The organism is Aeoliella sp., assembly GCF_965227375.1.
Taxonomy (GTDB): Bacteria; Planctomycetota; Planctomycetia; order Pirellulales; family Lacipirellulaceae; genus Aeoliella.
On the sequence record NZ_CBDDFX010000002.1, the window covers coordinates 2821153 to 2878823 of the forward strand.

The following is a 57671-nucleotide window of genomic DNA, read 5'->3' on the forward strand; positions in this document are numbered from 1 at the left end:
GGAACCTGATAAAGCCTGAGCGAGACTCCGTCCCGGTTATTGACTCGTAACAACACATTCCACGGCCATCATGTCGCTTGGCGAAGTACACCAAGTAAGTCCCGAATGCTGGCTGAAGAGTGTGTATCCTCACTCGCATCTACTGATCTGCCCAAATCAAGGCCTGAACGATCTGCCAGCAATCGATCGATGACGTAGCGGAATAGAGCCTTCTCTTCATCAGTTTTTGGTTGTGCCTCAAGCAGCAATGCATACTCTAGCCTCTCATAGTAGCTAACCTTGTCAGACGAGTTTCTCGAAATCTGAACCTCCTTAGTCTTTTGTCTGAGTACCGCAGTTGCAGCAGCTAAGAAAAGAAACCCGACCGATACTCCACCTAAAAGAACTTTCCAGTCCCTCTGTACAGAGACATCAACTGTGCTGGGTGTGGCGTTAAGTTCTTTGATTCGTTCCACCACGATGTCCGTCAAGGGCTCAACTCGCCAGTAGATCCACGCACCGCCAAGTGGTCCAAGTAGAGCGATACCCATGAGAATAACCCCCCAAAAATACATGTGGTCAGCCCTGATTAAGGCCTTTTGGAGTGTTGTGTCTTCCCGCAATCTAGCGCGACGAACGAAGTAAACTGCAGCATCCCTAAACGAGGCGTCGCTGGCCAGCCCTTTATCAAGTTCTTTCTTGTTTGCCTCAACGGATTCTTTTGCCGACCGTATATCTAGACCGGTGTACTCTACCAAAGAGCATACTCCAATCCATATGAAGGCCAGAAAGCCAAGGAACAGGATGTCTGCTGGAATATCTGGGGCAAGGGCTTGTGTGTTGTCTTGCCTATCGATCAGGAACATGGCGTACTGAGCAGCGTAGCTCAATGCTGCCACGAGTGCTGAAGTTGCGAGAGCGACGAGAAAAGCAGTCATAAGGGTGGGAGGCTTCTCATCCAGCAACATCTTCAAGGAGAACTGTTCTCCAGCTATCACCCTCGTCCGAAAAGAGATTGCCAAGTATACTACGACTGTGATTATTAGTATTGCAACTAACATTCCAAACCTTCTTGTTCTCTATTACTGCGCTGAATCGGGCACATGCTACCAACATTGTTTGCGTGTCGAGAGAGCTCCATCGCTACCCCTGGTGTCGGCTTCCAATCAACGCAGGGTGCCTGTACCGTGTTTATGCTACCGTTTAGTGCGATATCGACGCAACGACCCGTCTGAAATTGAACATGGCGAACGCTACCCTCGACGATCGAGCGTCGATCGTTTAGCTTCTTCACATGCCGATCCTGGGAGCCCACATGTCGATTGCGGGCGGCTGTCACAGAGCCGTCGAGAGAGCAGCAGAAGCTGGGTGTGACTGCGTGCAGATATTCACGAAGGCACCTCAGCAGTGGCCAAATCCACCAAGGAAAACAGCAACTCAATCTGATGGGTTGTCGACCAAGAACAACAACCAATGGCGGGCGAAGGAACTCACGGACGAAGACGCCGAGCGGTTCAAGGCGTCGCTCAGCGAGCTTAGCATCGCGCACCCGATTGCGCACGACTCGTACCTGATCAATCTCGGCAGCCCCGACGATGAGCTGTGGCAGAAGTCGATCGATGCGCTGGTGATCGAGCTGCAGCGGGCGGCCAAGCTGGGCATTCCGTACGTGGTCGCTCACCCGGGCGCGTACACCACCACGAGCGAAAAGGTCGGTATTCGACGGATCGCCAAGGGGCTGAACGAAGTGCACAAGCAGACCCGCGGCATCGAGTCGCAGGTGCTGCTGGAGAACACGGCCGGGCAGGGATCGAACCTCGGCTGGCGGTTCGAGCACCTTGCGGAAATCATCGACCGGGCGCGCGACCCCGACCGGCTGGGCGTGTGCATCGACACGTGCCATGCGTTTGCGGCCGGCTATGCGATGGAGACCAAGAAGGAGTACCTGGCCACCATTCGCGAACTCGACAAGACTGTCGGCTACAAGAAGGTGAAAGCGTTCCACCTGAACGACAGCCTGAAGCCCTTCGGCTCGCGCGTCGATCGCCACGCAGCGATCGGCAAGGGCGAAATGGGCCTCGAGCCGTTTCGGCACCTCTTGAACGATCGACGATTCCGCAAAGTGCCGATGTACATGGAGACGCCCAAAGGCACCAACGACAAGGGAGTCGACCTCGACGTGGTAAACCTGCGAACGCTGCGCAAGTTGGTCGCCAAGTGAGACACTCCCCCGAACTTGTGCAGTCCGGGGGAGCGTATCCGTGTTGCCCGTAGAGCTATCGGCGACGCCCAACTCCTAGCGCGACCAGCGCCAGGCCAATGCCGAGCACGTAGGTCGACGGCTCGGGCACCGCGCGGAGGCTCAGCAGTTCGAAGTTGACGAAGTTCTGGCCTTCGAAACGGATGTACCCCGTTGCGCTTTCCGCCAGACTGATGTCGGGTGGCGATGCCGGCAAGTCGTCCGACGTGAGCATCGCGCCGTCCTCGTCGAGAGCGTCCAACAGAAACTGCTCGACGGACAGAGCATTCACATCGGGTCCGACCAAGGCGTACGAGACAACGTAGTTATCGCCGCCGGTAGGGAAGGCGTTGTCCAGCAGCGTCAGGTCGATCGTGTCGGCAAGATCCAGGCTCGCTGTGTAGCCGGAACTGACATTAACAATCGACGCGGTAAGGTGACCTTCGTAGGTGCCGACGTCTGGATCGGGGTTCGAGTCCGCTACCGTGTCGTCAAACGAATAGAATCCGGCGACTTGGTCCCCGGGGCTGAAATCGGAGCTGAGCGCCGCGTCGACCGTGGTCACTTCTCCGGTGAATAGATACTTCTGCACGGCTGCATTGGAATTCGTCGCGGCGATCAAGGCCACCAGCACACACACTGCCCACACCATGGATGTCATCTTCATTAGGCTTCCCTCGTAGCGTTGTAAAACTCTGCCCCTGGTGCCGAGAGCGATTCTCGGCCCTAGATTTCACGACGATCCTACCGGCGGGCCGAATGCCACGTCAAGCGTTTCTAGTAGACTACCCGATTGTCCTTAATCCGGAATCTCATGACCGTGGGGATCTTCGGCATCAGCCATTAACTTTGCGACGGAGCAATAACAAGCCGCCAAAGAGCCCGACGCATAGTAATACACCCGAAGGCTCCGGCACCCGACTCAGGGTCAGAATATCTAATCCGAGATAGCCGTCCTCCGCACTTAGCTTGGCGTCCGTGTAGGAGACTTTTGACAGATCGGGAGGAGTCTCGCTTAATGTCAAGGATGGCAGCCAATCACTGTTTCCCGCGAAGCGCAATGACAAGCTATTAAATGGCACTTGCTCAGATAGGGTGGTCACTAGTGGAATAGAAACATCGTAGACATCGAATGAACCAAGAATGCCATCGCCATCACCTATGTACGTGATTTGGTCTGCTCCCCCCTGGCCCAGCATAGCGGTATATCCCGAATCGAATGACACGGAGGCGTCGCGTATGAGACTCTTGTATAGGGTAAAGTTCTCTCGAGACTCTGACGCCGAAGCGGGAGAGTCAAACGCATACGTACCAGAAATTCCCTCGCCAACACGGAACTTGTCAGCGAAATCAGGTGGGACGGTGGCGACAACACCCGAAAAGCTGAATCGTACAAGCCTCGCATCGCACGCTGAGTCAGCGTTGATTACATGCAAGAGAACTGCGAAAGCGATTGCGGCTCGGCGAGTTGCGGACATTGCCCATCCTTGGGTAGAAGCAAGACTCGGGACTAAGCTGAGAACTGAAACTCCTAGAATCGCTCCATCGGACCAACAATAGCGTCGCACAGGCTCGAGCGTCAACGTCGATCGCCTACTCCGGTATTTCACGGCCGTGCGGATCTTCGGCCCCTTCCGGCAGGCGTTCGGCCAGTTGTTCGCGGATCTCGTCATCCAAGAAATGCTCTACACGGTGGGCCGGCTCGTGCACGTGGTCCAGTGGCAAACCGATCTCGTCCACCAGGTAAGTCTCCCACAAGCGGTGCGTCCGCACGAGCTTCGCCGCCTTGGTTCGCCCGCTGTCGTTTAGCAGTAGCCCCTTGTCGTCCATCGCGACATCGCCACGTCGCACCAGCGTGCGCAGTGCATGGCGAGCGGGGAAGCCTCCACCGACGGCCTCCAGGGCGTCGGCGCGGGCGAGACGACGGGTGTGATCGAATTCCTCCACGCGATATAGCATGGCGAGGATGTCTTCGCGAACAATCCGCGCGGAGGTTTGATAGTGGAACCACGCCCGCGATGCGAGTCCGCCGGTGGGCGAGAAGATGGCCGCCAAGGCGTAAACGCCGCCCGACAGCACCGCCATGGTGCCGGGCACCGACAGATTGTACCGCACCGCGACCAGCGTGCCGACGATGCCGACCAGCGCCCCAATCGCACAGGAGAGCGCGACCATCCGTCCGAGCCGTTCGACGCATAACTGCGCGGCGGCCGGCGGGACGATCAGCATGGCCACTACCAGGATGGAACCCACCACCTGAAACGACGCCACCGCGGTGAGCGCCACGAGCGTCATCAAGGTGTAATGCATCACCGGCGCCGAGATGCCGATGGCCGTGGCCAGCGCCGAGTCGAACGTGGTAATCTTAAGCTCCTTCCACAGCACTCCAACGACCAGCAGATTCACCAGCAGCACCGGCAGGGCCACAAGAATCTGCTTCGGCAGTTCGAAGCCGGCGAACTCGAATGTGTCGAGCACCATGATCAACGAGCCTTCGTACACGCAGGCAGCATCCAAGTGCACCTGCGACCCGAACAACTTCAACAGCACCACGCCCAAGGCGAATAGCGATGTAAAGACCACGCCCATCGCCGCGTCGGTCGACAGCCGCCCGTAGTGGTGCATTGTCTGCGTCAGGAAGGTAGTCGCGACCCCCGCCAGCACCGCGCCGATGAACATCGGAAAGATGCTCAAGCTACCCGAGAACAAAAACGCGACCACCAGACCAGGCAACACAGCGTGCGACAACGCGTCGCCCATCAGGCTCATCCGCCGCAGCACGAGGAACGATCCCAACAACGCGCAAGACAGGTTCACCAGCACCGCCATGACCATGATGCGCAGCACCATCGGCAGCGTATCGGGGTCAAACACGTTGTTAAGTGCCAGCAACATCTGTTAAATGGTTCCTAGTTGGCCTGCTGTGGATCAATCGCATGCGGCGAGCGCGGCACCTCGCCCGGCTCGTCGGCCGGCAACCGGCCTTCGGCTCGCAGCGCTTGCTCCAAGTGCTGCACCACCTCGGGCGGAAGCAGGTGTTCCAGGGCGTCGGCGTCGTGGTGCACGTCGTCGGGCGAGCGGTCCCAGCCTTCCACCACGTACATTTCCCACAGTCGGTGAGCACGCACGAGATGGGCCGCGTGGTCGAATCCCGTCGGCGTGAGCCTAAGTTGCGAGCCCTGTAGTTCGATGAGGCCTTCGCGCTCGGTTCTAGAGGTCTGCTTGGCGAGCGTCGCCGCGTCCCAACCGCCGTAATGCCCAAGGCGCTCAAGGTCGATCCACGGGCGGTCTGACTCCGGTGCAGGGCTGAGTTCGTAGATGGCTCGCAATAGATGGTCGCGGACGACCTTCCGTTGCAATTTGTGATGGCTCATCATCCGCGCGATCAAGCCACGCTGCGGCGCCACGAACATCGACAACAACAGCAGCCCTCCGCCAGCCAACACAATCAGTGGTCCGGGAGGAAGCCCAACAGGCGTGCCCGCAGCGGTTTTGCCCAAACCGATGGACTGCACGACGTTCGGAGCGGCAATCATGCAACCGATGATGCCGGCTAGTGCTCCGACCAGCGACGAGATGGCGAGCATCGCTCCCAAGCGATTGGTCCAAAATCTGGCGGCCGCCGCCGGCGTGATGAGCATGGCGGCCATCAGGATCACACCGCAGATGGGAAGCCCGATCACCGTCACGACGGCCACAGCCGCGAGGACGACGAAGTCGAGCCAAAACGTGGGCCAACCCTGGGCAGCCGCGAAGCCGCTATCGAACGACAGCAGTTGCAGCTCCTTGTACATCGCCAGCACAAACACTAGCAGCCCGCCCGCCATGGCGATGATCACCCACAGGTCGCGCGACCGCAAACTGGCAATTTCGCCAAACAGAAACGAGTCGAGCCCCGCCTTGTCTCCTTCGGGATTTGCCTGCAACACCGTGAGTAGCACGATGCCGAGGCCGAAAAAGGTACTTAGCACAATGCCGAGCGCAGCGTCCTCGCTGGTGCGAGTCCAACGAGCAATTGTGGCGACGCACGCCACGCCCAACAGCCCCGCAACCAAGGCGCCCGCCGACAAGGTCAACAGATCGCGCGAATGCCACAGCATGTACGCGCCCGCTATGCCCGGTAGCGCGGCGTGCGCGAGCATGTCGCCCACCAGAGCTCTGCGGCGTAGCACTGCAAACGTGCCCACAAAGCCAGCCGCCGCGCCAAGCAGCGACGCGCCGAGCATGACTTTCCAGATGATGGACGCTGGGAGCATGGTAAGTGGAGGGTGGCCACCAGTTTCTACTGTGGCGAACGGCGGCGGACTGCTTCGGCGGCTTGGTCGAGAATCGTCAGGCGGCCGCCGTAGGTGCGTTGCAGGTTTTGTGGGGTAAACGTGCTGTGCATCGACCCACACGCCAAGAGTCGCATGTTCAGCAGGATCACCCAGTCGAAATACTCTTCAGTGGTCTGCAGGTCGTGATGCACAACGAACACGGTCTTGCCGGCCGAGCGGAGGTTCTGCAGCATGCGGAGGATGGCCGCTTCGGTGGCCGCATCCACGCCAGCGAACGGCTCGTCCATGAAGTACACCTTCGCGTCCTGGGCTAGCGCCCGCGCCAGAAATACGCGTTGCTGCTGTCCGCCCGATAGCTGGCGGATCTGGCGATCGGCGAAGTCGGCCAACTCAACCTGGTCGAGGCACTCTCTGGCGAACTCTCGCTCGCGATGACCGGGCCGGCGGAACCAGCCGAGTTTTCCGTAGGTGCCCATCAGCACTACATCGATGGCGGTCACTGGGAAGTCCCAGTCCACCGTTTCACGCTGCGGAACGTAGCCCACGATGCCTCGTTGTTGGTAGTACGGCTTGCCATAGATCTCGACTTTGCCGCTCGCGAGCGGCACCAGGCCCAGGATGGCTTTGATCAACGTCGATTTGCCGGCCCCGTTGGGGCCCACGATGCCTACCAGTTGTCCTTCAGGCACGGTGAGGTCGATGTCCCACAACACTGGCTTGCGGCGGTAGGCCACGGTCATGTCGTGCACTTCGAGCGCCGTGGTGACATCCGTGGCGGCGGCCTGCTGGGGCTCGGCAAGGTTGCGGTGCATCACGGCTGCTGCTCCCCTGCCAGCCCGTCGACGATGGCCGACACGTTGGCCTGAATCATACCGACATACTCCTCCGCTCCCGAACCGGCACCGCCCATCGCATCGGAGTAGAGTTCTTCACCAAGGCGGACCTCGTGCCCTGCCGACTGACATTCCTCAATCAGCTTGTTGACCAAGCGGGGCGACGTGGACGACTCGACGAACACGGCCGGCACCCGGTTGTCGACCAGAATCTTCCGCACCGCGTCCAAGTGGGCGAAGTCGGCTTCGTCGTCGGTGCTGATGCCTTTCAAGCCAATGGTCTTCAGCCCGTAAGCCGCGCTGAAGTAACTAAATGCATCGTGAGCGGTAACCAATAGCCGTTGCTCTTGGGGAATGGTCTCGAGTTGGGCGCGAACTTCAGCGTCTAGTTCGTCGAGTTGTTTGCGATACGCAGACGCATTCGCCCGATAGTCGTCCGCCCGCTGGGGGTCGAACTCGCACAACTGCTCGGCGGCGTAGTCGACGCAGTCGGCCCACAACGACACGTCGTGCCATACGTGGGGATCATGCACGCCGGAAAAGCCAGTTGGAGAGAGGAGCCGCGAATCGTGGTCTGCAACCAGTCGCCCAGTGAGCGGCACCACCGGCTTGCGACTGGAGAGTTGCTCGAGCGTATCGGCAATCTTCCCTTCCAGATGCAACCCGTTGTAGAAGATGATGTCGGCCTGCTGCAGCTGCAATATCACCGAAGGCTTGGTGCGGAACAGATGCGGATCGACCCCCGGCCCCATGAGTGCTTCGACCTCCGCATGCTCGCCAGCGATGTTGCGGACCGCGTCGGCCACCTGCTGCGTGGTGCAAACGATCGACAACGGAGGCTGGCCGTCGAATTGCTGGCTCACCCCTTTAGCCGAGTGAGCCGACTCCGAACCAGAGGGCGAGTTGCAGCCGGTGCAGACCGACACCGCCAGCACCGCCACCGCGCACCACGTTTCCCATCGAGAGCTTTTCACAAGAAAACCCTTCGCTTGCCTGCTTGCTTGATATTTTTTGACTACTCAAAATCTACTCAGCGGACTACCACCGGGTCAAGTGGAACCAGTCCGCTACGCCCCGCCTGCGGTGAATCTCACACGGGCGGCGATGGGTCTCTCGACGCAATCCCTACAGCCCCACCCGGCAGCGGTGGTTTGGTGCGCGTCTGGGACAGCGGAAAGTTTGACGGCTATTTTCCAGGGCAGTACATTGCAGATGCCGTGGTCCAAACTGGAGTATGCCGCGTGTTTCCCTCGTTCGTACCTTCGGGCTATCGCTTCTGGCCGTTTGCGGTTGGCAATCAGAAATCCAAGCCGATGAGCATCACCTATATCAAGCGATACCGCATGGAGGTCGACCTCACCAGGCAGACTCTCTCGCCGCCTCGTTTGCCGGCCGGATATCGCTTGCGGGCATGGTCGAGGAATCTGGTCGAAACGCACGCCGAGACGAAGTACTTAAGCTTCCACGGCGAGTTGGATGCCGCCGTGTTCCCCAGCCTCGGTACCCCCGACGGATGCCAGCGATTAATGCAGGGCATCTCCAGCGGCAGCGGCTTTGTGCCCGAAGCAACTTGGCTCATCGAATTCATCGATCAGCAAGGTCGACGTGAGCCGTGCGCTACGATTCAAGGAATGAACCTCGACTATCAGTTTGGTTCCATCCAAAACGTGGGGGTCGTTCCCTATCATCGTGGCCAAGGCCTTGGTTCGGCGCTGATCTTGGCGGCCCTGATCGGATTCCAACAAGTAGGCCTGGCGCGCGCTTGCCTGGAAGTCACGGTGCGCAACAAGAACGCCGTGCGACTCTACCAACGCCTCGGGTTCCGCCGCGCTAAGACCATCTACAAGTCGGTCGAAACCGCCCACGCCTGATCGCACGGCATGACGTGGTGCTCACCAGGCGGTTACCGTCTTTAAGCTGCAGAGCGTTGCTCTCATACGCTCAGGTTTCGAAGCGCACATCGGTCGATTGGCGTACCTTCCATTGCAAGTCTTGCTGTGGAAACTCACATCTGCCAATTGCCATGCAGTCGATGTGAAAACCCGCCGTAGCGCTGATTGATGTGGCTAACCCTTCGCGAATGCGAAGCGGCAAAATTGAGAGCACTTCTCGCCACCACTTCTCACCACGACAACGATGCGAGCTTGCGCGTTTTTGCTCTGTCGAGCAGTTGATGGGTGTTTGTCGAGTGAAAGTCGACGTTTATGCGGAAAGCTTTTTTATTTGTCGACCCGCAGTCGATAGCCCGTGTTAACCACCACCACGATAATTACCGCAAGCAAAGGCAACACGTTAAATGCGGCACTCCGAATCGGCATCCCGCAGCACCACTTTTCGTTGCCCGGTATCCAACTTTCCTTTTGCGTTGAAAAATCGTATGTACTTCTATCCTCCCCCCAAACTTCACCCCCAGGCATCCACGGATGGCATCACCACGATGATTGATGGTCCCGACCCGGCAGACTTGCCAAACCACGAAGTCCCCACTCGTCCCATGCTGATTTGCTCTGCGACAAACAACTTCGTCCACGAACTTTGTAGCCTCGCCAGAGACCAAGAGTTGCAGGTTGTTTCTTGCACCGATCTCTCCAGATTCACCTCAACCCTGGCGGAGGAACAACCTGGCTGCGTGATCCTCGAAGGTTCGGACGAGTTCATCAACCGAGCGCTGCGTTTGTTCGAACTGATGGACAACTGCGACGCGACGCTCTTCGTCTGCACTCCCAACGAGTCGGTGAACCTCAACGTCTCCAGGGCGCTCAAGCACCCGGTGGTCGTGGTCGGAGCGCCGCGAGATCTCTCCGAACTTCTCTTCATGGCGCGGAGCGCCAACGCCATCCATGGTCTCAAGCGACTCGCTCGCAAACACCTGGATCGGTACGCCAAAGCCATTGAGCGGCTGAGCGACGCGCAGCGCGACGTGCTGCACGATGTTTGTGCCGGCAAGCCCAACAAGTCGATCGCGTCGAAGCAGCAGGTCAGCTTGCGGACCGTTGAGCAGCGACGCCGACGGGTGTTCGACGTGCTGGGAGTCCCTTCGGCAGGCCCACTGGGGTATGAGGTTGGCTTCGCTGCCGCGCTGCGGTTGCTGGAGACGGCCACCACCAGCGAGCAGGTTTGCTAGCGAATCCACTGGTGCGTGTAGCGTTGTTTCCTTGAGGAAACTGCGAGTAAACCACCACCAACGGCGCTACACGCCCGGGCGGACTGCCGCGGACCGCACTTGCCGGGGCGGGCGGAATGAAGGACATTAGCGGACTTACGCTTGTGTCCTTCACCTCCCTAGAACCAGCAAGATCCGCGTGCCATCCGAATTCGTCCATCGACTCGACAACGGCCTGGTGCTGCTCGGCGAACCGTCCGACGCGTTCCAGTCCGCCGCTTTTTCACTGCTGATTCCGGCCGGCTGTGTCCATGACCCGGCAGATAAGTCCGGCCTGGCCAGCCTGGCGTGCGAAATGATGCTCCGCGGCGCAGGCGACCGCGACAGTCGGCAACTGATCAGCGACTTGGAAAACCTGGGCGTCGAACGAAGCGAAACGGTCGGCGTCTCGCAGGCGAGCTTCAGCGGCGCGACCATCGGCGACAGCCTGCTGCCGGCACTTTCGATCTACGCCGACATCGTCCGCCGCCCGCACCTGCCGACCGACCAACTCGAAGCCGGCCGCTCAGTCTGCATCCAGGAACTGCGTGGCGTAGAAGACGACCCCGGCCAAAAGCTCATGATGGAGCTTCGCCGGCGGCACTATCCCGATCCTTGGGGCCGCCCCAGCCAGGGCGATCTCGGAGCGCTCGCACAACTCACCGCCGAAGACGTCGAACTGTTCTTTCGCGAGCGTTACGGACCGCGCGACGCCATTATCGGTGTGGCCGGCAACTTCGACTGGCAAGAAGTGTGCGACGCAGTCGACCAACTGTTCGGCGACTGGGCCGTGCAGGCCGAGAGCGGCGCAGCGTTGGAGACACCCAACAGCCAACCAATCCATTTGCCGCACGAGTCGAATCAATGCCACATCGGCTTGGCCTTTCCTTCCATTCCCTATCGTCACCCACAGTACTTCGAGGCGTGGTCGGCGGTGGGCGTGCTGTCGGGCGGGATGAGTTCGCGGCTGTTTAGCGAGGTTCGTGAGAAGCGCGGCCTCTGCTACACCGTGTACGCATCGCTGCACACGCAGCGCGATCGGGCGGCCGTGTTCTGTTACGCTGGCACCACGGCCGAACGAGCGCAGGAAACGCTCGACGTGACACACAGCGAGCTAGTGCGTTTGGGCCAAGGTGTCGAGACCGAAGAACTCGCGCGTCTCAAGGCCCGCATTAAAAGCAGCCTGATCATGCAGCAGGAATCGACGTCGGCTCGGGCCAGTTCGCTATCGCGCGACTGGTACCATCTGGGGCGTATCCGCCCGGTGGAGGAAGTGGCCGCCAAGGTCGACGCTCTCACGGCCGAGAGCATCAACACCTACTTGGCCGAAAACCCGCCAGAGTCGTTCACCTGCATGACGCTCGGCCCGCAACCGTTGGAGCTTCCTGATGGAATTTCGTAAGCACCGCCTGGCCAATGGTCTGGAAATCGTGGCCGAGTGCAATCCCGCTGCCCATTCCATGGGCATTGGTTTCTTTGTTCGCACTGGTTCGCGGGACGAAACGCCGGAGCTGGCTGGCATCAGCCACTTCCTGGAGCACATGGTGTTCAAAGGCACGCCGCGTCGCAGCGCGGACGACGTGAATCGCGAGTTCGACGAAATCGGCGCCCACTACAACGCGTTCACCAGCGAAGAAAGTACCGTGTACTACGCCTCGGTGCTGCCGGAGTATCAGGGTGCAGCGCTCGACATCCTGGCCGACATCATGCGGCCTAGCTTGCGCGAGTCGGACTTCGAGATGGAAAAGAAGGTGATCGTCGAGGAAATCCAGATGTACCTCGACCAACCTCCTTACGGTATGGACGACCGGCTGAAGCAAATCTGCTTCGGCGACCACCCGATCGCCAATAGCGTGATTGGCAGCGAGGCCAGCGTCACCGCCCTCACTCCCGAACAGATGCTGTTGTACCACCGCGATCGCTATTCGGCCGACAACCTGTTCGTCGCTGCGGCCGGTAAGGTCGATTTCGACGCGCTGGTCGAGCAGTGCGAAGAACTCTGCGGAGCGTGGGAATCGACCGGGCCCGAGCGGCCCACTCCGCCGGCGAAGATGAAGCCGCAGATCGAAGTGAAGCCCAACACCACTTCGATGCAGGAGTACGTGTTGCTGCTGCGCGACGCCCCGGCGGCCGGTGACGAAGATCGCTTCGCGGCCAAGCTGCTCACCACCATGATGGGCGACGACTCCGGCAGCCGCATGTATTGGGACCTGGTCGACAGCGGCCTGGTCGAGTCGGCGAGCCTGGGCCACTACGAGTACCAGGGCCTGGGCATGTTCTACACCTGGCTGGCGTGCGAGCCCGAGGATACGGCCGAGAACCTGGCGCGGCTGCACAAGCTGTTCGAAGAGGCCGAGCAGTCGGGCTTCCAAGCCGAGGAGCTGGAGCAGGCCAAAAACAAAGTGAAAGCCCGCGTGGTCTTGGGCAACGAACGCCCCCGCAGCCGCCTGTTCAACGTCGGCGGCAACTGGCTGCAACGCCGCGAATACCGCGCGGTGACCGACGACCTCGAAGCGGTGAGCGCCATCACGCTCGACGCGGTGAATGAGGTGCTGGCCAAATACCCGCTGACGCAGCATGCTACCGCGGCCGTGGGACCGTTGGAATCGCTGGAGGGGTGATTCCGAACCACTGTTAAGGGTCACATTGATGCGCTCAACACTGTCATTTGTCTTGGCTTTCGTTGCTTGCATTGCAACCGGTTGCGGCAAGAACACGCCACCGTCTCAAGAGATGCCAAACACTGTTATCGGGATTGATGAGACGTCCAACGAACCACGTTTTACGTTCAAGGCACCAGACGGGTTTGTCTGGAACGAGGAGCACAAGCTCTTTCACCATGAGGAACTGCGGGCCAGTATCACCATGGCTCATGCTCCAGAGCAGTCGCTCGAATTCGTAATCGAAGACTTCTCTGCCGATCGCATGCTATCAGCGAACATGGAACTGCTTGAGAAGGATGTACGGGAGGTGAATGATCGGAAGACACTCCTCGTCAAAGGGAACCGTCTCAACGCTCTCTACCCGCAACAGTTTTGCACCGTCGCCTATGGAACCGATAATGGTTGTGCTCAACTCACGGTCATCTACCCGACGGACCTTTCCGATGAGGTAAAGTCGGAACTAGAGTCCGCGCTGCTCAATTCAACTTATGGAGTACCTAACTAGCGTTGCCACGGTGAAATCGTTGGCGTCATCATCGGACCGCATGGCGGCCCGGCTATTGGTCACCAGCGGGGATAGTCTCGATGAAGACCGCAGTCACACTGAACGAAGCCAAACTTGCGCTCGAAAAGTACCGCGAAGCGGTGCTCCTGATTCGCCGTTTGCTGAGGTCGGCACTACCGCGTTGGTCAGGTGGCATGCGGACCTGGTTCCCAGGAGAACATCCTCCCTCGGAGTTAGCCTTCTCCGCTGACGAACCAGAGGAACCGGAGCTCACTTACAACGAAGAGGAACTAGCAACTTATCGCATTGCCAGGGAACTGCTGATCGAGTCGATCGAACTCAACCCCTTCTACCCCGATACCTACGTGCTGCTGGGGAATGCCTATGGCGAAATCGACGGGGACATGGACAAGACGATCGAGTACTTGTCCGCAGCACTACAGATCGATCCCAATGACGACGAAATCGTGAACGGCCGCATGGCGATGCACTTGAATGCCGGTGATCTCGAAGCAGCTCGCCTCGACCTTGAGCAACTCGAAGCGTTGGAGTCGTACTACGCTCGTTCAATGCGCGAACACTACGAGCAGGCAGTAGCCGAGAAACGAAGCTTGGACAAGCAAGCAGATTAGCTCTGCGTGAGCTAACTCAATCGCGTTCGCATTGCCAAGCGTAAACAGGCGACGCCTAGCAGCGTTATGCCAAGCGAAACGGAGGCCGGTTCAGGAATCGAATTGCTGCCGAGCTGAATCTTCCAGTAACCGCTGCCGTAGGCAGTGTCCGAGCTTCGGACAGTATTAAACTGAATCACTTGAGCGTAGTACTCCAGCGAATAGTCCTCTCCAGGCTCAAGCGTTCCTGTGGAACTGCCGACCAGTGTGTTGCTGAAATTGCCTTCCTCCTCGCCCAGCAAGTATTCCGTTGAACTCAGATTGCCACCCGACTGTAAGTTCTCGAACAGTGTTCCATTGCTATCTGTCAAGCGGGCGTACAGATTGTAGCCATTGTAGGTTGGAGGATCGCTGGTGGTCGTCGAGAGAAGCCCATCGATGGAGTACGGCGTCGACTCTTTAACCGTGAAGTTGAGTCCGCCGATAACTTGGGTCATGCTCTGCGTGGTCCCCGCTCGAACCATCGAGAAGTCTATTCCTAGATACAACCCGTCTGCGTCGTTCAGTACGACATAGTCGGCGGTTGTGCTGCTGCCACCGTTGCTCGCCGACTGAGAAAAAGTCGCCAGGCCCGTAATGGTATCGACGTCTTCAAAAGAGTCGTTGTCCTCCGGGACATTGCCATCTCGAGCTTGTGACTGTAATGAATGCGAATCTGGCGCCACTAACACTGCCGCAGTGGCCGAGTTGGTAACAGAGATCGCTACCACGGCGATAAGAACGATGTACATATTGAGAATAGCCCCAGGCCGGATCATCAGTCCCCTCCACAGTTGAGTTTCAGCGTATTCCCGCCAGTCTTATTACAGCGCGGGACCGCTGCAACCCAAATGGGCCTTTTTGGAGTATTTGGGCCTAAATCTCCTCTGGGTGGCGATGCTTGCGGCTCACCGTTCTACCCCCACCGCGTATAGACCATCGGCGCTTCCATCGGCTGCGAGTCGAGTTCACTGCGCTCGATGTGGTCGGGGTCATCGTGGTCCCAGTCGTACTCCACCGGCTCAATGCGGGGGGCAATGTCGTAGTCGTACTCCACTTCGACCTTCGGTTCAGGCTCTTGTTGTGGTTCGGGTTTCTTGCGGGGCACGATGGTGGCTGTGTAGTAGTAGTCGGGCTCGGGCTCCGGCTCCGGTTCGGGCTCTTCGGCCACTTCTTCGACTTCTGGCTCCTCGACCACTTCTTCTACGACAAGCTCTTCAATGACCTCCTCGATCACTTCTTCCTCGACGATCTCCTCGACCTCTTCCTGGAACTGCTCGCCGAAGCGGCTGGGCAGGCGGCGGCAATCGGCCGAGAGTTTCTTGAAGATCGACAGGATGTGCTCGTGGCAGGTGAACACCAGCAATTGGTGACCTTCGGCGGCGAACTCGGTGAGCACCTTGGCGGCCACCGCGGCGCGGCGTTCGTCGTAGTTCACCAAGACGTCGTCCAGGATCATCGGCAGCTGAATGCCGCGGCGGGCAAACATCGAGATCAGCGCCATGCGGACACTGAGGAACAGTTGCTCGCGGGTGCCGCGACTCAACGACTCGACGGCCAGCGACGTGCCGTCCTCGCGGTCGACGAACAAAATATCGTTCGCCAGCGGCGTCCACACCCGCGTGTAAAGCCCGCCGGTCAGTTCGCGGAAGTAGCCGGTGGCTTCCTGCAAGGTTTCAGGCTGCCGGTGCAGTTCGTACTCGTGCCGCACCCGCTCCAGCATCTGGCTCACCACGGCTCGCTCGCGCCAAGCTTCCAAGGCACGGTTGAGATTCGCTTCGACGATGCCTAGCTCGATCTGCTTCTCCGAGAGCGTTGTGTCTTCGGTCAACGCGCGTTGCTTTTCGACCAGTTGGGCACGCTCTTTGAGTAGCGAGTCGAGTTCTTTCTCGGTGGCCTCGTGCTCGCCAGTCAGCGATTCCCACTGCTTGTCGAGCGTACCGACCACTTCCGGAGCAAAGAAACCAGCGAAGTCTTCCTCTGTGCCCAAGTTGCCAATGGCCGCGGCGATCTCGCGGGTGAGCGACTTTCGCTCGCCTTCAAGCTTGGCTCGCTCTTCCAAGTCGGCCGCCAGCTTGCGGTAAGCGGTTTCGTGCTCGACGCCTGCCTTCTGGAACAGAGCATCGCGCTTGCGAGTGAGACCAATCGCGGCGCGGGCGTGGCGGGCTTCTTCGGCTTTGAGTTCCTTGGCCCGGTCTCGGAGCTTGTCGCGGTGCTCGATGTGGGCCTTCTGCAAGCGGCTCTCGCTTAGCAAGTGCTCGAGCTGCTCCAGCGGCTCGGCGTCTTCCATCACCAGGCCGGTCTCTTCGGCCAGTCGCTCGATGCGTGTCACCACGCGGTCAAACTCGCGTTGGCGACGAGCCATGTCGTCGGCGCGGCTCAGGGCTTTCTGCTCAAGCTGTGCGAGCTGCTCGTACTGCCCGGCCAGCAGATTGAGTTCCTTGGGCGAAAGAGCCTCGGGCAGGCCCAGCGCCTTGAGCGAGCCACGCCAGTCGCGGCGAGTCGTTTCGACGCGAGCCTTCGCAGCATCGTAGGTCGACTTCGCGCTGCGGCTCGCTTCGGTGGCACGGCGACGCTCGCTTTCGACCGGCAGCATGTCCTCCAGTTCGGCCAGGTGCTTCTCGGCCGTTTGCAAACGCAGCACGATCGAGCCATCGGCTACCGGCAGCTCCTCCTCCAGTCCGTCCTTCTCCGCGCGAGCCGCGATCAACTGACGATTCAGATCCTCCAGTTGCCGCTCGACGCCATCGAGTTCGTCGGCGGCTTTCTGTTGATTGGCCCACCGGAAGGCCGGGATCAACACACTAATTATCGTCAGCAAGCCTCCCGCCTGTCCCAGTTCGGGGTGGCTCTCGGTGATCAGCCATGCAAACAAGAGCGCGGCCGCCCCGAACACACATCCCCCCCACGCCACATACAGGCGCAGGGGCATCACTTGCCCATCCAGCAATTCTCGAGCCTGCTGCTCGAGTTCCACACCGCTACGACGCGTTTGTTCGATCTTCTGTTCCACGTTCAGCCGCTGTCGTAGCTTGGCAACCAGCTCGCCGGCGTCCTGCAGGTTGGTCGGCAGGCCCAGCCGTTCGCTGCTAGTGGTCGCGGTGGCAAGTTGCGCGGCGACCTTCTCCTCCTCGTTGCGATGGGCTTCGTACTCTTGCTCCTCGATCTCGAGCTGCGTTTCGGCCGCTTCCATGGCGATCCGCTGCGGAGCGAGCTTCTCCAGTTGTTCCTTGGAGAGCACCAACCGTCGCTCGCTGTCGCCAAACCACTGCTGCGCCAGCCGGCTGGTCTCGCTTTCGAATCGCGAAGCGAGCTTGTCCGCTTCGGCCTCGAACTCGGCGCCCTGGGCGGCCAGCGACTCGAGCCACTCCTGCTGCTCGGCCAAGCCTTCGATGCGGCAGCAATTGCGAACCAACACTTCGTTAATGCCCAGGTCCTCGGCCTCCTGGCGGAGTTGATGCCGCTGGCCTTTGTGGATCTCGCGTTGACGCTGGTGTTCCTCGATGCGATCGTTCAGTTCGTCGAGATCGGCAATCGCACTCGCTTCCAGCGGGTAGAGCCCCGCGAGCGACTTGATGCGGGCGTCGGTCTCGTCGCGTTTGAGCCACTGTTTGCGAATGTTCATCGCCACTTCGACGCGGCGGGCACGGCGCTCGCGCTCGCGAGCTTCGGCGCGGAGCGTGGCCACCTGCTGATCGATCTCGTCGATCTCCAAACCACGCTGGCACCAAGTGCGCGTTTGACCGGCGAGTTCGGCAATCTCGGCTTCGAGTCGTTCTTTGTCGGCCAGCAGGCCCGAAATCTTCGAGCGGTTGTCCGCGCTGTCCAGCAGCTTCTTGCGACTCGACCGCAGGCCGACGATCACGTCGTACAGCATGATGCGGTCGAGGCCCGAAGTGAGTCGGTAGATCCATTGCGCGGCCGCGCTGCCACCCAATGTGCCGAGGTGCTGGATTTCGTCGAGCCCCAGCGCGAACACGTTGTTGAACGTGGCTTCGTCGACGTGCTCAATCGCCTCGCGCAACAGTCGATCGCCCTGCTGCTCGCCATCGGGCATGTCGATCGTCACGCGGCCGTAGTCGGTGTCGCTGCGGTCGGCGTAGCGGTTGATGCGGAACGGTCCGTCGTCGGTCACCACACCCAACGAACCACCAGGACGGCCGCCGTCCACCGGCGGCAGGTACACCGCACGGCGCTCGTCCGACACGCCGTACAGCACGCTTCGCAGGAACTGCATCAGCGTGGTCTTGCCGGCCTCGTTCCAACCATGGAACACGGTGACTTCGGGCGACAGCCGACGCAGATCGAGGTCGTGCCAAACACCAAAGCCGTCGACGGAGATGTCAGTTATACGCATAGCGGGGAAGGTGGGGGTCGAGGGTTTGGCGAGCCGGAAGCGTCTGCGCCCGGTGCTGCGGAACGTTGCATCCTCAATCGGACGTAACCAGGTCTCCGGTAGCTTCAGGCGAGGTAAGTAAATCGATGCCCAGTTTCTTGGCGTTTTCCAGCACCACGGTGCGATGATCGGAATTGTCGAACTTGGCGGCCGACTTCAGCCAGTTGCTGGCCAGTGGCTCGGGCAGCAACTGTTCGAGGCCAAGCGACTTGCGGCTGTCCTCTTCGAACTCGGCCAACTGTCGCAGGTAGTCGCCCAAGATGGTCTCCTGGTCGTACCACTCTTCGGGCACGGTGGCGGGAGCCAAGCAATTAACGCCCACCGTCCAGCACAATGGCGATCGCTTGGCAGCACGTCGTTGCAGCCGAGTCACCAACGCGTCGGTCTCGGTGCCGGGGCGGAGTTGTGTGATCAGCGGCCCAGTGCCGCGGATGTGGAACGTGACGAGCAAGTCCGTGCCTTGCGATTTTTGACGGAGCTTGTCGAGTCGCTCGTCCATGCGATCTTCGAGTTGTTCGAGCGTGGTGCTGGCGGTGACCTCGATCGACTCGTCAACCCAGCGGATGATGTCGGTCGAGATGAACTTGGTATGCGTCTTGCCATCCACCACGTGCACCAGCGTGCAACCACACGGGCCTGATTCGGCTGGCGAGCGGCCTTGCGGCGTGCCCGCGTAATGCGCGATGCCCGGTTCCGTATCCACCGTGGCTCGACGATGCCGACCGCCGAGCGCCATGTAGTGGACGCGATCGCCTTCGCGGCCCGGCGAGTCGTTCGTGCTGTAGGCCACGCCAGCGGTGAATACTCCGTTGGCGTCGCGATGGAAGCCACTGGCTTCGACGCTGCCATCGTCTTCGCTGCTGACACCTTGAATGCGGGCAATCGTTTTGCCGTCGCGCTTCAGTTCAATGTTCTCCACATGCCCGGTGCCGAAGCGGTGCACGTTCTCGGGCAGCTTGGCGACGACGGGCCACTCGTCCGGCCCATCGACCACACCGCCGGCCCAGAAGACCTCGACGTTGCGAGCGTTGAGTCGTTCGAACTGTTCCTGCAAGAACACGATGGCTCGTGGACCGCTGCGGGCGAGGTCGACAATGTCGCCAGACAGCAACAGAGCGTCGGCGCCTTCGACCAGCGTGGTTTCGACAACCTGTTGGGCCGCCATGTAGGCTGCGTCGCGCGCCAGTTCGCGCAGGTCGTCCGACAGACTGGGGAGCCCGGCCAGGGGGGACTCCAAGTGCCAGTCGCTAGAATGTACGAGACGAATCTCAGGCCGCTGCATAACGCCTCCCTGCGTCAATGGGGATCCAGTTGTCCCGCAATTTACACAGTTTCGCGAAACGGGCCAACTTCAGATTGCCGGCGATGCTAGCTTTTTTCGTACCTATCCACCAATCGCCAAATAGCCGTCGGGCCACGCCCGCCGCGAAGGGCCAAGCCATTGGCTACAATGCAAGCAGTCTTACGATTACGCCAAGGCTTCCTATCCTATGCATCTACCCGATCTAACGAGTATCGAGCATCGCCCCTGGCCGATCCCCGAGCTGCCATGGACCTGGCAGCAGGCGTGGTACGATTTGCTATTCGCCCACTGGCCAATCGAACTCGATGCGCTCCGCCCGCTGATTCCCGATGAGTTGGAAATCGACACGCACGAAGGCACCGCCTGGATTGGCGTAGTTCCGTTCAACATGCGGATCAAACGCCGCGGCCTGCCGGGCATACCGACCGCTGCGCACTTTCCGGAACTCAACGTGCGAACCTACGTGAAGCTGGCTGGCAAGCCCGGCGTGTGGTTTTTCAGTCTCGATGCTGCCAGCCGATTGGCCGTGTGGGGCGCGCGGCGGTACTTCCACCTGCCGTACTATCACGCCGACATGCGCATCGCGAGCGATGGCGATGCGATCGTGTACCACAGCGCCCGGCGAGGACCGCAGCCAGCAGCGTTCGCCGCGCGGTATCGCCCCATCGTGCCGGTGACGCTCGCCCAGCACGGCAGTTTGGAACATTGGCTCACCGAGCGATACTGCTTGTTCGCCCGCTCGAAGTCGGGCGTGTACTGGTGTGGCGAGATCCACCACGAGCCATGGCCGTTGCAGCAAGCCGAGGCGGAGATCACGCAGAACTCGATGCTCGAACCACTTGGCCTACGCGTGCCCGACACGCAACCGGTGCTGCACTTCGCCAAGTCGATCGACGTGGCACTGTGGCCGCTATCGAAAGCGAAGACGCCTTAAGCCGCCATCGAGCGAGCAAAGTTTGGCGAGCTGCGGCGCAGCGCCACGCGGTACTTGTTCCGCAGGTCAACCATGTTGATCCACTGGAACGCGTTCACCAGCGCCGAAGCGATGGCGATGGCCCACGCCCACACGGCCGCCGGCACTCCGGTACTCTTGGCAACTTCAACGGCCGCATCGCCTACGCCAGCCCTCTGGGTATTGCTATCAAAGTCGTAGTTGGGGTGCTCAGCAATCTGTCGAGTAGGCGAGCTGTTGTCGGTCGCAGCCGTATTGCCAGCCGCTTCCCGACTATTCTCGAAGGGCGCATTGAAGGAACTTTCGCGATTGCTCGCGGCCGTGATGGCGGGCGCGGCAGTAGGTTCAGGACCATGAGCTTCAGCCGTTCCACCATGGGGCACCATCGAGCGCACCAAGTCAGTCGGGCGTTCGGTAGTCGTGCCCGACGGGATTTCCGGCAAGGCCTCCATTTGTCGTTTCTCAGGAAAGCCCGGGCCTTCCATGGCGGCGGTTCGCTGTTGCTCCGCCGCCAAGGCGGATTGCGCCTGCAATTCGCGTTGCCGTTGCTCCTGCCGCATTCGCGCCCAGTACTCGTCTTGGGTTTCCGTCATGCGGTTGGTTGTCGTCGCGGAATTGTTGCCACGGCTGACCATCACGGAGCGATCGGCCACCTGCAGTGGATTGCCCGCGCTATCGGTCGTCCAGCCAGGTGCTGGAGTGGAACCGGCAATGCCGCTGATGGGGTTGCCGTAGCGGTCCACCATGCCGCGATTGGCGGCCGTTGCCTGGTCGATCGAGCTCCGCATGGCGTCGGTGGTGTTGCGAAACTGATCCTGCGCGTTGGCTGTTGTCGGAGCAACAAACCGCTCTGGGCTGGCCGAACGCGTGTCGGGCGGAGCGATCAAGTCGCCCATCGCCTGGCGGGTGTCGTTGATCACTCGCTCGCTAGTGGCACCCATTTCGTTCAGCGTGTTGCGCACTGCATTGCGAGTGTTGTCGAAGCCGTTCTGAGCCGCCTCAAAACCTGCGTCGAGTTGCGACTGTGCGTCGGGCATGGCGCTGCGTGTGACCGTGGGTGTGGTTGGCGGCGCGGTGTACGAGCCACCCGTGTACTGGTTGGCTTCGTATCGATTGGCGGGGTTCGGATTAGCTGGCGGCACGGTCACCGGAGCGGAGGTCACAGCGGGGTTGGGCTGCGACGCGCCTCGAGTGACGGAGCCATTGAACCCGGTGGCATTGCGGCCGAATCCACCCGCCGGGCCGGTTTGAGCCAAGAGATCAATGCTCGGTGATCCTGCGTCTTCCACTTCGGGCCGGAACGTGGTTCGAGACACCGCGCCAGGTCGAAGTTTCTTGGCCAACGGCTCGGTACCCACTACCACGCGAATGCGACGAATCGGCGAAACCTCGGGGGGAATATTCGACTCAATGACTTGGGCGTTGCCCTCCTTCATCTGCTCCAGCAGTTCCGGCTCCACCTGCACGGTGTAGTCGTAGCCAACTTCCGCATCGCTGGAGGGTTCGTATCCAAACGACACGCCCAGCAGAGGAACTAACAGCAACAGTGCAGGAGAAGTCATGATGAAGTAAGCAGGTAAGAGGAACAGGTCGGCGCAGCGTGTCGCGACGCGCGTCATGCTGGAAACTGCTCACGCAAGAAGAACGCACGCCGCGCTCGTGGCGCGCCGCACAACGGATCCTTCCGCAAGGCTAGACTCCCAGTGGCAACGGCATTTCGGCCGCAGCCAGACGATACAACGGTTGCTATCAGACGTCGATTCTAACGAAAGCCGCAGATTAGGCCTAGAGAAATACGCAGCCAAATAACCAATGCGGAATCACAAATGACCAAATGGCCCAAGCTCCTCCGCTGTGCTAGCATAGAGCGATGAGCACCCGCAGAATCATCGAACGATTAACCGGATCGCCAGTGGCAATGCGGCTTGTTCGGTGGGCGGTCACGCTGCTGGTGGTGTTCGTGGTGCTCTGGTTCGCCGGTGGCACCGTGCAGCAAGGGTGGCAGCAGCTAGCTACCAGCGAGATCGACATCGCTTGGCCTTGGGTGGCCGCTTCGGCCGGGCTGTATATTCTGGGGCTCGCGCCGATGGCCTTTTTCTGGCGGCTGGCGCTGCACCGTTTGGGCGAGAAGCCGCCCGCGATGGCCGTGGTGCGGGGCTACTACCTTGGGCACCTAGGCAAGTACGTGCCGGGCAAGGCGATGGTGGCCGTGCTGCGGACCGGCGCGCTGGTGCAGGCGGGTTGCCGCGCCCGCTCGACCGTGGTCAGCGTGTTCCTCGAGACACTATCGTTCATGGCCACCGGCGCAGTGCTCGCCGCGCTGTTGTTGGTGGCAAGCGGCGACGCGCCGGCAAAGTACGCCTGGCTCTCCGTTGGGCTCGCGCTATTGGCCGGGCTGCCGATCACGCCGCCCATCGCCCGCAAGTTGGCCGGTCGGGTCTTGGCCAAGCAGCAGGCTAATGGTGACAACTCGGATCCGCTGGCCGGCATCACCTGGCGACTCACGGCCGCCGGCGTGGCCTGTAGCACCGTGGCCTGGACCGTGCTGGGTTTGAGCTTGTGGGCGGCAGTGCAGTCGGTATCCAGCGTTACAGTTTCGCCATTCTCCCAACTTTCGCTCTGGATCGAAGCGGTGACGCTGCCGGTCGTGGCAGGTTTTCTGTCACTCATCCCCGGTGGGGCCGTGGTTCGCGACGTCCTGCAGGCGGAATTGCTCACTCCCACGCTGCCCAAAGCCACTGCTCTGCTGGCCGCCGGATTGTGGCGACTGATTTCTGTTTCCTCCGAGGGGGCCACTTGTGCTATACTGGGAGCTTCCCGCCTGTATCGTTCACAGCGACCCACCTCGAACGATACCCATTAAAAAACTGCATCCGACCACTAGCGAGCAGCGTGAGTGCTTCAGGCGGCGCCACGCGGCCTTTCGATATCTCGCTACAGTGGCATGCACTTCGAGCAATCTCGAATGACTCCAATCACCGTCGTCATCCCGGCATTCAACGAGGCGGAGAGCCTTCGCGAGTTGCATCAACAGTTGCACGACGTGGCGGCGGCCAACGACTACCGCTTGCGAATCGTGATGGTCGACGACGGATCGACGGACGACACCTGGCAGACAATCGAAAAGCTGTCGGCCGACGACGCGAACCTGTTGGGCGTTCGCTTCCGCCGCAACTTCGGCAAGGCGGCCGCGTTGACCGCCGGGTTCGATGTGGCCGAAGATCCCTACGTCGTGACGATGGACGCCGACCTGCAGGACGACCCCGCCGAGTTGCCGCTGCTGCTGAAGAAGCTTAACGAGGGCTTCGACGTGGTAAGCGGGTGGAAGATCCATCGCCAGGACCCATGGCACAAGACGCTCCCCTCCAAGGTGTTCAACAAGCTCGTCGGCTGGCTCACCGGCGTGAAGCTGCACGATCACAACTGCGGTTTTAAGCTCTACCGCCGCGAAGTGTTCAACGAAGTACGCATCTATGGCGAGTTGCATCGCTTCGTACCGGTGCTAGCGTCCGCACGAGGATTCAAAGTGGGCGAAGTGCCGGTGAATCATCGGCCACGAAAGTTCGGCCACTCGAAGTACGGCTTTATGCGTATCTTCAAAGGCCTGCTCGACCTGTTCACCGTAAAGTTCATCACGGGCTTTGGCCAGCGACCACAACACTTGCTGGGCGCGACCGGGCTGGTCGCCTTCCTGGTGGGCTTTGTGATCTTGAGCTACTTGGCCGTGATGTGGTGCGTCTCGCGCATTTGGACTGACATTCCCGAAGTGCACCTGCACGAGACGGCCGCACTGTACTACGCCCTGGCGAGCTTCCTGATCGGGGGCCAGTTCCTTTCGGTCGGACTGCTGGGCGAAATGATCACTGCCTTTCTGATTCGCAAAGCGGACATGTACTCCATCTCCGCCTACACGGGGCCTGAAGAACGAGTGACCCCGGCCGGCGGCCCGCACACTCCTCCGGTGCCTCCCGCGCACGAAACGCATGACCACTGAACAACAGCCCGACGCAACGCCGGGCGATCCGCACGCCGCGCTCCGCCGCTCGATCTACGCACTGCTCATCGTGATTGCAGTGGGCCACATGTCCGGCCGCATCCTGGCGGTAAACTCCGAGAACTACGCCAGGCTCAGTCAATCGCGCATCAATCAGCGACTGGACCAGTTCCGTGCTCAGCAGGAAGCATCCGGTGCCGACGAAGCCACCATTGCCGACCGCATGGATCGAAAACGGGCCGAGCTCGAAGAGAAGCTCGGCATGGAACGACCATTCCTTAGCGCGAACGATCGCAGTCGCTGGCTTACGGTGCGTTCGCTGGTGGAAGAAGGCACCTACGAGGTCGACAATTTTTTCCGCGAGCCGCGGTGGGACTCCATCGACATGGTCAGCCACTTGGGCCGCGACGGCGAGCGGCACTACTACTCCAGCAAGCCGCCATTGTTGGCCACGATGCTGGCGCCCAAGTACTGGCTGATTACAAAAATTACCGGCTGGAACCTCGGCACGCATCCCTACGAAGTCGGGCGGTTGATGCTGCTGTTGACCAATGTGCCAGCGATGATCGTGCTGTTTGTGGTGATCGCCGCCCTGGCCGAGCAACTCGGCACGACCGACTGGGGGCGAATCTTCGTGGTGGCCACGGCCTGCTTCGCCACGCTGCTCACCACGTTCGCCGCGACGCTGAACAACCACATCATCGGTGCGACGAGTGCCGCGGTGGCGATTTACTTCTTTGTGCAAATCGCCCGTCGGCCCGAGCCGCGCGGTTGGCACTTCCTAGCGTGCGGCCTGGCAGCGGCATTCACCGCGGCCAATGAATTGCCAGCCGCGGCGTTTCTTGCTCTGTTAGGGGTGATCCTCCTGGTGCACGATTGGAAGCGAACTCTCATTTGGGGTGTGCCGGGTGTGCTTTTGGTAGCGGCCGCGTTCTTCACGACCAACTACATCGCCCACGACAGTCTGCGGATCCCCTACATGCACCGCAGCGATGATGACCCAGCCGACGACTGGTACACCTACAGCTACGAAAAGGACGGCCGCATCATTCAAAGCTACTGGCAAAACCGTCAAGGCATCGACATCGGCGAGCCCGACCCGGGAGTTTACGCGCTGCACGTACTGATCGGTCACCATGGCGTGTACTCGCTCACGCCAGTGTGGTTGCTCACGCTGGTGGGAATGGGCATCTGGGCCGCTAAGGGCCGGATCGAGCGCGAAATGGCCCTCATGGCCTTTGTCCTCACGCTCACCTGTTTTGTGTTTTTCATCGTGCTTCGCGACCAGGACGACCGCAACTACGGCGGCATGACGTCCGGCTTTCGCTGGATGTTCTGGCTCGCCCCGTTCTGGCTGGCCGTGCTACTGCCGGCGGTCGACTGGATGAGCCGTAAACGCTGGGCGCGGGGAGTCGCACTAGTGCTGCTGTGCCTGTCGCTAGTGTCGGTGAGCTATCCCACCTGGAACCCTTGGCAGCAACCGTGGATCTACAACGCGATGGAACACTTCGGCTTGCTTTAGTCGCGAGCCCCTCTTGGAAGTTCAGAAATCAGACGCGGATTGTCGCAGATTTGGGCGGATGTTCGCGGATCCGATTCGTTTGCAACAGTCATTCCAAATCAGCGCATATCCGCCCAAATCCGCGCGCATCCGCGTCTGATTCTCATGCCGTGCCGACAGCATTGAAGTCCACCGAAGCGGCATCGGCTACTTCATCTTTACCTGCGCTTCCATCAGCGCACGTGCATCGCGATTGGCCGCTTTCCAATCGCCGCTGACTGCTTTGTCGACAATCGCTTGCAGCATCCCCGCCTCGGCGTCCGATAGTTGGCCATCGTCTGCCGCTTGCGCAATCTGCGCGGTAACTTCGTCCAGTTTGCCCTCGGCTTGGCGATTGGTGATGGAGTACAGCGCTTTGGAGTACTCGTACGCCTTGGTGCTGACCTCTCCATAGCCACAGCCGGGCGCGAGCAGCAGGGCGAGCAACGGGAGAGTCAAGAAGTATTTCGCGCGCATGCTACAACTGCTCCCTGGAAGTTTCGCCTTCGTTCATGCTGGAGTACTCCGCCCACAGAATGAGGTCGACGTCGTCGGTCACGAACCGCACCGAACCATCGCCCAGACACACGTTGCCGCCGCCGGGATGCTCGGCGTACATCTGCCCCACGTGATAGGTGGGAAAGTTCACCGGATGAATGATGGGGAAGCCAGTGATGTCTAACTCGCCACCCGACGGACCGGCGTGCACCAGCACGGAAGTGGCCGCTGCATCGGGGCCGTTTTCAGGCGACTCGAACCGCGGATGGGTATACGCCCCGGGCACCACGCCGACCCACGTCTTGTCGCTGAGCAGCGAACTGTGCTCGCCCAGGAAGATGGTGTTCGACAGGCCATCGGTCACCTGGCGGAATTCAGTCTTCGAGCCACGGTAGAACGGTCCATCGGCCACGCGCGACGCGTCGCCGTTGATCTCCACGGTGGTGGTTACGCTGTTGTAGATGTCGGTGAAGATCACGCCCGACGAACTAGCACCGCACTCGCCCCAACAAGACTCCTGTCCATGACTCGCCACGTAGTGCGACCGCCCGACCAGCACCTGGGTGCCGGCAATGGTAAGCGGATCGCCCGACGAGTCGGCCACGAAGAACGGATCGCGCGGGCCGGAGGAACTGGGGCAAAGGAAGACGGCCGGCTGCTGCTGGATGTACGCCGTGTGCTGTGCGTGCCAGATGGGCTGCTTGTAGTCAATCTCTGCGGCAATCGAGCCCTGCTCCAACTGGTCGAGCAGAAAAGCGCCCCATCCCCAGCCAGGCGGAGCGTCCCAAGTCTCGGGATCGCGTAGCGGCGAAGCAGGCGTGGCGAGCGAGTTGGAACTGTACCCCGGTGGCAACTGCCGTTTTGCCGACTCGTAGTTGTGCAGCGCGAGCCCCAGCTGTTTCAGGTTGTTGGTGCACGCGTTACGCCGCGCCGCTTCGCGAGCGGCCTGCACGGCCGGCAAGAGCAGCGCGATCAGGATTCCCATGATGGCAATCACCACCAGCAGTTCCACCAACGTGAAGCCGGACGCACACTTTCTACAACGATTCCACATATTTGCACCTCGCGGTCGACTGAGGTTTAGCCTATGCTAAATTTTGCTGAAGTTTAGCCGATGCTAAACTGCTGGTCAACCACCCTGATTCCGGATACATTGGAAAAACACCGCAAACACCCCACCTCGGGGGGTGAGAACCAGGCATCCCCGTCGAATATGGCCCAGTCGCAAAAACGAGCTTCGAACGAATTTCGCCGCACCCGGCGCGATCACGCCACGGAAACGGCCGAAGACTACGTCGAGGCGGTCGCCCAGATCGAAGCCGATTCCGGCGAGTGCCGCGGGGCCGACCTCGCCCGACTGTTCGCGGTGAGCCACGTGACGGTCACCAAGACGATCGCCCGCCTGAAGGAAGAGGGCCTGGTCGACACTCGCCCCTACGGCCCCATCACTCTCACCGCCCGCGGCCGCCGCCTGGCCCGTGACTCCCAGCGCCGGCACGACTTGGTGTACGAGTTCCTCGTCGCCATCGGCGTGAGCGACGAAACGGCCCGCATCGACGCCGAAGGGATCGAGCATCACGTGAGCAAAGAAACGCTGAAGTGTTTTAAGAAGATCGTGGATGGCGGAAAGTAGCGTCGCGCGATCACAGCTCCGGCCAGTAATCTGGCAGCGGCGCCTCGACCACCACTTGCTCGTCGCGCATCGGGTGGCGGAAGCCCAATAGTCGCGCATGCAGCGCGATGCCTTGTTCGCGGAGGTCTTCGACCACCGGGCCGAACTTCACAGTCGAGCCATATTGCGAATCGCCAATCACCGCGTGGCCACGCGAAGAACTTTGCACGCGAATTTGATGCGTGCGACCGGTCTCGAGTTCGATCTCCAGCCACGTGCCATGCTCCACGTGACCGCGAACCCGATAGTGCAGGATGGCCTTCTTGCCACGCGGGTCGTCCTCCTCGACGACGATCGCCTGGGCCATTCCGTGCCGCTTGTGCAGGTAGTCGACCCAGGTTCCTTCGTCCGGTTCGACGTTTCCTTCGACCAGCGCCCAGTAGGTTTTGCTTACCGTGCGATTCTGAAACTGGTCGGCCATGCGTTTCGCCGCGCGGACGTGTCGGGCGAAGGCGATCGCGCCGGTCACGGGGCGGTCGAGTCGGTGGATGATACCAAGGTAGATGTTGTCGCTGGGCGATTTGCCTTCCCGCTCGCGGTAAAAGTCTTTCACCGCCAGTTCCAGGCTGTCGATGCCCCGCGGCGCCTGGGTGAGCAGCCCCGCTGGCTTGTTAACCACCAGGCAGGGGCCATCGTCGTAAATCACGCTGAATGGTTGACTCATCCTGGCTCGCCCCTTCAACGATTCGCTTTGCGGGCGAGCTTGGCCATGACGCTGTCCACCAGGGCGGGCGACAAACGGTGCGCGAACAGCATCCACCAGCCGCGCCAGTTGGGCACGATCTCGTGGCCGCCGCGTGAGATGGCCTTCACGGTGGCCTCGGCAACATACTCGGCGGTGACACCCCTCATGCCCGACCACGGCAGCTTGATCCGCTGCTCGACCAGGTTGTCGGCCAATTCCGACTCGGTGGTGCCAGGCGAGACCAGCAGCACGTCGATGCCTTCGGTGGAAAGCTCCGCCCGCAGCGACTGACTCCAGCCGGTGATTGCAAACTTGCTGGCGCAGTAGGCGCTGGTGTAGGGAATGCCTCGATGGCCCAGGATCGAACCGACGTTCACAATCATCGGCGTGCGACCTTGACGCAACAGAGGAATCGCTTCGCGAGTGAATTCGGCAGCGGCGAAGAAGTTGACTTCGAAGATCTTCCGCTGCACCTCGGACGACTCGCCGGCGAACTCGCCGCTGGCACTGATGCCGGCGTTATTGACCAGCAGGTCGAGCCCACTCAGTTCACGCTCCGCGAACTCGAGACACGCTTTGCGTGCCTCTGCGTCGGTCACGTCGCCAACCAGCACACTGGCCTTCGAGCCCAGTTGCTCCGCTTGCTGACAGACTTCGTCCAAACGCTCCGCGCGACGAGCAAACAGAATGCAACGCACGCCCGCGCGGGCCAGTTCGAGTGCCACAGCGCGGCCAATGCCGCCCGAGGCGCCGGTGACAATCGCTCGCAATCCCTTCAGTTCGCGGCGAGCCATCAGGCAACTTCGTCCACCGTGGTTGGTAGTGAGTCCTGCTGGCCTTCGGGCAGGGCTACCGATGGCGAGCGCTCGCGGATTTCAGCATCCTTCCGGTTGATGCGTCCCAGGTACTTGCGCGGCATGCGGCAATGGATCGTGGTCCGCATTCCGTCGTGCGTGCGGCTGAGGATCTCGCCATACTTGGCGATATAAGCGGCGAGCTTGCCGTTGTCGATGGCAAAGTCGATGTCGGCGTCCACGAAGTTGATGCTCAAGGCCTCGCTTACCGCGCGAGTGAGCTTGTCGACTCCCTCGCCGGTGGCCGCGCTCACAGGGATGGCCGTAGGGTACCGGTCGAGCAACTTGGTCAGCTCGGCTTCTTCGGCAACCTGATCGACTTTGTTCAGCACCAGCAGAGTGTCTTTCTGCTCGATGCCCAACTCTTCCAGCACCGCGTACACGGCTGAAACCTGGTCGAGCACCGCCGAGTTACTCGCGTCGGCCACATGCAGCAACAAGTCCGCCTGGTGTGCTTCTTCCAAGGTGGCCTTAAAGCTGGCGATCAGTCGGTGAGGCAATTCGCGGATGAAGCCCACTGTATCGGAGAGCAACACGGGCCCCCAACCGGGCAGGCTCCAGCGACGCGTGCGGGTGTCGAGCGTCGCAAACAGCTTGTCCTGCGCCAAGACGCCGGCGCCGGTGATGCGATTCATCAGCGTGCTCTTGCCAGCGTTGGTGTAACCAACCAGCGACACGGTCATATGATCGCGGCGACCTTCCACTTCGCGTTCGCGGCGTTTGTGGATCTTGTCCAGATCGCGACGCAAGTCGACAATCCGTTTCTCCACTAATCGGCGGTCGGTCTCCAATTGCTTCTCACCAGGACCACGCATGCCGACGCCCATCTTCAGACGCGACAAGTGAGTCCACATCCGCTTGAGTCGGGGCAGCGCATACTCCAACTGTGCAAGCTCCACCGCCAGGCGGGCTTCGTGCGTTTGCGCGCGGGTGCTGAAGATGTCGAGGATCAACTCGGTGCGGTCGAGTACTTTGACCCCCACCGACTGCTCCAGGTTGCGCACCTGGGCGGGCGAGAGGTCATTGTCGAAGATCACCACGTCGGCTTCGGTGCCTTTGACCAACTGGGTGAGTTGATCGAGCTTGCCTTTGCCCAGATAGGTGGTCTTGTCCGGCGTTTCACGACGCTGCGTAAGCCGGGCAACCACTTCGGCACCGGCCGTTTCGGCCAGGCCCGCAAGTTCTTCAAGAGGTTCTTCAGAGCGAGAGGTTCCGGGGAGTTCGACACCCACGAGGACTGCGGTTTCGCTATCGACTCCCTGTTTGCGATCGATGTCCGTTGGCAACTGGTTCGGGGCTCCTATGTGGGGAAAGTGACCAAGGGCGGAAATGCCGAGCCGCAATTGGCTCGCCCGCCCTGCACATTTCTATTATACCTCGCCCATCAGCACTGCCTACAGTCGTTTTCAAAGGGCGCGAGGCGGCGAATTCGGTAAAAAGACCGAATTCGCCGCCGTGGGTTCGCGCTTCCCTCCCCCCAAATATGCTGATTACCACACAAATTCCAGGCCGAGATTGGCACCGTGGTACAGTACCGAACTCTCTTCCAGCAACACGGGTGTTCGTGAGCCGCCGAGGAATATCTGGTTATCGAAGTTCACGTTGTTCGGCGCCAATGCCACGGTGTTGATGAACAGAACATCGTAACCGGCCTTTAGCGACCAACTTGGCAAGATGTCGCAAACCAGGCTCACGCCGCCTTCGCCGATGAACGACACATGGTCGCCACGGGCGAGTTCAAAAGCGGTGGTTGTGGTGCCATCGATATTGGTGCGTTGCTTGCAGTGGTTGTTGTAAATACCAGCCTTGCCGTAACCGCCGACACGACAACCTTGACGAACAGTCACCCAAGCGTCACCGCCGAACTGGAAACCTACCAAGTGGTTGAACGTGGCAACACGGTAGTCCATCTCGGCCGGAACATTTGTCTCGGTATGCCAGATGAAGTCCTCGTTCAAGACCGTGTAGCGAAAACCACCCATGATGGTACCCGACACTCGCGGATTGAATCCGAGCCAGTAGCGTCGGAAGCTAATCTCCGCGTTGTGCAGTTCGCTCCAGTACTCGATTCGGTGCAGGAAGGCCGCGTCAGTTTCCGTCAGGCCGATACCATTAACCGGATCGGTACCGAAGGCACTGAAGCCGGAGAACAGTGTGTTCGCCGCAGTAGTCTCTGCGGAATCGGACCACTCGAACAAACCTGAGTAGCTAACCTCGAGCAACGAGAGTGCCCCCAGGTCGTACCGACCGGTGAGCCGAATGCCTGGCTCCACATCGAAGCTCAGATTGTCCGTGCTCAGCGCGGCTTCTCCCGGCGCCAGTGGCGGCGGGATGACACCATTGGTGGTGAAGTCGACGCGGGGATCGCCCGTCTTGGCTCGCTGCCAGAAGAGCGCCTCGGCGGAGAAGTCGAAGTAGTGCGGTCCACACTGGTCGACGGGACGCATCAAGCCGGCGTCGAACCATCGGCAGAAGCAGCAACGCCCCAGCAGCCCCCCTCGGTCGCAGGGATCCTCGCATTCGCACTCTTGTGCGTACGGCGAGTACTGTCCCGGCCATCCACCGGGAGGAGCCTGCATCTGCACACCATTAGGTGCTCCGTATGGATAAGGGCCGGCTCCGCCAGTGCAGCATGCCCCCATTCCTGGCCCGCCCATCATTCCGCCAGGCGGGCAGCCACCTTGGCAGTAACTGGCGGGCACGACTACGGGTTCACCGTAGGCGTTAGTCCATTCCGAGCCGCCCGACGTCCAATGATTGGCCGTTTGGGCAGGCATTTCTTGCTGACCGCCCGGTTGAAACAGCGCCTGACGCACTTGGGCATTGGCCGCAGCAGGCACGAGCAACGCGACGGCAACCGCCCAAGCGGCAACGCGACGTCCGTGAAAAGATGCCGAAATCATCAAGTCTTCCCCCCTCGAAACCTGGCCTGGTACGTTCGAACGAGTGCAAAGCACTAATCGGCCAAGCGTTTGATTCATATGCCAGGCCCGCCCCCAAGCGTGCCTTTTTCCCTCTGTGTCACGTACACAACTCGTGTCCGCTAAAGAGGGCTGCAAGAACTATCGGACCGGAGCAAGCCGAAAAAGCAGACTTCTCGTCAAAACCGACAAGGTTTTCCAAAATAGTCCGGTCCCCAGGCGTAGATTCCGGGGTTCGCTGAGTTAGAGAGTACCGTGGCACCATGCTGTCTGCCTACAAATCCGCCCTAAGTTGGGGCAATGGATAGCATTTTTGGACGATTGGGCAAACTCATGGCTCGAGAGGGAACTGGCGTTGGTCTTGGCGCGTCAAAATTGTTGTAAACCGTTTACAACCAATAATTTGACACCATTTTTACTCGTTGCTACTATCGAAGGATGCGGAACAACCGCACGGAACCCACCTCCCCTTACTTGCCCTGCCATCCAACCCTGCGGACCGCAGGCGCCAGGCCACCCCGGCCGGCATCGGAGCACCGAAGCGAGGGATCCCGGAACCAGGCGGGGCAGACCTCAAGGGCGCTGCCAAAACAAACTCTCTACCACGGAACAGATTCCCCAAGGCACGAATCGCCAGCATCTACTGCTAACAAACCAGTCCCCGCTGGCGGCGCATCAAGTGAGCTACGAATGAGCAAGAATCGAAAGAATCGGTCCTCCCACCGACGGAAGAATTCAAAAGGACGTCGCAGCACACAGGCATCCAACCGACAACTCCGCACTACGCAGCTCAATGGGGTAGAACTCCTTGAGCCGCGGGAAGTGCTCTCGATCTCGAGCTTGGACCTAAGCGGGGTCGTGGAGAGTGCGTGGGAAAGAGCTGCCGACCTCCGTCAATACTCGCAAGAGCAACTTGATTCGGTTCAATCTTGGGTGATTCGTGGTTCGAGTGGCACGACCATGAACTCCTTGCGAAATCAGATCTTGCAAGGGCCATCCGACTTGGTCCTGCAAGCATACTCGGGCAGCGCAAACACCTGGATCGCCTACTGGAATAGCCAGTCCTCGCAGTCAATTGTGAATGCCTTGGGAGGTGCGACATCCATCCAGCATTTCTACCCAAACGTAGCTCGCGATATCGAACTGCTATCCATTCCAAATGATCCACTGTTCGATGATCAATGGTATTTACGTAATGTTGGTCAACTTGTTAGCCAACCGGACAACTTCAATACCTACGCCACTTGGGGCGAAGATATCCGGGCCGCGGAGGCTTGGGAAACAGCGACCGGTGCCGGAGTAGTGATCGCTATCGTTGACGACGGCTTCTACTATGGTCATCAGGACCTGGGAGCATTTGGCACGGATGATTACGATCCGAACAAGCTTAACCCCGCTATTGGGTTCGACTTCTCCGAAGAGGACCTGCTACCGCTACCGGATACTGCCACTGACTTCCATGGGACCGCGGTAGCAGGAATTGCTGGCGCCACCGGAAATAATGGCGAAGGAATCACCGGTGTCGCGTACGATGCAACCCTCACCGGCATACGCATTCTTGGCCGCCTTGATCTGGGTGAATTGCATGGTCAAACCGATGATAGCCTCGGCCGCGCACTGTTCTTAAATCCGAACGAAATCGACATCTACAACAATAGTTGGGGCGCGGGTGGACGCCAGATTGTTCCCATGGGTCCGCTGGAAACGCAGGCTATTATCGACGCCGCCTTACGCGGCCGCCTTTCGGAAGATGGCGTGAATGCACTCGGCACAATTCTAGTGTTCGCGGCGGGAAACAGTGGCGCAGCACAAAGCAGCGCCAACTTCAAAGGCGAGACCGCATCGGTCTTCACCATTCCCGTCGGAGCGGTGGACCATACCGGTGTTGCGACGAGCTACACCGAAACAGGCGCCAATATTTGGGTAGTCGCTCCGTCGGGAGATGGCGCAAGCGGCCTGACGACGACCGACTTGGTGGGAGAAGTTGGTTACAATGCAACTGGGCTGTTGAACGACAATATTGGTCGTGACTACTTGGAGGACATCGACTACACATCCCGATTCAATGGCACCTCAGCCGCCGCACCTGTAGTGTCCGGCGTGATAGCCCTCATGCTCGAAGCGGCTGCCAATAATGGCACCGAACTTACCCTGCGAGATGTGCAGGCAATTCTGGCAAAATCCGCCAGGCAAAACGACGTATTCGATGCAGGTTGGCAAGCCAACGCCGGAACCACCTGGTTGAATCCAGTCTTCGGCCCAGGCAATGGTGATGAACCCGATCCCGCCATACCGGAGGATACTTCGCAGACGGTGACAGACGGAAACATCGCCCCCACTCCGTTCCCCGTCACACCGCCGCCGGATTACGACCCCAGCTATCTCGATCCATTCATCGTCGGCCAGGGACTTCAGGATGCAGCGACACTGCTTAACGCGGCCCCACCAAAGTTCGTGAATGGCGCTGGCTACACCGTTCACAATCAGTCACAGGCCGGCTCGGGTGGCAGTCGCACCTACTCTTATGGTCATGGCGTCGTCGATGCTGAACTCGCTGTCTACCTAGCTGCGAATTGGAACCAGTGGGATTCGATGGGGACCGGTGTTCAGCAATACGCGCTCACAACGAACACGATCAGCTTCCCCGGAGTCTCCGGCGATATTCCAGCCGCCGAGGAAATCGTACCCAACAGTTGGGTACCCGGCAGTATCGGTGGTGAAAGCGGGTTCGGTGAGTGGTTGGCGGAGTTCTACAATCAGGAACGTGTACCGTTCAGCGAAGAAGACGAACCTGAATATGTCTCGCGCGGCAACTATTTCACGTTTCCTGGACCTACCGACATGCTGGTCGAGCAGGTCGAACTAACGGTTAATATTAATGTCGATCCCGACGAGGTGGAGGACCTGCGCATCGCGCTGATGTCGCCAGACGGGACCATCTCGGACTTCTTGAACTATACCGAGGGTGTTGGAGACTTGACCCCGCTTGTGGCTGATGAGAACCTGACCTGGACTTTCTCGACTGGCGCCTTCTTTGGCGAGAAAGCTTCGAAGGAATTCTGGGATCCAACCATCAGCCCACTTCTCGGCACGACGGTGCAAAAAGAGTGGACGTTGATTATCGACAACTATTCACGCTCTTCCACTGCCGACCTGCAATCGATCGAAGTCAACTGGTATGGCAAGCAGGTCGCCGAGGGACGAATCAAAGGCTTCGTTGGCGCAGACATCGATGGCGATGGCGCCGTGATCTACCCGGACGATACAGCCAATTTCATCCCAGGGCAGTTGGATGAAGTGGTCGGCAAAACGGTCGTTTGGCTCGACATTGATGGCGATGGCGGGCGTGGCGCAAACGAACCCTGGCAAATCACCGGTGCGGATGGCAACTATTATTTCGATGTCCCCGTGGGCACGTGGCAAGTTGGAATCGAGTTGCCTGATGGATATCAAATCCAAACCATGCCGGACCCCTTGGACCCCTTGGGCCCTGAAATACCGGTAAATCCCGCTTACACGATCCCCGCACTCTTCCCTAACAATGTCGTGCAAACCGTCGAGGTCGGACTCGACCTTGATCTGGCGGTTCCCGACGATGTTCAGAGTGCGTACTTCGATCTGTTCGGCGACACGGTCACAGTCTCTGGTACCGTTTACGCCGACGTCAACGAAGACGGCTCCCCCGATGGCGAGCCCACCTTGTCGGGTCGAACTATCTACATCGATCTGGATGAGAATGGCGAGTTCAACGATCCGAATAATCCACTAGAGCCCTTCCCCGATATAATCACCACTCAAACGGGTCCGGATGGCACTTGGTCGATAACCGCCCCCCTGACACCAGGCTACTACACGATCGCCATTGCTCCCGAAGATGGGTTCACGCCTAGCAATCCTGCAGGCGGTTTCTACCGAATCTACGTAGGTCCCGGCGACGTAATTACCGGACTCGACTTTGGTGCAGCTCCGATCCAGGGCGACATTTCGGGCATCGTGTTCTACGACGAACTCGAACCCAATAATGCCCCTCCCAACGGCATTCAGGACCCTGGCGAAGGGGGCGTCGCTGGCTTCGAGCTCTACATCGACCTTAATGGCGATGGCACCCGGGGACTTGGCGAACCGCTTGTTTCTACCGACGAGAATGGTGAGTTCTCCTTCTTCGGCCTGCAGTACAGCACCTACGACATTCGCGTACTGGGAACGCCCGGCTGGTCGATTACCACTGCCAATGGCGGTCTGGAATCGGTCGAAGTAGTGCCCGGCCAGGTCGTGAGCGGGTTGAGCTTCGGTGTTAACAACGAGTTTACTACCGATTACGGCGACCTGCCCGAGTCGTACGGGATGGCGTGGCACGACATCGTTCCGTCCGTGTATCTGGGCAGCACCGTGGACGGCGAAGGCGCACAGCTACACAGTTCCAACGCCCAAGGCGACGACGATCAAGGCGACGATGAGGATGGCGTGCAGGTCGAGCCAATTGAGCCCGGCGAGATCATCGAACTCACGGCAACCGCCAGCTCGGGTGCGTACTTCTTCCAAGGTTGGATCGACTTCAACAACAACGGCGTCTTCGACGCCAGCGAGCATCTCGAGTTCCTCGACCCGGACACTGGTGCGGTGCTCGGCAAGCAAATCCGGCTCGATGAGAACGACAACCAGTTGGCCTTCCTCGCCCCTGAAGGGATCGAGGCAACCACGCTGGCTGCTCGCTTCCGATACGGTGTGGGTGGCGGCGCCTACCATGGCAAGGCCACTGGCGATGGGTTGTTTGGCGAAGTCGAAGACTACTACCTCGCTACGAACGCATCCACCACGTTCGTGGTGCCGATCGCTGGCGACTACGACGGCAGCGGAGTTGTCGACCAAGCCGACTACCAGCTATGGAAGTCGAGCTTCGGACAAACGGTCACGCCATTCACCGGCGCCGACGGCAACGGCGACGGACTGGTGAACCTGGTCGACATGACCATATGGCGCAACAACCTGGGCGCTGTAGCACCGCTGCAGACGCTGTCCGCACCGCTGGCTGCGAGTACTTCGGGCGACGACCAAGCTGGCCTCGACGCCGCCCTGCCGTCCGCATTGGTCGCTGCTGCTCCGAACCCTCTGGCGGCATTCTCGTCATCGACCGACGACTCCGATAGTTCCGCTCCGGTTGGCGACAGCAATTACGCAGACAGCACCCATGCGGTCGATCTGGTGTTCGACCTCTCGGAAGAGGAAGAGGACAACTACGATCCCGAATTCGCGGCATCCTCGGATACAACTGCGGAGGCCCTGGCCGTGGCCCTGGAAGACGACTTCGGCAACCTGCTGTAGGCTGCATATTTCTCAAAACCACCCATCGCGGGCTCGGATTGCTGCTGGCATTCCGAGCCCGCGTGTTTGTTTCCGCACTCTTGCGACTTGGGAACCGTGGGCGGTGGTGTAGAATGGAGCTACACGCAGAGACCAAGGCAACTTCTCCTTCCGCGAGCCGGATGACCAGCGATACTCCCACGCCAAGGCCAGGTTCCACGTTTGTCGGCAAGGACAAACTGGAGGAACCTGCTGCGCCGGAAGTCGCGGACACCGATCAGTTCGTCGACGAGGACCACACTACCATTTCGTCCTCCCCGCCGCTCGATATGCGGAGCGCCTATTCGGGGCTTCAGCCTCGCGACCTCGGTCGCGCGTTGGTGGGGCATCGAATCGACGACGTGCTGCTCGAGGAGTTCGTCGGCGGCGGCGGCATGGGTGCGGTGCTACGGGGACGCGACACCGTGCTGCAGCGCGACGTGGCCGTCAAAGTGCTGTCGACTCATCAGGCTGGCGACGAAGAGACCGCCAAGCGGTTCCGCATGGAAGCCCGCTCCGCGGCGCGACTCGACCACCCCTGCATCGCCCGCGTGTACTACGTGGGCGAGGACCGCGGCCTGCAGTACATCATTTTCGAGTACATCGAGGGCATCAACGTCCGCGACCTGGTCGCGCAGACGGGCCCGCTCAGCATTGCCGACACGCTGAACTACACCATCCAGATTACCGACGCCCTGGCGCACGCGTGGCAGCGCAGCGTGGTGCATCGCGACATCAAGCCGTCGAACATCCTGATTACCGCCGACGGCCAGGCGAAGCTGGTCGACATGGGCCTGGCGCGGCTGCACGAAGTGGAGCAGCGGGCCGAGGCCGACGCCGACCTCACCGCCACCGGCATGACCATCGGCACGTTCGACTACATCGCCCCCGAGCAGGCACGCAGCCCCCGCGACGCCGACGCCCGTAGCGACATCTACTCGCTCGGCTGCACGATCTTCTACATGCTGACCGGCCGGCCACCGTTCCCAGGAGGCACGCCGCTGCAGAAGCTGCTGAGCCACCAGGGCGACCAGCCGCCGGCGCTCGACGCGCTGCGTCCCGAAGTGCCCGAATCGCTCTCGGCCGTGGTCAGTCGCATGCTGGCCAAGCTGCCCGATCAGCGGTACCAGACACCGACCGATCTGATGACCGCCTTGCTGGCCGTGTCCGACCAATTGGGCGTGGTGCGTCCCGGCCTGGCGACCACGTTGGTGCCCGCCCCACCGCAGCGTGAATCGTTCCTGCAGCGAAACCTGCCATGGATCGCTCCGGTGGTGCTTCTGGTGGCGGGCGTGGGGGCGATGGCCCTGTTATGGCAGCCCGACCAGCCGCCGACGAACTTCAACGACACGCCGCTCTCGCCGCCCGAAGTCTCTTCGAGTGCCGACCGCCTGGAAGAACGCGGCGGCAGCCTCTAGCGGCACGGCCCAAGCTCGGTAAAAACCGCCCTGTGGCATCGAGCGGGCGATGGGTTACACTGTGGACTCCCGCCACTGGTCTCTGTCCGTCCACCCCGGCTGTTCGCAATGTCTGATTCTCCGTACAAGAGTCCTGAAACTCGCCCTGAGTCCGAGTCCGATCTCAAGGGTGGAAAGCATCAGACAACGCCGTTCGACATCAGCACGATGCCGCCCGGCATTCCGTACATCATCGGCAACGAAGCCGCCGAGCGGTTCAGCTTCTACGGAATGCGGGCAATCCTCTACGTCTTTATGACCGAGCACCTGATGGGGCTGTCAGGTGAACTGGACGTGATGAGTGAAACAGAAGCGAAAATCTGGCAGCACAACTTTATGACAGCTGCCTACTTCTTTCCGATCATCGGAGCGGTCTTCTCCGACTGGCTGTTCGGTAAGTACCGGACGATTGTGTGGCTGTCGCTCGTCTACTGCGCTGGGCATGCCGTGATGGCACTGGTGGATTTTCCGGCGTTCACCCAGCTCGCGCCACGCACATGCCTATTCTGGGCTTTGTCGCTAATTGCAATCGGCACTGGTGGAATTAAACCCTGTGTCTCATCGCATGTGGGAGACCAGTTTGGCAAGCGAAACGAAAATCTGCTTGCCAGAGTGTTCTTTTGGTTCTACTTCTCGATCAATCTCGGATCGGCAATCTCGACAATACTCACACCGCGATTGCTCGAATCATATGGTCCAGGCGTGGCGTTTGGTGTGCCTGGCGTGCTGATGGCTATTGCAACGTTGCTGTTCTGGATGGGGCGCAACAAGTTTGTGCATATCCCCCCGACAGGCAACCGGCTGTTTTCCGAGATTGTCAGTTGGCCAGGGATTCGGGCGATTATCAACCTGATCCCCCTCTATTTCTTCATCGCCATGTTCTGGTGTTTGTTCGACCAGACCACTTCAGCCTGGGTGGAGCAAGCCAAGCACATGGATCGCGTGGTATTCGGCTTCGAATTCAATCCGGCGGAAGCCCAAGCGATGAATCCGATCTTGGTGATGATCCTCATCCCCTTGTTCAGCTATGTGATTTACCCCGCCATCAATCGCGTGTTTCCGCTGACGCCGCTGCGTCGGATTGGTATCGGGCTGTTCCTTACCGTTCCCGCCTTCGCACTACCGGCGTGGTATCAGATGCGAATCGATGATGGTATTGCCCCCCATATTTCATGGCAACTACTGGCCTACATTGTGATTACGGCCGCTGAGGTCATGGTTTCTATTACCGCTTTGGAATTCTCCTACACGCAAGCCCCCAAAACGATGAAATCGTTCATCATGGGCTTGTACCTGCTGTCGGTGGCGCTCGGTAACAAGTTCACCGTATGGGTGAACGAGTACATACAAAGCCAACAGGAAGCGGGTAACTCCGCCCTTGAAGGAGCAACCTATTACTGGTTCTTTACCGGAGCAATGGCGGTGACCGCTGTGCTGTACGTGGTGTGGTCGCAATTCTATTTTGGTAAGACCTACATCCAGGGCGACGAAAACTAACGCGGTACAGTAGTTTTGCCCTTTGGCGACCTTCCCGGCGCTGGCCTCCGACCGTTCCCAAACCGCCCCCGACCGGCTATACATAGGGGCTACTTTGTGGGCGCTCCGATCCGGTGGGGTGCTCCGCTATCCAGTGCTGTTGTAACGGTTTGAATTGTCATGGCTAAAGATTCCGCCAAGAAGCCCAAGCAGGTTCTTCTGGTAGACGACGATGCAGAGATCATCGAGTCGCTTCGGCTCGCCCTGGAAGCGAAAGGCTTGGGGGTGCTGGTGGCCCGCGACGGCAATCAGGGCCTGGCCATTACCGAGCGGGAGGATCCCGACCTGGTGATCCTCGACATGATGATGCCCAAACGAAGCGGTTTCCTGGTGTTAGAAAAACTACGCCGCACCCGCGAGAACCCGCCGCGGATCATCATGATCACCGCCAACGAGGGGAGCCGCCACAAGGCGTACGCCGAAATGCTCGGTGTGGACGACTACATTCGCAAGCCGTTCCCGATGGACCGTCTGATGCAGAGCGTCGATCGACTGCTAGCTTGAAACCGACTAGAGCGCACTACTGGTAAATAAAGTGCGTCACAGACGCTACACGCCCGTGCGGCACGCTCTAGCCCATCGCGATGGTTCGCGCCAGTGGTTCTAGCACGCTGGGCGCGACGTAGTCTTCGACAATCTCGCGGCAGATGCGGTCGAGTTCGTCCAGCGCGTCGCCGTAGGTCTTGCCGGGATCGAGACTCCCGTAGCGGCGAGCGGTGACGTACACGCTCAGTTGGTCTTCCTGAAACTCGCCTGTGCGAACGTGGTACGGCGAGGTGCGGGTCTCGATGCTCACGCGGCACTGCACGCGGCAGTCGTCGTCCAGGGCCAGCGTAATGTTCGGCTCGTTGTTGATGAACGACGTGCCCGGCATGGCGGCCAGGCGATCGAAAGCGGGGCAGATGCCGAGCGCCTCGTTTACCAATTCGTTGTGATTGCCGCGATAGGTAAAGTCGAAACCGGCCAGTAGATCGAGCGCCTCGCAATCCAGCGGGCTCACGGACAGGGCGTGCGGCGCCAGTTCCAGCGCCGAGTGGTGCTGGTCGATTGCGTCGGCGTACGACTCGAAATTCACGCTGCCGGAACTCACGCGGCGGGGTTCTACTGCACTCCACCGATACTGGCCGCTGTCCTTATCGCCCTCCAGCACGTAGTCGCGCTTGTTGCGGGCGTAGAAATTCCGCATGTCGGGATATTTCTTCTGCATTTGCTCGACGTAGTACAGCACCGAGTCGCGGGTGCCGGCCAGCTCCATTTCGGTGCTGAGCGTCAAAGTCGAGTAATGATCGTCGGCCAGCGATGGGTAGGAAAACATGGCGAAACTCCTTGATGCTCGATGCCCGACCTGATGTGCTAGCCTGAGGTGGCAGTCGTTGCCTGGCCTGTACGTCTGCCCACAAGCGGGTGGCTGACGTGTTGCTGATTCAAGTATAGAATGCGAGGCAAAGAACTGTCAAAGCATCGGTTCCCCCGCACCGCCCAACCAGAAGGAGCGCCCCCTATGCCGGCCACACTCACCAAGACCGCTACTGACTCGATTGCCGTCTGTTTCGAGTCGAACCTCGGCTGGATGGCCGTTGGATTCGACGATCAGCAGCTCCAGCGGGTGTTGTTTGGACACTCTCGGTTTCCGTCGCTGGCCAAGGCCTTGAAGTCTTTGGATCTGGAGCCGACCGAGGACCTGGCCAACTGCCCCGCGTGGGTGCAAGACCTGTGCGATAGCCTGCAGCGACACGCCGATGGCGAGCCCCAATCGTTCGACAACGTGCCAGTGTCGACCGAGCACCTCACGCCGTTCGCTCAGCGGGTGATCACCAAGTGTCGCCAACTACCGTGGGGACGCGTGGTCACCTACACGCAGCTTGCACGATTGGCCGGTCGGCCGGGCGCAGCAAGGGCGGTGGGCAACGTAATGGCCAACAACCGCCATCCACTGGTGGTGCCATGTCACCGCGTGGTGGGAGCCAGTGGCAGCTTGGGCGGATTCTCCGCGCCTGGCGGACTGGACACAAAGCGCCGGTTGCTCGAGATGGAAGGCTATCTATAACCGAGCGCCTGCGAAGCTGCTTACGCGGCTTCCAACGTGCGTCGGTTCTCGGCCCAGTACACCCACTTGGTTGCGCGCTCCAGGTCGGGTGGATCGCTACCACGTAACACGCGAGTTCCCTCGGCAGTGGCCGTGTACGACTTCGCGAACTCGTACAAGTCAGCCGCTTCGGCCGATGCGATTCCTTCGGGCGTGGTGAAGCCGCAGCCTACCAGCACCTGGGCATCCCGCGCCAGCAGTTCCGGCACGCGACACATCAGTTGCGATTGGTGCTGCCAGGCGACGATCTTCTCGGCGGTGATGTGCCGCGTGTCGAGCGCCTCGGCGGTTGCCTCGGGATCGGCCTCCAACAGATCGACTACCGTGCGGATGCCAAGTTTGCCAAGCCGCTTGGCGGTCTTCGGCCCAACGCTCGGGGCGTCGACCACCGGGCTGGTGCGCGACAAGCGGAACCGCAATGGACGATTCCGCTTCTTCGCCTGATTGCCACTTGCGCGGCGTTTGCCATTCCGCGTGGTCGAACCATTGCGGCCGTTGAGTTTTCGCCGGCGAGGCGAACCGGCGCCCATCGACGAGCGACGCGTGCCACGACTGGCGTGCGGAGTGTTTTCCCAGCGGTGGCGGTAACGCTCGGCGTCGGCGATCCAAGTTCGCACCGAATCGCGGTTCAAATACGAACGCAACCCGCGATGGCGGATGCCACGAGGACTTTCCAGGTACTGATGAATGGCATCGTACAGCTCATCGGCGTCGGCCGTGGCGAGCTGCGAGAGATTCTGGATGCCGCCGCCGGTAAGCAACTGCACTTCGGCCAGCGATAGGTTGGGCACGTACACCAGCATCGTAACGTGGGTTTGCCACAGGTCGACCACTTCGACGGAGATGCCTGTGCGGTCGAGCGAGTGCGACACCTGCTCGGCGTCGGCGGCCAGTAGCTCGGCCAAGGTGTGAATGTCAATTTCGGCGAACAGCGAAGCGGTGTCGTCGCCCAGCACGCGGAAGCGACCGATCGAGTCTTCCAAGTCCAAGGCAAACGAGTCGGCCTCGTGAATCGCCAGCGTGGGCTCCGCCAACTGAACCGGCTCGACCGGTAATGGTTGGCGTGCCGCCGTTTCGAGGTTCATGATCGGTTGCCCCAGCGAACGGAGCCGGTCGACCACCGTCTGCGAAGCGGTTACCAACAACACTTGATGCCCCGCGCGGGCCCAATCGTGCAGCACGAGCGTGAGGATCGACGCCTCGGCCGAAGGTAGTTCGGCGAACGGGTCGGCCACGACCAGCGGCAACTCGAGGCCCCACTCGGCGGTCCCGGCCACGGCCGCCAACTGCAAACTGAGGCAAACCAGCCGGCGGTCGACGTCGTTCACATCGGCCTGATGCACCACGTGACCGGTGCGATTGACCACCGTGGCGGCGCGGCCGTGGTCGCTCAGGCGGATCTCCCGCAACCGGCCGTCGGTCAACTTGGCCAGGATGTCGGAAGCTCGCCACGGGGCAACGCTGCGGACGCTACGCGAAGTTTCCACATTGCCCGACTCCAGGCGGCGATTCACCGATTCGAGCTGCTCCCGCAAACGGGCCAGCGACGAATCGTTCAATAGCTCCGTGCGATCGCGTCGGATTCGCTCGCCGCGTGCGGCCAGATCGGCCAGATGACGCTCTCCTTCGACAACCTTCGCGTTGAGTTCGCTGCGGCGACGGTCCAACTCGGCGAGCAGCTTCTGCAGGTCTTCGGGCAGTTCGAGCGACTCAGTCTTGCGCACTCGCGAAGTTCTGAGCCGCGACTGCCGACGGTCGAGCAGTTGATCGATCGTGCCACGAAGAGCGGTTTGCGAGCGAGCGAGGTGCTCGGCTTCGCTCTTGAGTTGCTCCACCTCCACGGCCGCTTCGTACTGTTCGACCAAATGGGCCAGCTTGTCGACTTGCTGCGCGAGCGTATCGACCAGCGGATGCAGCCGGGCGTGGGTGTGCTGGCACAGGCACGCCTGCGAATCGGTGGGGCGGGCGTAGCGGGCTACCTCGCTGTCGAGGTCGGCCACCAACCGCCGGGCAATGCTCACGCATGCACGTTGGTCGGCCAGCGGCAGCAGTGGCGACGATTCGTCCGGATGCAGTTGCGACAAACGATGACGCACGGCCGCGTCGCGGGCTTCCAGCTCCGCCAAGGTGCGTCGCCACTTGGCAATTTGCTCGTCCAAGTCGGCGAGCGCTGGTTGCTGGTCGGCATGGTGCGCTTCGTCGGCTTCGCGCTCGACGAATTCGCTCAGCTCGCGATAACGAAGCTGCGTCTCCAACTCGGCAAGCTGACTTAGCACGTTGCCAAGCTCTCGACGATGCTCCTCCAACCGCTGCTCGACTTCCTGCGACTCGCGCTGCAGCTCCCGCAGCGCGGTCTCCATCGCCTCGCTGCTGCGCCGCTTATCGGACAGCAGCATTTCGATTTGATGCGACAGGGCGTCTCGTTCGGCAAACAGGTCGTCGCCAACTTTGTACGTGGACGTCGTTTCGTAAGGCGAGCGACGCTCGAGTTGGTGCAGTTCGGTCGCCAGTTCTTCCGACAACAGCCAGGCAAGCTGCGCATCACCGGAACTGCGGAGCACGAACAGTCGCGCGGCCACCTCGGGCGAGATACCGGCCAGTAGCTCGCGAGTGGTTTCGGCTCGGGCGGGCTGGCCATCGAGCGCGGCCACGGTCAGGCGGGGTTCGACGAATGTGCCACGGTCGACTTGTTGCGAATGACGCTCCAGGCGGTACCGACCCAGCGAACTGGAGATGTCGACGTAGCCAATGCGCGCCGAGTAGGGATTCGAGTCGCGGTGGACGCGGGCACCATAAACCAAGTGGCCCACCAGGTCGTACAGGCCTTCGCCGGTGGTCGAGTCGACGACCGAAACCGCGTTGAGTCCTTCGTTGAATTGGAGAGTAGCGTGGGCCGTGGCGCCTGCGGAGGCTCCCACAGCGAGGTGCTGAAGTTTCATCGCCAGGTTTTCCCTTGCTTCCATGCGGGGCGGCGGCTCAGTGGGCGTCGGGGGCCGCCGGTGGGGGTAGGTCCTTACCGCCCGGGCTCCAGCCCAGGTTCGGCAAGTCGCAAGCTACCCAAATTCGCAAAAACGGGCAACGTCGATTGCGTGTCGAGCTTCCACAAAACTGGAGGTTTGCACGGTCTTCGTTGCTGCAGATAGCCGCGAGGCCAGTAACCTGGGAGAGCACAGAGCCGCAAGATTTGGTATCCTCCCGCCTGCCGTGGTATGTTTATTGCTCGTACAAGAGCTTCAACCGCGGGACAACGGTCGGTGCTGCTAGCGGGACTGTTTTTCGGATGCTTCGGGCTGCGATGCTCGAATTGTGAACGTCTTGTGCGCGCTTGTTAGGCAAGGCGGTGGACTAGAAACCAGGATTCGGCCACCAGCGGAAACCAGCATGATCTATGAATCTGTCGGCTACGACGAGATGTTCTCGGCGGAAGGTTCGCCCCGAGCCGCCTGCGAGAACTTTGTCACCAAGTTGCAGGCGATACCGGACGGCGAACTCCGAAATCGCCAACAAGCGGCCGAGTTGAACCTGCACAACATGGGCATCACGTTCAACGTGTATGGCCACGAGGACGGCACCGAAAAGGTTTGGCCGTTCGATCTGCTGCCCCGCATCATCGACGCCGACGAGTGGCAGCGCGTCGAGCAAGGCCTGAAGCAGCGGATCCACGCGCTCAACTTGTTCGTCTCCGACATCTACAACGAACAGAAGATTCTCCGCGACAAAGTCGTGCCGGCCGAACTACTGGCCACGGCCAAGACCTATCGCGAGCAGATGGCCGGCTTCAAACCGACCGAAGGCGTGTGGTGTCACATTAGCGGTGTCGACCTGATTCGCCACGCCGACGGCACCATCTACGTGCTTGAAGACAACCTCCGCTGCCCCTCGGGTGTCTCCTACGTGCTGGAGAACCGCGAGGTGATGAAGCGGGCGTTCGCCAAGGTGTTCGAGGGCATGTCGGTGCTGCCGGTCGAAGAGTACCCCGAGAAGCTGTTGCAGACGCTGCTGGAATGTGCCCCGCCGCGGGCCTCCGAACCGACGGCCGTGGTGCTGACGCCGGGCGTGTACAACTCGGCCTACTTCGAGCACACCTTCCTGGCCCAGCAGATGGGCGTGGAGTTGGTGCAAGGCAGCGACCTGATTGTCGACAACGGCTACGTCTACATGCGAACCACCCAAGGGGTGCAGCGCATCGACGTGATCTACCGCCGGATCGACGACGACTTCCTCGACCCGCAGTGCTTCCGCGAAGACTCCTGCCTGGGCGTGGCCGGGTTGATCGACGCCTATCGCCGCGGCAACGTAACGCTGGCCAACGCCCCTGGCACCGGGGTGGCCGACGACAAAGCGGTGTACGCCTACGTGCCGCAGATCATCAAGTACTACTTGGGCGAAGACGCCATCTTGCAGAACGTGCCGACTTACATTTGCTCGGACGATTCGCAGCGCGACTACGTGATCAATCACCTCGACGAGCTGGTGGTAAAACCAACCAACGAGTCGGGCGGGTACGGCATCCTGATGGGCCCGCAAGCTTCGCAGGCCGAGCGCGACGAGTACGTGGGGCTGATCAACTCGAACCCGCGGAACTACATCGCCCAGCCGATGTTGCAGCTTTCCACCGTGCCCACGCTGGTGGAAGACAAGCTCGAGCCGCGCCACGTCGACCTCCGCCCGTTCGTGCTGTGTGGCAAGGACATTTACGTGATGCCAGGCGGGCTGACTCGCGTAGCGCTGCGAAAGGGCTCGATGGTGGTCAACTCGTCGCAGGGCGGCGGCAGCAAAGACACTTGGGTACTGCGATCGGACGGACCGCACTCCGTCGGCAATCAATACGCGCACGCGGAGAACGGGTCGAGCAATGCTTAGTCGGGTGGCGGAAGCCGTCTATTGGATGGCCAGGTATATCGAACGGGCGGAGAACGTCGCTCGTTTCATCGACGTCAACTACAACCTGACGCTCGGCGAGGGCTCGCCGCTCGGTCACCAGTGGGCCCCGCTGGTCTACACCACCGGCGACGAAGCCTTGTTCGAAGAACTGTACGGCGAGCCGACCAAAGAGTCGGTGCTGCAATTCCTGGCCTACGACAAGCGCAATCCGAATTCCATCCTGTCATGCGTGGCCAGCGCCCGCGAGAACGCTCGCAGCGTGCGCGAGACGATCACCGCGCCGATGTGGCAGCAGATCAACACGTTCTACCTGATGGTGACCTCCGCCGCACGGCAGGCCCAACCGCTCAGCGAGCCGAATGAGTTTTGTGACGCGGTGAAACAGGCCAGCCACACCATCCTGGGTGAAACCTACGCCACGATGTCGCACGGCGAGCCGTGGCACTTCGCCCGTATGGGCCGGCTGATGGAGCGGGCCGACAAGACTTCACGGATCGTCGACGTGCAGTATTTTTTGCTGCTGCCAACCGCCAATCACGTGGGCACTAGCCTGGACGTGGTCCGCTGGTCCGCCCTGCTCCGCTCGGCCAGCGCACTGACGATGTACCGCCGGGTGCATGGTCCGATCACGCCGAACAACGTCGCCCGATTTTTGGTGCTCGACCAAGATTTCCCCCGGGCGGTCCACTTTTGCATCATGCGAGCGCAGGATTCGCTGTGCCACATCACCGGCTCGGCCCCAGGCACGTTCAAGTGCCGCTGCGAACAATTGATGGGGCGGCTGCGGATGGAACTCGATTACACCAGTATCGAAGATATCATTCGGCAGGGAATGCACGAATATATCGACCTGTTCCAATCACAATTGAACGAATTGGGAATCGCGATCCACAACAACTTCTTTCAATTGCCGACAGATAATACCGAGGCGGCACAATCGCAAACCCAATCCGCGTCGTAGACGCATTTCGAAGAGTAGCCAGGCGGCGACCCATCCAATCAGACTGCACCAAGAAAGCACTTGGCGACGGATCGCCCCATCCGGTTGAGCCCCAAATAATATGAGTATCCGTGTCGCCCTGCATCACAAAACCACTTATCACTACGACCGGCGCATCTCGCTCGGCCCGCAGGTCATCCGCCTGCGGCCGGCACTGCACAGCCGCACGCCGATCGAAAGCTACTCGCTGAAGGTCTCGCCGGACGACCACTTCCTCAATTGGCAGCAGGACCCGTTTGGAAACTACCTGGCGCGGTGCGTGTTCAATGGTTCCGTGGAACACCTGTCGGTCGAGGTCGACCTGGTCGCCAACCTGTCGTCGATCAACCCGTTCGACTTCTTCCTGGAGCCGGACGCCGAAGAGTACCCGTTCAAGTACGCGGCCGAAGAACTGGACGACCTGAAGCCCTACTTCGCCACCGGACCAGCGGGGCCCAAGTTCTATGGGCTGTTGGCTTCGATCGACCGCACGCCGCGCAAGACCATCGACTTCCTGGTCGAACTGAACCAGCGACTACAGCAGGACATCGACTACCTGGTGCGACTGGAGCCAGGCGTGCAGACGCCCGAGCAGACGCTCGAATTGGGCAGCGGTTCGTGCCGCGACACGTCGTGGTTGCTCACCCAAACGCTGCGGCATCTGGGCTTCGCCGCGCGGTTCGTGTCGGGCTATCTGATTCAGCTGGTGGCCGATCAAAAGCCACTCGAAGGTCCCGAAGGCCCCACGGCCGACTTCACCGACCTGCACGCCTGGACCGAGGTGTACCTGCCCGGCGCGGGCTGGGTGGGTCTCGATCCCACGTCCGGTTTGCTGGCGGGCGAAGGGCACATCCCGCTGGCTTGCACGCCTCATCCCGTTTCCGCCGCGCCGATCACGGGCTCGCTGGGTGAATGCGAAGTCTCGTTCGACTTTGAAATGTCGGTCGAGCGAATTCACGAAGACCCGCGGGTCACCAAGCCCTACACCGAAGAAGAGTGGGCCAAGATCGAAGCGCTCGGCCACGAGGTCGACCGCCATCTGCACGAGGGCGACGTGCGACTCACCATGGGCGGCGAGCCGACGTTCGTGTCGATCGACGACATGGACGGCGACGAATGGCAAACCGCGGCCGTCGGTCCCAACAAAAAACAACTGGCCAACAACTTGCTGCTGAAGCTCCGCGACCGCTTTGCACCGTATGGCCTGTTGCACTTTGGCCAGGGCAAGTGGTACCCCGGCGAGTCGCTGCCGCGGTGGGCCATGCACTGCTACTGGCGCAAAGATGGCGAACCGATCTGGCAGAACCACGCGATGCTGGCCGACGTGAACGTCGACTACGGCCACACGGTCGAGGACGCCGAGAAGTTCGCCCGCGCGCTAGCCGAGCGACTCGAAGTAAATCCAGAACACGCGGTGCATGGCTACGAAGACGCCATGTACTACACGTGGCGCGAACGCCGGTTGCCGGCCAATGTCGACGTGCACGACTCGAAGCTCGAAGAGATCGAAGAACGCGAGCGAGTGGCCCGGGTGTTCGAACAAGGCATCACCAGCCCGGTGGGCATGTTGCTGCCGCTGCAGTACCGCTGGTGGGAACCAACGCCCTGTTGGCAAAGCGGCCACTGGGTGGTCCGCAGTGACGAGTTGCTGCTGATTCCCGGCGACTCGCCCATGGGCTTCCGACTGCCGCTGCAGTCGCTGTTGTACGAAAGCGATCCTGGCTACCCGATCGACTATTTCGAACAAGATCCCATGGTCGCGCTGGCCGAACTGCCGACGCATAAGCAGCTTCGCAACCGCGAAGACTGGTTCGGCAGCGGCACCACGGTGATTCGCGAGCGGGCGCGGACCGCGCGGCTGGAAACGCCAGTCAGACAGTACGCCGGCGTGGGGGGCAATGGTGGTTCGGGCAGCAACGGTAACGGCGACGGCCAAAACGGTTGGCACGACGACCCGTCGCAGCCACCGAGCGACGCTCCGCTGTTTACGGTCGACACCCAGTACGACGATCCAGCCCACGTGGTTCGCACCGCGATGTGCATCGAGCCGCGGGAAGGCAAGCTGCATGTGTTCATGCCGCCGATTGATCGCGCCGAGGTGTACCTCGAACTGATTGCGGCCGTGGAAGACACCGCCCAGTCGCTCGAGTTGCCCGTGGTGATCGAAGGCTACCTGCCGCCGCACGATCCGCGGATCGAGCACATCAAGGTCACTCCCGACCCAGGGGTGATCGAGGTGAACGTCCACCCGGCGCGCGACTGGAGCGAGTTGGTCGACATCACCACCGGCGTGTACGAGGACGCGCGGCAGACGCGGCTGGGCACCGAGAAGTTCGACCTCGATGGATCGCACACCGGCACCGGTGGCGGCAACCATGTGGTGCTGGGCGGCTCGACGCCGGCCGACAGTCCCTGGCTGCGTCGCCCCGACCTGCTCAAGAGCTTCGTCGGCTACTGGCTCAACCATCCGTCGCTGTCGTACATGTTCTCCGGCAAGTTCATCGGCCCCACGAGCCAAGCCCCGCGCGTGGACGAGACGCGCAGCGACTCGATCTACGAACTAAACATCGCCTTCGAACAACTCAAGTCGGGGCAGCCTGTGCAGCCGTGGCTGGTGGATCGCATCTTCCGCCACCTGCTGGTTGACGGAACCGGCAACACGCACCGCTCCGAGTTCTGCATCGACAAACTGTTCTCGCCCGACTCGACGTCGGGCCGGCTGGGTTTGGTGGAGTTCCGAGCGTTCGAGATGCCGCCGCACTCGCGGATGAGCCTCACGCAGCAACTGTTGATTCGCGCGCTGGTGGCCCGATTCTGGGAAAAGCCCTACGAGGACGAGCTAGTCAGCTGGAACACCACGATCCACGACCGTTGGATGCTGCCGCACTTCATTTGGCAGGACTTCGAAGACGTGATCGAGGAAACCCAAAAGGCTGGCTTCCCGATCGAAGCCAACTGGTTCGCCGCGCATCATGAGTTCCGCTATCCGTTCATCGGCACCTTTACGCAGCGCGGCGTGAAAGTCGAACTCCGTCGGGCGATGGAGCCTTGGTACGTGCTGGGCGAAGAGCCCGGCGGCGGCTACACCGCGCGGTATGTCGACTCGTCCGTCGAGCGGTTGCAGGTCAAAGTGCAAGGCTTGACCGATCCGCGGTACGAGCTGATTTGCAATGGCCGCCGCGTGCCGCTGCACCCGACGGGTGTCGAAGGTGAGTTCGTTGCGGGCGTGCGCTTCCGCGCGTGGCAACCGCCTAGCTGTCTGCACCCGACCATCGGCGTCGACGGCCCACTGGTGTTCGATCTGTACGACGAGTGGCTGGGTCGCTCGATTGGCGGCTGCCAGTATCACACGGGCCATCCAGGCGGTTTAAACCCTTCGACCTTCCCGGTCAACGCCCTGGAAGCGGAGAGTCGGCGGGCAACGCGGTTCTTTGGCTTTGGCCACACGCCGGCGGCTGGTACAATTGCTGAAGAATTGCCCAGCCGCGAGTTTCCGCTGACTCTCGACCTTCGGCGCGGCAAGCACTGATCAGTGAGCAGCAATGCAAAGCCAACAGCAGTCCACGGCTGGGCCTCCGACCAGCCCGTCGGTTGTAACACCGACGGGCGCGGCCGACTTGTTTGCTGGCTACCAGGCGGAAGCGGGCCGCTACGATGAACTGTCGCTTGCCGATGGCGGACGCCGCGCGACGTGGGACAAGTTCTGCCAACTGCTCAACACGATGGGTGGCAGCGAGTTCTCGCGCCGATGGGAACACTCGCAGCATCTGATCTACGAGAACGGTGTCTCCTACAGCGCCTATGGCGACCCGGAAGACAACGCCCGACCGTGGGATCTCGACGCGTTGCCGATGCTGATCGACGAGGCGGAGTGGAAGCACGTTTCGGCGGGCCTCGCGCAGCGGGCGCAAGTGCTGCAACTGGCGCTGGCCGATCTGCTGGGGCCGCAACGACTGATCAAAGATGGCGTGCTGCCCGCCGATCTGTTGTTTGGCCACCCTGGTTTTCGACTACCGGTGCATGGACAGACGCCGCCGGGCGGTTCGTTCCTGCCTTTTTACGCAGCCGACCTGGGCCGTTCGCCCGATGGTCGTTGGTGGGTCTTGGCCGACCGCACCGAAGCCCCATCGGGCATGGGATTCGCGCTGGAGAACCGCGTGGTCATCTCGCGGATGCTGCCCGACATTTTCCGCAACCTGAACGTCCATCGCCTGGCGCCGTTCTTTATTCAATTCAAAGAGAAGGTGCAGGAACTGGCGCCGCACGGCCAAGAGAACCCCCGCATCGCCATCTATACGCGCGGTCCCAAGCACGAGAATTACTTCGAAGACGCCTACCTCGCCCGGTACCTGGGCTACAACCTGGTGGAAGGCGACGACCTGGCGATACGCGAGAACCGCGTGTGGCTGAAGACGCTGGACGGCTTGCTGCCAATCCACGTGCTGGTGCGGCGGCCGAACAGCGAGGCCTGCGACCCGCTCGAGTTCAGCGACGATTCGACCCTGGGCGTGGCGGGACTGTTGAACTCGTCGCGCGATGCGGAAGTGTCGGTTGTCAATCCAATGGGCAGCGGGCTGGTCGAGTCGCCTGCGTTCATGGCCTTCCTGCCGCGGCTGTGCAAGTTCTTCCTGAACCAGGACCCGATCCTGCCAGGCGTGGCCACGTGGTGGTGTGGCGAAGCCCAATCGCTCGAGCGGGTGCTAAGCAACACTCAGCAACTGGTGGTCTCCACCGCCTATCGCTCGCGCGGCACTGGCTACGACAAGGACAAAGAACTCAACTCGATGGAGCCCGACAAACTGGTCGAGCTGATTCGCGCCAACCCGTCGAGCTACGTCGCGCAGGAACGCTTGAAGCTGTCGACCGTGCCCACCTGGGAACAAGGGGCTGCCGGCACCGCGCACCTGGTGTTGCGATCGTTCGCCGTGGCCGCGGGCGACTCGTACAGCGTGCTGCCGGGCGGGTTGGCCCGTACGAGCGACGCCGCATCGCCGTCGCCGCTGGCGATTCCAGCTTCCAAAGGCAGCAAAGACGCGTGGGTGCTCAGCGCCGAACCGGTCGAACACGTGACTCTGCTTTCCACCACCGAAGAAGCCGTCGAGCTGCGTCGCACCGCGACCGACCTGCCAAGCCGCGTGGCGGACAATATCTTCTGGCTCGGACGACAAATCGAGCGGGCGGATGCTTCGGCGCGGCAACTGCGGACGTTCGTGCTACGACTCACCAGCGAAATGGCCTCCGGCCCGAGCGCCATTCCCACGGGACTCTTGCGCGCGCTGGCCTCGCAGGGTCAGATCGAGCCGGACTTCGCACTGGACGACATTCGTCCGCAGATGCCCAAACTCGAACAAGCGCTGCCGAGCCTGGTGTTCGATCGCACCCAGGTCGGGTCGATCCGTTCGGTGCTCGACAACATGTTCCGCACCGCCTCGCTGGTGCGCGATCGTATCTCTACCGACTCGTGGCGAGTGCTGGTGCGGATCGATCAAACCTTCCGTATGCCACAGGACGGCATGCTCGACCTGACCGACCTGTTGAGCATGCTCAACCGGCTGGTGGTGCAACTGGCTGCCATCGAGGGCATGTGCGTGGAAAGCATGACCCGCTCGCACGTGTTCCGGTTCCTCGAACTGGGACGGCGGATGGAGCGGGCGCTGCAATCGGTCGGCCTGCTGCAAAGCTGCTTGATCGACTCGCCGCTGCCATCGAGCGAAGTGCTCGAGGCGCTGCTCGAGATCGCCGATAGCGTGATGACCTACCGCTCGCGGTACCGGGCAAGCTTGCAACTGCCGGCCGTGGTCGACCTGCTGCTGACCGACGAATCGAATCCGCGCAGTATTGCGTATCAGTTGGGCACGCTGGAGCGGGTGAGCCAGCAACTGCCGGGCGAAGACTATCCGGCCGGCTATCTGCCGCACGAGCGGTTGATACTGTCGATGGTGCACGCGGTGCGGATGGTCGACGTGATGGGCGTTTGCGAAGCGTACAGCGTAGGCGAACAGCAGCGACTCGCCGAACTGCTCGACTCGCTCGATCGCGACTTGAAGCACCTGTCGCGGGAGATATCGCTCCGCTACCTGGTCCACGCTGGACCGTCACGACGGATGTCCACGACGGACGCAAAACGGACTTAGCAACGATTGGTGGCGATGAAATACCGAATCAGTCACACCACCAAGTACGCCTACTCCGAACCGGTGCCGGTTTGCCAGAACAAGGTGCATCTCCGCCCGCGGAACAGCCGGCGTCAAACGTGCAGTTCGTACAGCTTGATCGTTCACCCCGAACCCGTGCTGGTCGACACGCACCTCGACTACTTCGGCAACACGGTCGAGTACTTCTCGCTGGTCGACTCGCATCGCGGCTTGACCGTCACGGCCACCAGCGAAGTGGAAGTGAAGCCGGCCGAATCGACCAACGGACTGGAAGCCACGCCGCCGTGGGAGTCGATGGTCGAAGCGCTCCGCAGCCGGCCACCTCAGTCCGACGTGAACAACTGCTTGTTCGCTTACGACTCCGACTACGCCAAGGCGAGCGAAGCACTGGCGGAGTACGCGCGGGCTTCGTTCACCCCCAAACGCCCGATTGGCGAAGCGGCCAACGACCTGACGCGGCGGGTTTTCGAAGACTTCGAATACAACCCAGGAGCGACGAACGTCAAATCGCAAGTGTCCGAAGTGTTCGCCAACCGCGCTGGCGTGTGCCAGGACTTTGCCCACCTCGAGATCGCCTGCCTTCGCTCGCTAGGTCTCGCGGCGCGGTACGTAAGCGGCTACCTACGAACCATCCCCCCACCCGGCAAGCCGAGAATGATCGGCGCCGACGCCTCACACGCGTGGCTGTCGGTCTACTGCGGCGCGGCCGGCTGGATCGACTTCGATCCCACCAACAATGTGATCCCCGGCACTGACCATGTGACCATCGCCCTGGGCCGCGACTACGCCGATGTCTGCCCGATCCAAGGTGTGTTCGTCGGCGGTGGCGACCACACGCTCAACGTGTCGGTCGACGTAGCACCGCTGGGGCAGGCTCGCTGATTCCCTGTAGCCGGATTCGCAGGAATTCGGACGCGGCTGGGGTTCTCCGAATTCTTGCGAATCCGGCTACCCCTCTTCGGCACTTGTAGGAATTGGACACCAGTTGTGAGACAATGCTGCGGGGACAAGTGCGCTTGGGGTGCGCGCTGGCCGGCGTGGTGAATCACCCACGGGGTTTTGTCGCACCCGTTGCGTTTTGGGTGCGACATTACGCGGGGTCTGAGGTGCGACTTTACTCGCAACCTGTTTGGCAAAAACGACTTACGACCACACCAAAACGCCGTGTGGAGGGTTTTGTCGCAGGGGTTTTGTCGCAGAACTGCGACAAAACTCCCGCGGACTGCCAATCGCGACTCGCAGCCCCTGAATCGCCATGAACGCCTTGGTAAACTATTATAACACGATGATTTTTCTCCCGTTTGAACTCACAGGTGGACAAGAGATGCTCAAGAGGTCCTTTCTCGCGGTTGGTTTGTGTTTCTGGCTGGTGGCTGCGTGCTCGGCGGGTGAGAAGGTAACCACCGGGACGATTGTCGCGGAGATGATCGACTTCGATCGTCTGTGCGAGATGCCCGTCGAGTCGTACAAGACGCTGCAGTTCAGCTCCTACGATCGCCGCAGCAACCTGCCGGGTGGGCCTGAGTGGATTTCGAACGCCGACGGTTTTGGCAACTCGCCGATTCCGCCGTTCGTCAGGACGCTCAAAGAGCCGAACGACCAGGGCATCGGCGAGTACGTGATGGCCGAGGTCGAGGGGCCCGGGGCAATCGTGCGGACCTGGACCGCCGACATCAACGGCAGCATTCGCGTCTATCTCGACGGCGCCGACAAGCCGGTTTTCGACGGTCCCGCGCGGGAGTTCCTGCATCATCCGTACAACACGTTCGTCGGCGAAGGAACGGTTGATCGCGACACGCTTGAAGGAACGTTCTACCAGCGCGACGCGGCCTACTGCCCGATGCCGTTTGCGAAGAGTTGCCGCATCGAGTGGATCGGCAACCCACGCCGGGTGTACTTCTACTACGTGCAGCTTCGTCAGTACAAGAACCAGGACGTGGAGGTCGAGACGTTCCAGCCCGAGGACCTGAAGACCTACGCCGACGAAATGAAGAGCGTCGCCGCGGTAATGAACGATCCCGACAGCTTGGTTGGCGAAGCGTCCAATCACGAGATCGATATCACGCTCCAACCGAACGAGCGATCCACCGCTCTGGAAGTGAAGGACTCGGCGGCCTTGCGCCGGCTGATG

The 57671-nt window shown here is 60.8% G+C and carries 42 protein-coding genes (1 of these 42 running past the window's edge); 23 read left to right on the forward strand and 19 right to left on the reverse strand.

The features are described 5' to 3' along the window. Nucleotides 1-68: 68 nt before the first annotated feature. Complete coding sequence (locus tag ACQK2L_RS23995; protein WP_425399578.1) at nt 69-1040, reverse strand: hypothetical protein; 972 nt, start codon at nt 1038-1040, stop codon at nt 69-71. 254 nt (nt 1041-1294) lie between these two features. Between ACQK2L_RS23995 and ACQK2L_RS24000 the strand changes: the two genes are divergently transcribed. Next, the gene (locus ACQK2L_RS24000) at nt 1295-2200 is read left to right on the forward strand and encodes a deoxyribonuclease IV (protein ID WP_425399579.1); all 906 of its coding nucleotides are present in this window, start codon (nt 1295-1297) and stop codon (nt 2198-2200) included. A 55-nt stretch (nt 2201-2255) separates the two neighbouring features. Here the strand turns inward: ACQK2L_RS24000 and ACQK2L_RS24005 are convergent, their stop codons facing one another. The 6 genes from ACQK2L_RS24005 to ACQK2L_RS24030 form a co-directional block, all read right to left on the reverse strand. After that, complete coding sequence (locus ACQK2L_RS24005) at nt 2256-2885, reverse strand: PEP-CTERM sorting domain-containing protein (RefSeq protein ID WP_425399580.1); 630 nt, start codon at nt 2883-2885, stop codon at nt 2256-2258. A gap of 169 nt (nt 2886-3054) precedes the next feature. Next, nucleotides 3055-3444 carry a hypothetical protein gene (locus tag ACQK2L_RS24010; protein ID WP_425399581.1) on the reverse strand — a complete coding sequence of 130 codons (390 nt, stop codon included), beginning with the start codon at nt 3442-3444 and terminating at the stop codon, nt 3055-3057. Nucleotides 3445-3811: 367 nt separating this feature from the next. Then, complete coding sequence (locus ACQK2L_RS24015; protein WP_425399582.1) at nt 3812-5113, reverse strand: metal ABC transporter permease; 1302 nt, start codon at nt 5111-5113, stop codon at nt 3812-3814. A 14-nt stretch (nt 5114-5127) separates the two neighbouring features. After that, the gene (locus ACQK2L_RS24020) at nt 5128-6474 is read right to left on the reverse strand and encodes an iron chelate uptake ABC transporter family permease subunit (RefSeq protein ID WP_425399583.1); all 1347 of its coding nucleotides are present in this window, start codon (nt 6472-6474) and stop codon (nt 5128-5130) included. 26 nt (nt 6475-6500) lie between these two features. After that, entirely contained in the window at nt 6501-7307 is an 807-nt protein-coding gene (locus tag ACQK2L_RS24025) for a metal ABC transporter ATP-binding protein (RefSeq protein WP_425401124.1), read from the reverse strand. Then, complete coding sequence (locus tag ACQK2L_RS24030; RefSeq protein ID WP_425399584.1) at nt 7307-8302, reverse strand: metal ABC transporter solute-binding protein, Zn/Mn family; 996 nt, start codon at nt 8300-8302, stop codon at nt 7307-7309. Before ACQK2L_RS24030 ends, ACQK2L_RS24025 begins: the two co-directional genes overlap by 1 nt. 267 nt (nt 8303-8569) lie before the next feature. On the opposite strand from ACQK2L_RS24030, the gene ACQK2L_RS24035 reads away from it, so the two are divergent. The 6 genes from ACQK2L_RS24035 (at nt 8570) to ACQK2L_RS24060 (ending at nt 14270) form a co-directional block, all read left to right on the forward strand. Then, complete coding sequence (locus ACQK2L_RS24035) at nt 8570-9199, forward strand: GNAT family N-acetyltransferase (RefSeq protein WP_425399585.1); 630 nt, start codon at nt 8570-8572, stop codon at nt 9197-9199. A 506-nt stretch (nt 9200-9705) separates the two neighbouring features. Continuing rightward, complete coding sequence (locus tag ACQK2L_RS24040; protein WP_425399586.1) at nt 9706-10452, forward strand: LuxR C-terminal-related transcriptional regulator; 747 nt, start codon at nt 9706-9708, stop codon at nt 10450-10452. Nucleotides 10453-10630: 178 nt separating this feature from the next. Beyond that, the gene (locus ACQK2L_RS24045) at nt 10631-11872 is read left to right on the forward strand and encodes a M16 family metallopeptidase (protein WP_425399587.1); all 1242 of its coding nucleotides are present in this window, start codon (nt 10631-10633) and stop codon (nt 11870-11872) included. Further along, nucleotides 11859-13091: a M16 family metallopeptidase gene (locus ACQK2L_RS24050; RefSeq protein ID WP_425399588.1), complete on the forward strand. Its 1233-nt coding sequence runs from the start codon at nt 11859-11861 to the stop codon at nt 13089-13091. Before ACQK2L_RS24045 ends, ACQK2L_RS24050 begins: the two co-directional genes overlap by 14 nt. 28 nt (nt 13092-13119) lie before the next feature. After that, nucleotides 13120-13638 carry a hypothetical protein gene (locus ACQK2L_RS24055; RefSeq protein ID WP_425399589.1) on the forward strand — a complete coding sequence of 173 codons (519 nt, stop codon included), beginning with the start codon at nt 13120-13122 and terminating at the stop codon, nt 13636-13638. An 80-nt stretch (nt 13639-13718) separates the two neighbouring features. Beyond that, nucleotides 13719-14270, forward strand: a complete 552-nt coding sequence (locus ACQK2L_RS24060) for a hypothetical protein (protein ID WP_425399590.1) — start codon at nt 13719-13721, stop codon at nt 14268-14270. Between the two features lie 11 nt (nt 14271-14281). On the opposite strand, the gene ACQK2L_RS24065 is transcribed toward ACQK2L_RS24060, so the two are convergent. The 3 genes from ACQK2L_RS24065 to ACQK2L_RS24075 all read right to left on the reverse strand — a co-directional run bounded on the left by ACQK2L_RS24065 (nt 14282) and on the right by ACQK2L_RS24075 (nt 19921). Continuing rightward, nucleotides 14282-15067 carry a hypothetical protein gene (locus ACQK2L_RS24065; protein WP_425399591.1) on the reverse strand — a complete coding sequence of 262 codons (786 nt, stop codon included), beginning with the start codon at nt 15065-15067 and terminating at the stop codon, nt 14282-14284. A gap of 137 nt (nt 15068-15204) precedes the next feature. Further along, entirely contained in the window at nt 15205-18645 is a 3441-nt protein-coding gene (locus ACQK2L_RS24070; protein WP_425399592.1) for an AAA family ATPase, read from the reverse strand. Between the two features lie 73 nt (nt 18646-18718). Further along, complete coding sequence (locus ACQK2L_RS24075) at nt 18719-19921, reverse strand: metallophosphoesterase family protein (RefSeq protein ID WP_425399593.1); 1203 nt, start codon at nt 19919-19921, stop codon at nt 18719-18721. A gap of 253 nt (nt 19922-20174) precedes the next feature. Here ACQK2L_RS24075 and ACQK2L_RS24080 point away from each other — a divergent pair, with 253 nt between their 5' ends. Further along, entirely contained in the window at nt 20175-20921 is a 747-nt protein-coding gene (locus tag ACQK2L_RS24080) for a YqjF family protein (RefSeq protein ID WP_425399594.1), read from the forward strand. On the opposite strand, the gene ACQK2L_RS24085 is transcribed toward ACQK2L_RS24080, so the two are convergent. Further along, entirely contained in the window at nt 20918-22558 is a 1641-nt protein-coding gene (locus tag ACQK2L_RS24085) for a hypothetical protein (protein WP_425399595.1), read from the reverse strand. The genes ACQK2L_RS24080 and ACQK2L_RS24085 overlap by 4 nt on opposite strands. A 251-nt stretch (nt 22559-22809) precedes the next feature. Between ACQK2L_RS24085 and ACQK2L_RS24090 the strand changes: the two genes are divergently transcribed. The 3 genes from ACQK2L_RS24090 to ACQK2L_RS24100 all read left to right on the forward strand — a co-directional run bounded on the left by ACQK2L_RS24090 (nt 22810) and on the right by ACQK2L_RS24100 (nt 26455). Continuing rightward, nucleotides 22810-23802, forward strand: a complete 993-nt coding sequence (locus ACQK2L_RS24090) for a lysylphosphatidylglycerol synthase transmembrane domain-containing protein (RefSeq protein WP_425399596.1) — start codon at nt 22810-22812, stop codon at nt 23800-23802. A 102-nt stretch (nt 23803-23904) separates the two neighbouring features. Beyond that, a complete protein-coding gene (locus ACQK2L_RS24095) occupies nt 23905-24933 on the forward strand; it encodes a glycosyltransferase family 2 protein (protein WP_425399597.1) in 1029 nt (342 codons plus the stop codon). Continuing rightward, a complete protein-coding gene (locus tag ACQK2L_RS24100) occupies nt 24923-26455 on the forward strand; it encodes a hypothetical protein (protein ID WP_425399598.1) in 1533 nt (510 codons plus the stop codon). Before ACQK2L_RS24095 ends, ACQK2L_RS24100 begins: the two co-directional genes overlap by 11 nt. A gap of 186 nt (nt 26456-26641) precedes the next feature. On the opposite strand, the gene ACQK2L_RS24105 is transcribed toward ACQK2L_RS24100, so the two are convergent. Both ACQK2L_RS24105 and ACQK2L_RS24110 read right to left on the reverse strand, forming a co-directional pair. Beyond that, the gene (locus ACQK2L_RS24105) at nt 26642-26950 is read right to left on the reverse strand and encodes a hypothetical protein (RefSeq protein ID WP_425399599.1); all 309 of its coding nucleotides are present in this window, start codon (nt 26948-26950) and stop codon (nt 26642-26644) included. Between the two features lies 1 nt (nt 26951). Beyond that, nucleotides 26952-28025, reverse strand: coding sequence for a DUF1559 domain-containing protein (locus ACQK2L_RS24110; protein WP_425399600.1), 1074 nt, complete (start codon nt 28023-28025; stop codon nt 26952-26954). A gap of 60 nt (nt 28026-28085) precedes the next feature. Here ACQK2L_RS24110 and mntR point away from each other — a divergent pair, with 60 nt between their 5' ends. After that, the gene (gene mntR / locus ACQK2L_RS24115) at nt 28086-28604 is read left to right on the forward strand and encodes a manganese-binding transcriptional regulator MntR (RefSeq protein ID WP_425399601.1); all 519 of its coding nucleotides are present in this window, start codon (nt 28086-28088) and stop codon (nt 28602-28604) included. A 10-nt stretch (nt 28605-28614) separates the two neighbouring features. On the opposite strand, the gene ACQK2L_RS24120 is transcribed toward mntR, so the two are convergent. The 4 genes from ACQK2L_RS24120 to ACQK2L_RS24135 all read right to left on the reverse strand — a co-directional run bounded on the left by ACQK2L_RS24120 (nt 28615) and on the right by ACQK2L_RS24135 (nt 33085). After that, the gene (locus tag ACQK2L_RS24120) at nt 28615-29307 is read right to left on the reverse strand and encodes an RluA family pseudouridine synthase (protein ID WP_425399602.1); all 693 of its coding nucleotides are present in this window, start codon (nt 29305-29307) and stop codon (nt 28615-28617) included. Nucleotides 29308-29321: 14 nt separating this feature from the next. Next, on the reverse strand, nt 29322-30122 hold the full coding sequence (locus ACQK2L_RS24125; RefSeq protein ID WP_425399603.1) for an SDR family NAD(P)-dependent oxidoreductase: 801 nt from the start codon (nt 30120-30122) through the stop codon (nt 29322-29324). Then, nucleotides 30122-31468 (reverse strand): GTPase HflX, encoded by a 1347-nt coding sequence (hflX, locus tag ACQK2L_RS24130; protein WP_425399604.1) that lies wholly within the window; start codon nt 31466-31468, stop codon nt 30122-30124. The genes ACQK2L_RS24125 and hflX overlap by 1 nt, the downstream gene beginning before the upstream one ends. 204 nt (nt 31469-31672) lie before the next feature. After that, the gene (locus tag ACQK2L_RS24135; RefSeq protein ID WP_425399605.1) at nt 31673-33085 is read right to left on the reverse strand and encodes a hypothetical protein; all 1413 of its coding nucleotides are present in this window, start codon (nt 33083-33085) and stop codon (nt 31673-31675) included. A gap of 978 nt (nt 33086-34063) precedes the next feature. Between ACQK2L_RS24135 and ACQK2L_RS24140 the strand changes: the two genes are divergently transcribed. From ACQK2L_RS24140 to ACQK2L_RS24155, 4 genes are all read left to right on the forward strand, one after another. Next, nucleotides 34064-38425, forward strand: coding sequence for a S8 family serine peptidase (locus ACQK2L_RS24140; protein ID WP_425399606.1), 4362 nt, complete (start codon nt 34064-34066; stop codon nt 38423-38425). Between the two features lie 161 nt (nt 38426-38586). Beyond that, entirely contained in the window at nt 38587-39861 is a 1275-nt protein-coding gene (locus tag ACQK2L_RS24145; protein ID WP_425399607.1) for a serine/threonine-protein kinase, read from the forward strand. Nucleotides 39862-39969: 108 nt separating this feature from the next. Then, nucleotides 39970-41397 (forward strand): POT family MFS transporter, encoded by a 1428-nt coding sequence (locus tag ACQK2L_RS24150; RefSeq protein ID WP_425399608.1) that lies wholly within the window; start codon nt 39970-39972, stop codon nt 41395-41397. A 159-nt stretch (nt 41398-41556) separates the two neighbouring features. After that, nucleotides 41557-41940, forward strand: a complete 384-nt coding sequence (locus ACQK2L_RS24155) for a response regulator transcription factor (protein WP_425399609.1) — start codon at nt 41557-41559, stop codon at nt 41938-41940. A 67-nt stretch (nt 41941-42007) separates the two neighbouring features. Here the strand turns inward: ACQK2L_RS24155 and ACQK2L_RS24160 are convergent, their stop codons facing one another. Next, entirely contained in the window at nt 42008-42751 is a 744-nt protein-coding gene (locus ACQK2L_RS24160; protein ID WP_425399610.1) for a hypothetical protein, read from the reverse strand. A 186-nt stretch (nt 42752-42937) separates the two neighbouring features. Between ACQK2L_RS24160 and ACQK2L_RS24165 the strand changes: the two genes are divergently transcribed. After that, the gene (locus ACQK2L_RS24165) at nt 42938-43483 is read left to right on the forward strand and encodes a methylated-DNA--[protein]-cysteine S-methyltransferase (RefSeq protein WP_425399611.1); all 546 of its coding nucleotides are present in this window, start codon (nt 42938-42940) and stop codon (nt 43481-43483) included. Nucleotides 43484-43503: 20 nt separating this feature from the next. Here ACQK2L_RS24165 and ACQK2L_RS24170 read toward each other — a convergent pair whose 3' ends face one another. After that, nucleotides 43504-46461: a DUF4332 domain-containing protein gene (locus ACQK2L_RS24170; RefSeq protein ID WP_425399612.1), complete on the reverse strand. Its 2958-nt coding sequence runs from the start codon at nt 46459-46461 to the stop codon at nt 43504-43506. Between the two features lie 442 nt (nt 46462-46903). Here ACQK2L_RS24170 and ACQK2L_RS24175 point away from each other — a divergent pair, with 442 nt between their 5' ends. The 6 genes from ACQK2L_RS24175 to ACQK2L_RS24200 form a co-directional block, all read left to right on the forward strand. After that, on the forward strand, nt 46904-48385 hold the full coding sequence (locus ACQK2L_RS24175) for a circularly permuted type 2 ATP-grasp protein (RefSeq protein ID WP_425399613.1): 1482 nt from the start codon (nt 46904-46906) through the stop codon (nt 48383-48385). After that, on the forward strand, nt 48378-49367 hold the full coding sequence (locus ACQK2L_RS24180) for an alpha-E domain-containing protein (protein ID WP_425399614.1): 990 nt from the start codon (nt 48378-48380) through the stop codon (nt 49365-49367). Before ACQK2L_RS24175 ends, ACQK2L_RS24180 begins: the two co-directional genes overlap by 8 nt. A gap of 100 nt (nt 49368-49467) precedes the next feature. Beyond that, nucleotides 49468-52914, forward strand: coding sequence for a DUF2126 domain-containing protein (locus tag ACQK2L_RS24185; RefSeq protein ID WP_425399615.1), 3447 nt, complete (start codon nt 49468-49470; stop codon nt 52912-52914). A 13-nt stretch (nt 52915-52927) separates the two neighbouring features. Continuing rightward, nucleotides 52928-55519 (forward strand): circularly permuted type 2 ATP-grasp protein, encoded by a 2592-nt coding sequence (locus ACQK2L_RS24190; RefSeq protein ID WP_425399616.1) that lies wholly within the window; start codon nt 52928-52930, stop codon nt 55517-55519. 15 nt (nt 55520-55534) lie between these two features. Next, entirely contained in the window at nt 55535-56422 is an 888-nt protein-coding gene (locus ACQK2L_RS24195; RefSeq protein ID WP_425399617.1) for a transglutaminase family protein, read from the forward strand. 442 nt (nt 56423-56864) lie between these two features. Then, nucleotides 56865-57671, forward strand: the 5' portion of a protein-coding gene (locus tag ACQK2L_RS24200) for a glycoside hydrolase family 172 protein (protein ID WP_425399618.1). 1266 nt of this gene lie beyond the right edge of the window; the window shows 807 of its 2073 coding nt (coding positions 1-807); the start codon lies at nt 56865-56867; the stop codon falls past the right edge of the window.

Bases quoted from the DNA above. Each gene is read 5' to 3' on its own strand.
- ACQK2L_RS24105 (WP_425399599.1), bottom strand. From the start codon at position 26,950: ATGCGCGCGAAATACTTCTTGACTCTCCCGTTGCTCGCCCTGCTGCTC.
- ACQK2L_RS24050 (WP_425399588.1), top strand. From the start codon at position 11,859: ATGGAATTTCGTAAGCACCGCCTGGCCAATGGTCTGGAAATCGTGGCC.
- ACQK2L_RS24170 (WP_425399612.1), bottom strand. From the start codon at position 46,461: ATGAAACTTCAGCACCTCGCTGTGGGAGCCTCCGCAGGCGCCACGGCC.
- ACQK2L_RS24110 (WP_425399600.1), bottom strand. From the start codon at position 28,025: ATGTGGAATCGTTGTAGAAAGTGTGCGTCCGGCTTCACGTTGGTGGAA.
- ACQK2L_RS24185 (WP_425399615.1), top strand. From the start codon at position 49,468: ATGAGTATCCGTGTCGCCCTGCATCACAAAACCACTTATCACTACGAC.
- ACQK2L_RS24150 (WP_425399608.1), top strand. From the start codon at position 39,970: ATGTCTGATTCTCCGTACAAGAGTCCTGAAACTCGCCCTGAGTCCGAG.
- ACQK2L_RS24005 (WP_425399580.1), bottom strand. From the start codon at position 2,885: ATGAAGATGACATCCATGGTGTGGGCAGTGTGTGTGCTGGTGGCCTTG.
- ACQK2L_RS24055 (WP_425399589.1), top strand. From the start codon at position 13,120: ATGCGCTCAACACTGTCATTTGTCTTGGCTTTCGTTGCTTGCATTGCA.
- ACQK2L_RS24120 (WP_425399602.1), bottom strand. From the start codon at position 29,307: ATGAGTCAACCATTCAGCGTGATTTACGACGATGGCCCCTGCCTGGTG.
- ACQK2L_RS24020 (WP_425399583.1), bottom strand. From the start codon at position 6,474: ATGCTCCCAGCGTCCATCATCTGGAAAGTCATGCTCGGCGCGTCGCTG.
- ACQK2L_RS24025 (WP_425401124.1), bottom strand. From the start codon at position 7,307: ATGCACCGCAACCTTGCCGAGCCCCAGCAGGCCGCCGCCACGGATGTC.
- ACQK2L_RS24135 (WP_425399605.1), bottom strand. From the start codon at position 33,085: ATGATTTCGGCATCTTTTCACGGACGTCGCGTTGCCGCTTGGGCGGTT.
- ACQK2L_RS24160 (WP_425399610.1), bottom strand. From the start codon at position 42,751: ATGTTTTCCTACCCATCGCTGGCCGACGATCATTACTCGACTTTGACG.
- ACQK2L_RS24155 (WP_425399609.1), top strand. From the start codon at position 41,557: ATGGCTAAAGATTCCGCCAAGAAGCCCAAGCAGGTTCTTCTGGTAGAC.
- ACQK2L_RS24175 (WP_425399613.1), top strand. From the start codon at position 46,904: ATGATCTATGAATCTGTCGGCTACGACGAGATGTTCTCGGCGGAAGGT.
- ACQK2L_RS24165 (WP_425399611.1), top strand. From the start codon at position 42,938: ATGCCGGCCACACTCACCAAGACCGCTACTGACTCGATTGCCGTCTGT.
- ACQK2L_RS24070 (WP_425399592.1), bottom strand. From the start codon at position 18,645: ATGCGTATAACTGACATCTCCGTCGACGGCTTTGGTGTTTGGCACGAC.
- ACQK2L_RS24195 (WP_425399617.1), top strand. From the start codon at position 55,535: ATGAAATACCGAATCAGTCACACCACCAAGTACGCCTACTCCGAACCG.
- ACQK2L_RS24095 (WP_425399597.1), top strand. From the start codon at position 23,905: ATGACTCCAATCACCGTCGTCATCCCGGCATTCAACGAGGCGGAGAGC.
- ACQK2L_RS24000 (WP_425399579.1), top strand. From the start codon at position 1,295: ATGTCGATTGCGGGCGGCTGTCACAGAGCCGTCGAGAGAGCAGCAGAA.
- ACQK2L_RS24100 (WP_425399598.1), top strand. From the start codon at position 24,923: ATGACCACTGAACAACAGCCCGACGCAACGCCGGGCGATCCGCACGCC.
- ACQK2L_RS24060 (WP_425399590.1), top strand. From the start codon at position 13,719: ATGAAGACCGCAGTCACACTGAACGAAGCCAAACTTGCGCTCGAAAAG.
- ACQK2L_RS24180 (WP_425399614.1), top strand. From the start codon at position 48,378: ATGCTTAGTCGGGTGGCGGAAGCCGTCTATTGGATGGCCAGGTATATC.
- ACQK2L_RS24080 (WP_425399594.1), top strand. From the start codon at position 20,175: ATGCATCTACCCGATCTAACGAGTATCGAGCATCGCCCCTGGCCGATC.
- ACQK2L_RS24145 (WP_425399607.1), top strand. From the start codon at position 38,587: ATGACCAGCGATACTCCCACGCCAAGGCCAGGTTCCACGTTTGTCGGC.
- ACQK2L_RS24125 (WP_425399603.1), bottom strand. From the start codon at position 30,122: ATGGCTCGCCGCGAACTGAAGGGATTGCGAGCGATTGTCACCGGCGCC.
- ACQK2L_RS24065 (WP_425399591.1), bottom strand. From the start codon at position 15,067: ATGATCCGGCCTGGGGCTATTCTCAATATGTACATCGTTCTTATCGCC.
- ACQK2L_RS24015 (WP_425399582.1), bottom strand. From the start codon at position 5,113: ATGTTGCTGGCACTTAACAACGTGTTTGACCCCGATACGCTGCCGATG.
- ACQK2L_RS24085 (WP_425399595.1), bottom strand. From the start codon at position 22,558: ATGACGCGCGTCGCGACACGCTGCGCCGACCTGTTCCTCTTACCTGCT.
- ACQK2L_RS24140 (WP_425399606.1), top strand. From the start codon at position 34,064: ATGAACTCCTTGCGAAATCAGATCTTGCAAGGGCCATCCGACTTGGTC.
- ACQK2L_RS23995 (WP_425399578.1), bottom strand. From the start codon at position 1,040: ATGTTAGTTGCAATACTAATAATCACAGTCGTAGTATACTTGGCAATC.
- ACQK2L_RS24040 (WP_425399586.1), top strand. From the start codon at position 9,706: ATGTACTTCTATCCTCCCCCCAAACTTCACCCCCAGGCATCCACGGAT.
- ACQK2L_RS24190 (WP_425399616.1), top strand. From the start codon at position 52,928: ATGCAAAGCCAACAGCAGTCCACGGCTGGGCCTCCGACCAGCCCGTCG.
- mntR (WP_425399601.1), top strand. From the start codon at position 28,086: ATGCTAAACTGCTGGTCAACCACCCTGATTCCGGATACATTGGAAAAA.
- ACQK2L_RS24090 (WP_425399596.1), top strand. From the start codon at position 22,810: ATGAGCACCCGCAGAATCATCGAACGATTAACCGGATCGCCAGTGGCA.